This window comes from Myxococcus qinghaiensis, from assembly GCF_024198215.1.
Lineage (GTDB): Bacteria > Myxococcota > Myxococcia > Myxococcales > Myxococcaceae > Myxococcus > Myxococcus qinghaiensis.
On sequence record NZ_JAKCFA010000046.1, the window covers coordinates 1 to 46,551 of the forward strand.

34 protein-coding genes and 4 pseudogenes are annotated in these 46,551 nt (G+C 67.5%); 16 read left to right on the forward strand and 22 right to left on the reverse strand.

What is annotated here, in order from left to right; genetic code table 11:
* Positions 1-169: 169 nt before the first annotated feature.
* Together LZ199_RS44715 and LZ199_RS44720 are read left to right on the forward strand one after the other, a co-directional pair.
* Positions 170-271 (forward strand): annotated as a pseudogene (locus tag LZ199_RS44715) (IS5/IS1182 family transposase); the annotation flags it as partial.
* Between the two features lie 16 nt (positions 272-287).
* Positions 288-938, forward strand: a complete 651-nt coding sequence (locus LZ199_RS44720) for a TetR/AcrR family transcriptional regulator (protein ID WP_253999963.1) — start codon at positions 288-290, stop codon at positions 936-938.
* 18 nt (positions 939-956) lie between these two features.
* On the opposite strand, the gene LZ199_RS44725 is transcribed toward LZ199_RS44720, so the two are convergent.
* From LZ199_RS44725 to LZ199_RS44740, 4 genes are all read right to left on the reverse strand, one after another.
* Positions 957-1,649: a helix-turn-helix transcriptional regulator gene (locus LZ199_RS44725; protein WP_253999964.1), complete on the reverse strand. Its 693-nt coding sequence runs from the start codon at positions 1,647-1,649 to the stop codon at positions 957-959.
* 13 nt (positions 1,650-1,662) lie between these two features.
* The gene (locus LZ199_RS44730; protein ID WP_253999965.1) at positions 1,663-2,784 is read right to left on the reverse strand and encodes an epoxide hydrolase family protein; all 1,122 of its coding nucleotides are present in this window, start codon (positions 2,782-2,784) and stop codon (positions 1,663-1,665) included.
* Positions 2,785-2,917: 133 nt separating this feature from the next.
* Positions 2,918-3,472: a dihydrofolate reductase family protein gene (locus LZ199_RS44735; RefSeq protein WP_253999966.1), complete on the reverse strand. Its 555-nt coding sequence runs from the start codon at positions 3,470-3,472 to the stop codon at positions 2,918-2,920.
* Positions 3,473-3,648: 176 nt separating this feature from the next.
* Entirely contained in the window at positions 3,649-6,087 is a 2,439-nt protein-coding gene (locus LZ199_RS44740; RefSeq protein ID WP_253999967.1) for an FG-GAP-like repeat-containing protein, read from the reverse strand.
* 479 nt (positions 6,088-6,566) lie between these two features.
* On the opposite strand from LZ199_RS44740, the gene LZ199_RS44745 reads away from it, so the two are divergent.
* Positions 6,567-7,895 (forward strand): M12 family metallopeptidase, encoded by a 1,329-nt coding sequence (locus tag LZ199_RS44745; protein WP_253999968.1) that lies wholly within the window; start codon positions 6,567-6,569, stop codon positions 7,893-7,895.
* Between the two features lie 58 nt (positions 7,896-7,953).
* Here the strand turns inward: LZ199_RS44745 and LZ199_RS44750 are convergent, their stop codons facing one another.
* From LZ199_RS44750 to LZ199_RS44765, 4 genes and pseudogenes are all read right to left on the reverse strand, one after another.
* Positions 7,954-9,378: a DUF1552 domain-containing protein gene (locus LZ199_RS44750; RefSeq protein ID WP_253999969.1), complete on the reverse strand. Its 1,425-nt coding sequence runs from the start codon at positions 9,376-9,378 to the stop codon at positions 7,954-7,956.
* Complete coding sequence (locus LZ199_RS44755) at positions 9,375-11,084, reverse strand: DUF1592 domain-containing protein (RefSeq protein ID WP_253999970.1); 1,710 nt, start codon at positions 11,082-11,084, stop codon at positions 9,375-9,377. The genes LZ199_RS44750 and LZ199_RS44755 overlap by 4 nt, the downstream gene beginning before the upstream one ends.
* A 238-nt stretch (positions 11,085-11,322) precedes the next feature.
* A complete protein-coding gene (locus LZ199_RS44760; RefSeq protein ID WP_253999971.1) occupies positions 11,323-12,675 on the reverse strand; it encodes a hypothetical protein in 1,353 nt (450 codons plus the stop codon).
* 148 nt (positions 12,676-12,823) lie between these two features.
* A pseudogene (locus LZ199_RS44765) lies at positions 12,824-12,958 on the reverse strand (IS5/IS1182 family transposase); the annotation flags it as partial.
* A 140-nt stretch (positions 12,959-13,098) separates the two neighbouring features.
* Between LZ199_RS44765 and LZ199_RS44770 the strand changes: the two are divergent.
* On the forward strand, positions 13,099-13,548 hold the full coding sequence (locus LZ199_RS44770) for a hypothetical protein (protein WP_253999972.1): 450 nt from the start codon (positions 13,099-13,101) through the stop codon (positions 13,546-13,548).
* 28 nt (positions 13,549-13,576) lie between these two features.
* Here LZ199_RS44770 and LZ199_RS44775 read toward each other — a convergent pair whose 3' ends face one another.
* Positions 13,577-15,178 carry a DUF1552 domain-containing protein gene (locus LZ199_RS44775; RefSeq protein WP_253999973.1) on the reverse strand — a complete coding sequence of 534 codons (1,602 nt, stop codon included), beginning with the start codon at positions 15,176-15,178 and terminating at the stop codon, positions 13,577-13,579.
* Positions 15,175-16,740, reverse strand: a complete 1,566-nt coding sequence (locus LZ199_RS44780; RefSeq protein ID WP_253999974.1) for a DUF1592 domain-containing protein — start codon at positions 16,738-16,740, stop codon at positions 15,175-15,177. Before LZ199_RS44780 ends, LZ199_RS44775 begins: the two co-directional genes overlap by 4 nt.
* A 296-nt stretch (positions 16,741-17,036) precedes the next feature.
* On the opposite strand from LZ199_RS44780, the gene LZ199_RS44785 reads away from it, so the two are divergent.
* The 4 genes from LZ199_RS44785 to LZ199_RS44800 are packed head-to-tail and all read left to right on the forward strand — an operon-like array spanning position 17,037 to position 20,154.
* Positions 17,037-17,960: a hypothetical protein gene (locus LZ199_RS44785; RefSeq protein WP_253999975.1), complete on the forward strand. Its 924-nt coding sequence runs from the start codon at positions 17,037-17,039 to the stop codon at positions 17,958-17,960.
* A gap of 49 nt (positions 17,961-18,009) precedes the next feature.
* Positions 18,010-18,570 carry an RNA polymerase sigma factor gene (locus LZ199_RS44790; protein ID WP_253999976.1) on the forward strand — a complete coding sequence of 187 codons (561 nt, stop codon included), beginning with the start codon at positions 18,010-18,012 and terminating at the stop codon, positions 18,568-18,570.
* Positions 18,571-18,619: 49 nt separating this feature from the next.
* Entirely contained in the window at positions 18,620-19,606 is a 987-nt protein-coding gene (locus tag LZ199_RS44795) for a FecR domain-containing protein (RefSeq protein WP_253999977.1), read from the forward strand.
* Complete coding sequence (locus tag LZ199_RS44800) at positions 19,603-20,154, forward strand: hypothetical protein (protein ID WP_253999978.1); 552 nt, start codon at positions 19,603-19,605, stop codon at positions 20,152-20,154. The genes LZ199_RS44795 and LZ199_RS44800 overlap by 4 nt, the downstream gene beginning before the upstream one ends.
* Positions 20,155-20,264: 110 nt before the next feature.
* Here LZ199_RS44800 and LZ199_RS44805 read toward each other — a convergent pair whose 3' ends face one another.
* Complete coding sequence (locus LZ199_RS44805; RefSeq protein WP_253999979.1) at positions 20,265-21,206, reverse strand: hypothetical protein; 942 nt, start codon at positions 21,204-21,206, stop codon at positions 20,265-20,267.
* Between the two features lie 636 nt (positions 21,207-21,842).
* On the opposite strand from LZ199_RS44805, the gene LZ199_RS44810 reads away from it, so the two are divergent.
* From LZ199_RS44810 to LZ199_RS44820, 3 genes are all read left to right on the forward strand, one after another.
* Positions 21,843-23,168, forward strand: coding sequence for a carboxypeptidase-like regulatory domain-containing protein (locus LZ199_RS44810; protein WP_253999980.1), 1,326 nt, complete (start codon positions 21,843-21,845; stop codon positions 23,166-23,168).
* Positions 23,169-23,435: 267 nt separating this feature from the next.
* Entirely contained in the window at positions 23,436-24,359 is a 924-nt protein-coding gene (locus LZ199_RS44815) for a fibrinogen-like YCDxxxxGGGW domain-containing protein (RefSeq protein WP_253999981.1), read from the forward strand.
* Positions 24,360-24,645: 286 nt separating this feature from the next.
* Positions 24,646-25,188: a TetR/AcrR family transcriptional regulator gene (locus LZ199_RS44820; protein WP_253999982.1), complete on the forward strand. Its 543-nt coding sequence runs from the start codon at positions 24,646-24,648 to the stop codon at positions 25,186-25,188.
* Positions 25,189-25,192: 4 nt separating this feature from the next.
* Here the strand turns inward: LZ199_RS44820 and LZ199_RS44825 are convergent, their stop codons facing one another.
* Together LZ199_RS44825 and LZ199_RS44830 are read right to left on the reverse strand one after the other, a co-directional pair.
* Positions 25,193-26,044, reverse strand: a complete 852-nt coding sequence (locus LZ199_RS44825; protein ID WP_253999983.1) for an NmrA family NAD(P)-binding protein — start codon at positions 26,042-26,044, stop codon at positions 25,193-25,195.
* On the reverse strand, positions 26,041-26,880 hold the full coding sequence (locus LZ199_RS44830) for an SGNH/GDSL hydrolase family protein (RefSeq protein WP_253999984.1): 840 nt from the start codon (positions 26,878-26,880) through the stop codon (positions 26,041-26,043). Before LZ199_RS44830 ends, LZ199_RS44825 begins: the two co-directional genes overlap by 4 nt.
* Positions 26,881-27,098: 218 nt before the next feature.
* Here LZ199_RS44830 and LZ199_RS44835 point away from each other — a divergent pair, with 218 nt between their 5' ends.
* Together LZ199_RS44835 and LZ199_RS44840 are read left to right on the forward strand one after the other, a co-directional pair.
* A complete protein-coding gene (locus tag LZ199_RS44835) occupies positions 27,099-27,809 on the forward strand; it encodes a HEAT repeat domain-containing protein (protein ID WP_253999985.1) in 711 nt (236 codons plus the stop codon).
* 810 nt (positions 27,810-28,619) lie between these two features.
* A complete protein-coding gene (locus tag LZ199_RS44840; protein ID WP_253999986.1) occupies positions 28,620-30,104 on the forward strand; it encodes a tetratricopeptide repeat protein in 1,485 nt (494 codons plus the stop codon).
* 234 nt (positions 30,105-30,338) lie between these two features.
* Here LZ199_RS44840 and LZ199_RS44845 read toward each other — a convergent pair whose 3' ends face one another.
* Positions 30,339-30,626: a hypothetical protein gene (locus LZ199_RS44845; RefSeq protein WP_253999987.1), complete on the reverse strand. Its 288-nt coding sequence runs from the start codon at positions 30,624-30,626 to the stop codon at positions 30,339-30,341.
* A 68-nt stretch (positions 30,627-30,694) separates the two neighbouring features.
* On the opposite strand from LZ199_RS44845, the pseudogene LZ199_RS44850 reads away from it, so the two are divergent.
* Positions 30,695-31,153: pseudogene (locus LZ199_RS44850) on the forward strand (transposase); the annotation flags it as partial.
* 55 nt (positions 31,154-31,208) lie between these two features.
* On the opposite strand, the pseudogene LZ199_RS47150 reads toward LZ199_RS44850, so the two are convergent.
* Positions 31,209-31,361, reverse strand: a pseudogene (locus LZ199_RS47150) (transposase); the annotation flags it as partial.
* Positions 31,362-31,684: 323 nt separating this feature from the next.
* On the opposite strand from LZ199_RS47150, the gene LZ199_RS44855 reads away from it, so the two are divergent.
* Complete coding sequence (locus tag LZ199_RS44855) at positions 31,685-32,449, forward strand: GON domain-containing protein (protein ID WP_253999988.1); 765 nt, start codon at positions 31,685-31,687, stop codon at positions 32,447-32,449.
* A gap of 136 nt (positions 32,450-32,585) precedes the next feature.
* On the opposite strand, the gene LZ199_RS44860 is transcribed toward LZ199_RS44855, so the two are convergent.
* The 7 genes from LZ199_RS44860 to LZ199_RS44885 form a co-directional block, all read right to left on the reverse strand.
* Positions 32,586-36,350 carry an nSTAND1 domain-containing NTPase gene (locus tag LZ199_RS44860; RefSeq protein ID WP_253999989.1) on the reverse strand — a complete coding sequence of 1,255 codons (3,765 nt, stop codon included), beginning with the start codon at positions 36,348-36,350 and terminating at the stop codon, positions 32,586-32,588.
* A complete protein-coding gene (locus LZ199_RS44865; RefSeq protein WP_253999990.1) occupies positions 36,332-37,441 on the reverse strand; it encodes an ADYC domain-containing protein in 1,110 nt (369 codons plus the stop codon). The genes LZ199_RS44860 and LZ199_RS44865 overlap by 19 nt, the downstream gene beginning before the upstream one ends.
* An 18-nt stretch (positions 37,442-37,459) precedes the next feature.
* Positions 37,460-38,845, reverse strand: coding sequence for a sigma 54-interacting transcriptional regulator (locus LZ199_RS44870; RefSeq protein ID WP_253999991.1), 1,386 nt, complete (start codon positions 38,843-38,845; stop codon positions 37,460-37,462).
* A gap of 391 nt (positions 38,846-39,236) precedes the next feature.
* Positions 39,237-40,343 (reverse strand): serine hydrolase domain-containing protein, encoded by a 1,107-nt coding sequence (locus tag LZ199_RS44875; protein ID WP_253999992.1) that lies wholly within the window; start codon positions 40,341-40,343, stop codon positions 39,237-39,239.
* Positions 40,344-40,609: 266 nt separating this feature from the next.
* The gene (locus tag LZ199_RS44880) at positions 40,610-40,960 is read right to left on the reverse strand and encodes an IS66 family transposase (RefSeq protein WP_256569879.1); all 351 of its coding nucleotides are present in this window, start codon (positions 40,958-40,960) and stop codon (positions 40,610-40,612) included.
* Between the two features lie 28 nt (positions 40,961-40,988).
* A complete protein-coding gene (tnpA, locus tag LZ199_RS47090) occupies positions 40,989-41,468 on the reverse strand; it encodes an IS66 family insertion sequence element accessory protein TnpA (protein WP_407667349.1) in 480 nt (159 codons plus the stop codon).
* 297 nt (positions 41,469-41,765) lie between these two features.
* The gene (locus tag LZ199_RS44885) at positions 41,766-44,681 is read right to left on the reverse strand and encodes a cell wall anchor protein (RefSeq protein ID WP_253999993.1); all 2,916 of its coding nucleotides are present in this window, start codon (positions 44,679-44,681) and stop codon (positions 41,766-41,768) included.
* 312 nt (positions 44,682-44,993) lie between these two features.
* Here LZ199_RS44885 and LZ199_RS44890 point away from each other — a divergent pair, with 312 nt between their 5' ends.
* Positions 44,994-45,440: an ATP-binding protein gene (locus tag LZ199_RS44890; RefSeq protein WP_253999994.1), complete on the forward strand. Its 447-nt coding sequence runs from the start codon at positions 44,994-44,996 to the stop codon at positions 45,438-45,440.
* Positions 45,441-46,551 lie beyond the last annotated feature (1,111 nt).

Consider the following 46,551-nt stretch of genomic DNA (forward strand, 5'->3'; position numbering starts at 1 on the left):
CCCCAGGTTCGACGTCGCCTTCAGCACCTGCTGCTGCGCCGCATCGGCCATTGCCCGCTGTGCCTCCGCAGACTCGGAGCTCGCGCTCCTCCTCTCGGGCCGTCCCGCATCTGATCAAGTAGTACTAATGGCCTCTTGCGAAAGTCAGGGCTGGGCAGGTGCCTTTCCGGGCGTCGAGTCCAAGGAACGACTCGGCCGCCACCGCCGGGTTGTCGGGCGAACCCTGGCGTGGAAGAACCCGCTGGGCCGACTGCGAGTCCGCTGCGACCGCAATGGAGTCAATTGCTATGGCTGACGGTGCGCGTCAATCCGCCCCCAACCCAGATTTCGTGGCGCGCAAGCCGCAGCAGCAGCGCGCGAAGGTCCGGGTCGATGCCGTGCTCCAGGCGGCGGAGGAGCTGCTGCTCGAATCAGGGCTCTCGGCCTTCTCGATTCCGACGCTGGCGGAGCGTCTCGAGTACCCACGCTCGACGATCTACAAGTTCTTTCCGACCCCCCAAGCCCTGCTCAACGAGCTCGCGGAGCGCCAGCTGGCGGCGCTGGAAGCGCACCTGACGAACTATGCCCAGAGCCTCCTGGGGGCCAAGGACTGGCAGGGACCGCTCACGCGCATGGTTCATGCGGCGGCGGATTTCTATCGCACGCATCCGGCGGCGCAGGTCGTCCTGCTGACCGGACCGGTCTCGGATGTGAGCTTTCGCGCGCTCGAATCCACCATCGCGCGCCTCGGCACGCTCGCGCGCAACCTGCTCGCGACGCACGGCATCGACATCCCGCGGGGGGCGCCGGACATCGCGGCGCTGGCGGTGGAGTTCGGCACCGCCAGCCTGCGGATGTCCTTCTACCTTCATGGCCGCATGACGAGCGAATACACCCAGGCCGCGGCCGACGTGATGATTTCATTCCTGGCCATGCGGCTGGGATTGCCACTGCGCTGATTCAGACCCTGGTTGCACTCAGTCGGGATACAGGCGCTCCCATTCCTCCCGCCATTCCCGCGCCAGCACGGACCGCTGGCGGCCGTAGCGGGCCTCGGTCGCCGAGGCCGCGGTGATGCGGTCGACGCGGAAATGGCGGAAGGCCTGGCGCAAGCAGCACCAGGCGGCAACGAGCTGTTTGCCCTCGTGAAACGCGAGCTGCACCGGCCAGATGTCGCGCTGGCTCGGCTGGCCCTTCTCGTCGGCATACACGATGAGGAGCGCCTTCTCTTCGCGAATGGCCCGGCGCACGAGGCCGAGCACCGGGACGGACGCAGACCCGCCGCGCATCAGGATGGGCCAGAGCCCGGTGTCCTTCATCCGGTCGCGCAGATCTTCGGGCGAGGCGGTGGCTATCTTTCCCAGCGCATTGCGCGCCGCCCCGGCAAGGCCGGCATCCGGCTGGGCCTCGACCCAGCGGGAGCCGAGCACCAGCGCCTCGAGTTCCTCGGCGGTGAACATCAGCGGCGGCAGGAAGAAGCCCGGCTTCAGCATATAGCCCACGCCCGCCTCGCCAACGATGGGCGCGCCAAGACCGATGAGCGTCCGCACGTCGCGATAGAGCGTGCGCACGGAGACCCCCTGCTCCTCGGCCAGCGCCGCCGCGGTGACGGGGCGGCGGTGCCGGCGAAGTGCGTCCATGACTGCGAAGAGGCGTTCGGTCTTGTCCATGCGTGCGCGCGGCTCACCTCAGGGTGCCATGGAACGCCCGGATATCGGCCGCGTAGTGCGCCGGAGCCTCGAGTGCTGGGAAGTGCCCGGCCTGCCGCGCCTCGGTCCAGTGGACAAGGTTCTGCAAGTGCCGTTCGCCCCAGGCGCGCGGCGCGGGATTGTCGACGTCGGCGGGCACCAGCACGCCATGCTTCACGTCGTGGCGGGGCATCGGCGACAGCAGCTCCTGATCGGCGAAGGCCTCTTTGTACAGCCGAACCGATGAGCCAATCGTCTGGGTGAACCAGTAGACCGAGAGCAGGGTGCAGAGGTCGTCGAGCGAATAGACCGACTCGAGGCGGCCGTCCCGCAGCTGGCTCACGCTGTGAAACTTCTCGAGGATCCACGACGCCAGGCCCGCGGGTGAGTCGTTGAGGCCGACGGCGAGCGTCTGCGGCTTGGTTCCGTGAAGCATGATGTAGGCGCCCTGCGTGAAGGTCCACAGGTCGACGCGCCGGAAGTAGTCCACTTCTTCGGGCGTCGGCGCCTCCGGCCGCGGGTATCCCGAAAAGACGTTGAGGTAGTGCGCACCCATGAGACGGCCGGGATGGTTGTGGACCAGGCTGAAGCAGACCCCGGAGCCCAGGTCCGAGCCCGAAACGAGGAACTTCTCGTAGCCCAGCCGGGTCATCAGCTCGGCCCAGAGATGACCCATGCGAGTCATGTTCATGCCCTTCTTCGTCGGCCGGCCCGAGAAGCCGAAGCCCTGCAGCGAGGGAATGATGACGGCGAACGACACCCCGTTTCGCTCGGCGGTGAGCAGCGGAATGAGCGGCAGGAACTCGACGAAGTTCGATGGCCAGCCATTGGCGAGGACGATGGGAACGCGGGTTTCGCCCTGACCCGGCGCATGAACGAAATGAACCCGCTCGCCATCGATCTCCTCGATGAACTGCGGAATCGCGTTGAGGCGCTGCTCGGCGGCGCGCCAGTCGAACCGCTCCGCCCAGTGGGTGACCAACTGCCTGAGCAGCTCGGCCTCGGTGCCATCGTCCCAGCCGACGCCTTCGACCGCCGCGGGGAAGCGAGTGGCCTTCAGCCGCGCCCGAAGGTCGGCGAGCTCGGAATCGGAGATGGCGAGGGTGAATGGGCTCATCGTGCGTTTGTGCATCCCCAGGTTGTGCCCGAGGTGTGCTGACAGGGCGTGTCAGCAGTGTTCGGTCACACGCTCGCCCGGCCGACGCTGCCGCACAGGCAGCCGCCGGTGAAGCGCCCGGGTCCTTCCACGCTCATCCCGCTTTGCGACGGAAGTGGAGCGCCTGTACGCCGGACTTGAACCGCTGCGTCGACAGGAGCTCGAGCTGCCGCGCACTCGACAGGCCATGAAACAACGTCGGCCCGTGGCCACTGATGACGGGATGAATGACGATGCGGTACTCGTCGATGAGCCCCCACTCCTCGAGCGCGGTCGCGAGCTTGGGCGCTCCGACGAGGACACCGCGCTCGGTCTTCGCTTTCAGCGCGGAGATGGCCTCGCGAAGGTCACCCTCCACCTTGATGGTGTTCTGCCACGGAAAGTCGCTCCGCGAGCCCGACACGACGTACTTTGCCTTCGCCTCGAGCTTCTGTGCCCACTCCCGCATCGCGCGCGGCGCCTTTTCGTCGCGTGCCACCGCGGGCCAGGCGTCCTCCATCAGCTCGTAGGTGGTGCGCCCGAAGAGCATCGCCCCGCTCTGGTCCATGAGCTGCGTCCAATAGTCGTGCAGTTCGTCGTCCGCGATGCCCTGGGTGTGGTCGATGCACCCGTCCAAGGTGACGTTGAGACCGAAGGTGAGGAGGTTCATGGCGTGGGACTCTACGAAAAGCGCGCCTGGCGCGCAGCATCCGGAGCCAGCGACGCAATGCCCGTCAGGCGCCTGCGCGTCTTTCGGTGCGCCGCGCGGCGAAGCACGCGGCGCACCGATTCTCCTACAGAGACCGCGCTGAAATCAGGGCACACCGCCCCATCGCGGACAGCGACCTAGAGTCCGTTGGGGACCACGGTCACGGTGCCGGAGCCCCTGTTGGTCAGGATGAGATCGGCGTACCCATCCGCGTCCATGTCCGCGGTGGCGATGGCGTTGAGGCCAGGCGAGGCGCCGGTCCCGACGACAGTGCCCGCGGTGAAGCCTCCGCTGCCGTTGCCGGTCATCGGGCGGACGCCGCCCGAGGCCGCCGTCACGAGGATGTAGGCGTCGAGCCTGCCATCGCCGTTGAAGTCATCGGCCACGACGCCCAGCGCCGAGTTGGCGGTCGCAGTGGCCGAGGCGGTTGACTGAACGCCGCTCGCGAAGGTGCCGTTGCCGTTCCCTCTGAAGTAGAAGAGGAACCGGCCGGCCGAGCCGTTCGAGAGGATGTCGAGCGTGCCGTCGCCGTTGGCGTCGCCGAAGGCGATGCCCGCCGTCAGGCCGTTGGCGGAATTGCTGTAGGCGACGGGGGCGGCGAACGAGCCGTTGCCCTGGTTGATGAGGACCGACAGGCGTGCGCTGGCGGGGCTCGTCACCACGATATCGGAGAAGCCATCGCTGTTCAGGTCACGGCAGGCGATGGTCGACTGCACGCCGCCGGTGCCCTGGATGCCGATGAACGTGGGCGCGCCGAAGTTGCCCGCGCCGGTGCCGAAGAGCACGCTCACCTGGCTCTGGGTCACGCTGGTCGTGGCGATGTCAGCCACCCCGTTGGAATCGAAGTCCCCGGTGCAGAGGTGGACGGAGCCCGGGCTGCCCGTGGTGAAGCTCGTCGGCGCGCCGAAGGTCCCGGGCGCGCTCGGGCCCAGGTTCTTGTAGACGCTGATGTCTCCGTTGATGAGGGGCAGGTTCGTCTGTCCGTTGACGGTGACGGCGTCGAGCCACCCGTCGCCGTCCACGTCCACGGCCACGACCGCGTTGCTGGAGAGCGAGGCGCTCCCGTAGTTGACCTCCGACTGGACGCTGGCGTCGCCATTCCCCAGGAAGATGGAGAGCGAGCCAGAGGGCGTCTGGGTCGACCCGGATTCGGCGTTGGCCACCAGGATGTCGAGCTTGCCGTCGCCATTCACATCAGCGATCGCCGGGGCCAGCGGGCTGTGGTTCGCGGGGGAGCTGACCGGCGTGCCGGGGACCTGGCCGGGAGGGGGCGCCTGGCAGGTGGCGTTCGAGCAGATCTGACCCGTCGAGCACACGATGCCGCAGGCGCCGCAACTCTCGGCGTCGCTCTGGAGGTTCACCTCGCAGCCGTCGGACGAGTTCGCGTTGCAGTCCGCGAGGGTTCCGGAGCAAGACTGGCAGTTGTTCCCCTCGTAGGTGGGCGCGCACTTGCAGGTGTAGCTACCCACGCCGTCGATGCAGGTGCCACCGTTCAGGCAGGGGTTTGCGGCGCACTCGTCGATGTTGGTGCAAGTCACCCCGTCGCCCTCATACCCCGCATTGCAGGCGCAGCTGAAGGAGCCTCCGGTGTTGGTGCAGGTGGCGTTTTCGTTGCAGTTGTCGGTACCGGCGGCGCACTCGTCGATGTCGGTGCAGGTCACGCCGTCGCCCTCGTACCCCGCGGTGCAGGCGCAGGTGAAGGAGCCCTCGCTGTTGGTGCAGGTGGCGTTTTCGTTGCAGTTGTCGGTACCGGCGGCGCACTCGTCGATGTCGGTGCAGGTCACTCCGTCGCCCTCGTACCCCGCAGTGCAGGCGCAGGTGAAGGAGCCCCCGATGTTGGTGCAGGTGGCGTTTTCGTCGCAGTTGTCGGTGCCGGCGGCGCACTCGTCGATGTCGGTACACACTGTCGGCTGTCCCGTGCAGGTGTAGCCCGGCTCCAACTTGCAGACGCTGTTGCAGCCGTCTCCCGAGAGTTGATTGCCGTCGTCACAGACTTCGAATCCGCCCAGCACCCCATCACCACAGACGGCCCGCAGCGACGTCTCCACCGCGTCCACGAGGTAGATGGCGAGCGCGCCCCGCAGGCGCACGTAGCGATAGGGGACGTTCCCCGGGTACGTCGCCACGGCGATATGCGTCCCCAGGCCCAGCTCCACCAGGTGCAACGAGCTGGAGCCGATGAACGTCCCATCCGCCTTCAGGAAGTCCACCTGGGCCACCAGCGCCAAGGACAAGCCCTTGTAATAGACACGCAGGTCGCCGGTGCCTTCCTCGCCCGCACCCAAATCCAACACCAGCGCCGCGTTGAGCAGGCCCAGCAGCGTCGCCACCTGTCCATCCGGAGCGCCCAGCGCCGCGCTCGCGTTGAGCACCGCCGCATTGGTGCCCGACGCCACCGCGTCCGCATACGGGTCCCACGTCAACGAGGCTTCCAGCGGCTCGCTCGTCAACGCCCCGGAGTCTTCTTGCGACACCCCATCCGCGGCAGGACGGGAGTCCACACCACACGCCCCCAGTGACAAGGCCAGTGTCAGGCCCAGCCCCCACGACCACAGCACACTTTGACGGCTTCGCATCTTGTTTCTCCCCCAAAGAGCAGAATGGAACCCGGAATGGACCAGCCCCCCCATGGAATGAAAGACACTATTCATTTCTCACTCTTTTTTGGCGCGCAAACTGAAAATCTTCTAGCGACCAGCCCGTAAGCAAGCACTTGAGGACCATGGACGCAGAGTCCATGGCATGCATTCGAATGTCTCCGCGAATCGGAGGGTATGCGGGGGAAATGGCCGTGCACCGCCGACAGCGCCGGCAGGTCCCAGGCGTCAAACCTTCGAGCGGAGGTGACGCCAGCACACCTGTAAAGTGCCAGTCATCGTCTGCTTTGTACGGCCGCGAAGTAAAAGAGGCTGCTCGTGTGGTTACTCCTGGAACCCGATTGGCGGAGGCTCTGGGGCATGTGGCGAATTGATGAAGGTCCTCAATTCAAAAGACAAATGTCAGGGTGATGTGGTTGTCTCCTGCGTTCCGGAATGCATTCCGGAAAGGGGGCACCATGTTTCGACGCACATTGAAGTCCGCGCTGGTTGCACTGTTCATCCCCAGCCTGCTGCTCACTGCCTGCGGTGAGGAATTGGAGTCGCGTCCCGCCCTGGACCCGGAGATGGCCCGGGTGCCGGCTGGCGCCCCGGTTCGCGAGGGCTACGCCTGGAACGCCGCGAGAGGGAAGCTGGTGCCAGTGAAGTACGCCGAGGTGGATGGGCTGGCCATCCTCGATGGAGACATGATTCTCGGCACGGTGGAGGAGATGGAGGCGCGCGTGCGCGAGGTGAAGGCCCGGGGAGGTCTCGACGCCCCGGGGGTCCACGCCCAGGGCGTGGCCATCACCGGAGCAAACTTCCGCTGGACCAACTCCGAGGTGCCCTACACCATCGACGCGGCGGTGCCAAACCAGGCGCGAATCACGGACGCCATCAACCACTGGCAACAGCGTACGCACCTGCGCTTCGTGCAACGCAATGTGCTCAACGCGGCGCTGTACCCGAACTACATCAACTTCCAGACGGGCGCCGGGTGCAGTGCCCATGTGGGGCGGATTGGTGGCAGGCAGCTGGTGACGCTGGAGGCCGGGTGCAGCACCGGCAACACCATCCATGAAATCGGACATGCCCTGGGCCTCTGGCACGAGCAGTCGCGCGAGGACCGCAACAACTACGTGCTCGTCCGGCCGGAGAACATCACCCCGGGCTATGAGCAGAACTTCAACCAGCAGATCGCCGACGGCGACGACATCCTCGCCTATGACTACGGCTCCATCATGCACTACCCGAGGACGGCGTTCTCGAGGAATGGGCTGCCCACCATCGAGCCACTGGGGGGGCAGGCCATCGGGCAGCGCGATGCGCTGAGCATCACGGACGCGGCCACCGTGGCGCGTCTCTACTCGAGAACCGTCTCCCTGCGCGCCTTGCGCGGCCACTACGTGGTGGCTGAGGGCGGCGGCGGCGGCGCGGTGAACGCCAATCGTGGCGCCGTGGGTCCCTGGGAGAAGTTCCAACTGGTGGACCGCAACGGCTTCGAGCTGCAGACCGGCGACCTCATCCACCTGCAGACGGTCAACGGCAACTATGTCATGGCCGTGAACGGTGGCGGCTCGGATGTGACAGCCACTCCCACGGCGCCTGGCAGCTATGAAACCTTCCGCATCACGAAGATATCCGGCTCGGGCCTGCTCACCATCGGCACCGGAGACACCGTGGCCCTGTCGACGACCGCTCTCCTCAACCCCCGCTTCCTGTATGCCGATAACGGTGGCGACGGCGCGGTGTATGCCAACGGCGCCGCCGTGGGGCAATGGGAGCAGTTCACCATCACCTTCTACTGAGGGACCGGGGGAGGGCCTGCTCCAGCGCCGGACGCTGGAGCAGGTCGCAGTCGTCCACTCAGGCGATGAGCTCGGAGAGCACGCCCTTGGTCAGGGCCGGGTCGCCGAAGTCGTCCAGGTTCCCTCCGGCCGCGTTCCTCAGCCCCACGGCGGTGCCAATCGTGTTCAGCATCCGGTTGTGGTTGGGATTGCCGCCGCCCGACGCCGCGACGTAGACGCCCTGCTTGAGGAAGCCATTGCAGCTCCCCGCCAGGACGAAGGGCACATCGCGAGCCGAGTGAGCCGGCCCGTTGCCCAAATCGTTGTACCAGACCGCCACGCCGTGCTCGAGGAGGCGCTTGCCGTCCGGCATCTGGTAGGCCGCCAGCCGGTCCAAGAGGTGCTTGAACGCGCTCGCGAACTGCACGTCCACGTGGTGGTGCAGCAGGTCCGAGCCGGTGATGATGCCGCCGCTGGCGTCGTGCGACGTGCGACGGTGGGACACGTAATGGAAGTTCTCCATCAACTGCCCCGTTTCCGGGTTGCGGTAGCGCGTGTCGCCGTCGTTGCCGTTGCCCACCTGGATGACGGCCGCGCGGTTGGTGCCGCACGCCATCGCCATGACCGCGATGTCCATGTGCAGCCTGGCGGTGGCGAGCACCTCGGTGCCGTCCGTGCTGTCGTAGCCGGGCGACTGCTGCTGGAGGAGGAGCTCCTGGTCCGCGCGCATGCGGCAGCTCAGGGCGACCTCCAGGTCCCGGACGTTGGACAGGTGCAGGTCCAGGCGCTCATGGTCTGACGCGCTCAGCTCGGGACGCTGCTGGAGCGCCTGGAGCTGGGCCTTCACCAAATCATTCACGCTGCGCTGCCGGACGAGGAGCTGCTCGCGAGCCTCGGGTGTCAGTCCCCCCGGGCCGCCAATCATCGTCTGGTACGCATTCCACGGGTCATGCAGCGCGGCCCGGCGCACGTTGCTGCTCCGGTAGGAGAGGCAGGGCCCCCCGAGCCAGCCGCCCCGCCGGCCCGCGTAGAAGACGAGCGAGTCACGCTGCTGCGGATTGAGCTCGCGGCCGATGCGGTGGTCGATGGACTCGCCTCCGGACTCGGAGCCGCCGCCCGCGCCCTCCACCACGGGGCCCCGCGCGGTCAGCCCCTGCATGGCGCCGCGGGCGTGGCCGTCCCCGTAGTTGTAGTCCTTCATGTTGACGTTGCGCACCAGGAGCAGGTGCGCGCGGTGGGCATCGAGCACGCCCACGGCCCGCCCGGCGATGCTCTCCGCGGTGAGCGCGCCCAGGGTGCGCGGCCAGAAGCGCTCCGGCTCCGCGCCGAGCTCCGACGTCGTCTGGGCCGAGGCGACGCCGTTGGCCTGCCGGAAGAAGATGGCGTACGGCCGCGCCCCCGAGTCCGCCGCGCGGGCGGTCCTCGGCAAAAGCCCTTCGAGAAACGGCAGGCTCAGCATCGTCCCGCCCAGGCCCTTCAACACCCACCGGCGACTCAGCTTCATGGCAGCTCCTCCGGGTGGCGATTCACGAAGCCCTCGCTGGTGACGACCTCCACCACGAGGTCGACGATGGACAGGCTGCGCGCCTTCGACAGCTTTCCGAGCCGCTCCACCAGCGGCCCATCCTCGTGGGAGAACGGGCGCCCGTGGAGGTACTCCACCCAGTGCTGCGCGTAGCACGCATGCACCGACTCATTGGCCGCGAGCGCGTCCGCCAGGTCGAGCGCGTCGCGCACCGGCACCTTCTCTCCGTTGATGTTGGGAGTCGAGCTGGCGTCCACCGGGTGTCCGTTGTCCGTGGTGCGGTAGCCGCCGATGGCGTCGAAGTTCTCGAAGGGGAAGCCGAGCGGGTTGATGAGGTGCGAGTGGCAGCTGGCGCACGCAGACCCGGGCGCTTCGGTGTGCGAGGCGACGACCTCGCGATTGGTGCGGCCCTGGGGGGCGGGGAGCGGTGGGATGTTGGCCGGCGGCGCGCCAATCTTCCGGCAGATGATGCGCTCGGACACGAAGACGCCGCGGTGGATGGGGTCCGGGTCCACCGACGTCGCGTGCGCGGCCAGGAAGCCCACCTGGGTGAGCACGCCCTTGCGCTCGCGCGAGTCCAGCGTCACGGGGACGAAGTCGGCGGTGAACGCGCCACTCAGCCCGTAGACGCGCGCCAGCTCGTCGTTGACGAAGGTGGCCGGCGAGGTGAGCAGGTCGCTGTAGCCGCCCTTGCGGGAGAAGACGACGTCCTGGACGAAGAGGGTCGTCTCCCGGGCCGCGTGCTCCCCGAGGCGCTCAGTCACCTGTGGATAGCGCGTGAGGGAGGGCCGGATGGCGGCATAGCGGGGCACGTCGAAGAGGGTGCGGTGGAAGGCCTCCACCACCTTGTTCGAGCGCGCGTCCTGGAGCATGCGCCGCGCCTGCGTGGCGACGCCCTCGCGGGAGTGCAGGGTGCCCTCGCTCGCGGCGGCGAACAGGGCGTCGTCCGGCATGGCGCTCCAGAGGCCGTAGCTCAGCCGCGAAGCCACTTCGTAGTCGTCGAGCGGCACCCGGTCCTGCACGGCCTGGGTGCTCTGCTCCACGCGGTAGAGGAAGTGGGGCGACTGGAGGAAGGCTTCAATCACCAGCCGGATGCCCCCCTCGAAGGCCGCCATGTCCGCGTAGGCCTGGGGCCCCTTGCGGTACAGCGCGAGGTAGCTCTCCACCTCTTCGGACGTCAGCGGGCGCCGGTGCGCGCGCAGGCCGAAGGACTCCACGAAGGCGCGGGCGCGCGCTTCGCCGGTGGCGGACGACGGAGGCAGCAGGCGCGCGAGCTTCGTCGCGTCCGTCGTCACCTGGGTGGCGAGCTCCGCGGCGGCGCGCTGGTAGGCGCCCCAGAGGGCCTCGTCGACGGAGAGGGCGCGCGCGTCGTTGTCGAAGAGAAAGCCGCTCTGGGCGGGGTCCGCGCGGAAGGTGCCCGCCAGCGGGGTGGGCGGTGCGTCCAGCCTGAGCAGCTCCTGCACGCTGTTCGTCCACTGCACGTGCGTCAGGCGCGCCATCCGCACGGACGGGGCTGGCTTCTCGATGACGGTGGGCGTGCCGGGGCCGGGCCCTCCACCGGGGCCCTCCGGATTGGAGAGGGTTCCTTCGCAGCCAGCAGCCCCGCTCAAGACCAGCCCGAGCACCACCGGGCGCCACCACCGGGCCCGCTCCGCTGGCACTCGTGACAACCGTTGTGAACGCATCCTCGGCACGAGCGCCTCCATCATTGGGAGACATACCAATCGGATGGAATACGCGTTCCTGTCAATGTAGCCGCGACTCGCACGCGCATCGCTCAATGGCCGATGACACGGATACTGAAAAACTCGTGTCACGCGTGCATCCGCGTTGCATCAGCCCCGACTTTTGGTGCGGGCCTCGCGCAAAAGTGTGGAGGAGGCGCCACAGGCGTGGGGGACAGACCCCCTCAATGCGCCGGTGCTACAGCCGCAGATACACGCCGAGCTGACCGCTGAAGTACAGGTCCTTGGCGCCGCCGGCGAAGACCGGGGCTCCCTCCGCGGCGTCGGCGGTGAAGGAGTAGCTCCTCATTTCTCCGCCCACCCGCAGACCCAGCATGCGCGTCAGGGCGAACTCCACGGCGAGCTCGCCATCGAGTCCGGAGCCGCTCAGCTCCGGGAGGTAGTCGTCCGAGGACAGCTCGCCGCTGCTCAGCACGTGCTGGTAGCCCACGCGCGCGGCGATGGCCCATCGCTCGGTGAGCGCCTTGCGCAGGCCCAGCTCCACGTGCGCGAAGCGGTAGTCCACGTCGGGCAGGGAGAAGGTGCTCTCCGGCGGGAGTTCCACCGCGAAGGAGTGGGTGCCGTACAGCGCGCCCACGGAGACCTCCAGCCACCGCAGCGGCAGGCGGAAGCGCAGGCCGCCCTCCAGGAGCTGCGCGGTGGTGCCGTAGCTGGAGCCATCCGGGAGCCGCGTGGACAGCCCGAAGGCGCGTGAGCCCCGCGCCACGATGCCCAGGTTGTGCACCATCCCATCCGTGAAGTGGGAGAGCGGGAAGTAGCTCACCGCGAGGCTCGCCGCCGCGGCGCTGTTGAGGCTGTAGTCGGGCAGCTCGCTGGCGTTGTTGCCCGAGAAGTTGAAGCGGCGGAACAGCCCCTGTCCGGACAGCAGCGCCTCCAGGATGGGGCCGTCCAGGTCGCGAGGGCCGTCGGCCTTCGGCTCGGGCTTCACCGCCGGCTCCTCCTTCTTCACGGTGGGCGGGGGAGGCTTCACCACCGCCGGGCGCGGTGCCTCCGCGATGGGGGCCGGGGGCGCGACCTCCGGCTCGGAGACAGGCGTCGGGGGCGTGACGGCGGGCGGGAGGCGCTGCTCCGGGCCCGCCTTCAGGGCCGCGCCCAGCTTGGGCTCGAGCTCGCGCCGCACGTCGGGGAAGGCGCGGTTGGTGCGGACGTCCCAGCGCTCCTCCGCGAGGAGGGTGCCGTCCTTGCCGGAGTAGGCGCGGACCTCCACGTCCCAGCGCTTCGTCCCCTTCACCGAGGCGAAAATCAGCACGTCCGCGCCGAGCTTCTTCGCCAGCGCCTGCCGCTGCTCATCCGTCTTCGGACCGCCGCGGATGAGCTTCACCTGGGCATCCACCTTCTTCGCGGGCAGCACCTCTCGCCCGCGTCCCTTCTTGCCCAGCTCCTGCGTCAGCACCCTGCGCAGCGCGTCCGCCTGGGGGCCCGCCGGGCGCAGCACCGCCACCTGGGTCTTCTTCGCCTGCGCCGCTTCGGCCGGGCGGTACGACACGACCAGCGCCAGCACCAGCACCGTCCATCCCGCGATGCGGCTCACAGGGCCACCTCCTTGGAGCGGATAGACGAGGTGGACGCGGCGGGGAGGACAGAGACGAAGGGGCGGGAACGCATGGGTGCTCGGCTTCCAGTGACGAGACGGGGGGCTGCCTCAGCCCAAAGCAATCGCGGGGCCAACATCCCGGAGCTTATCTCGGCAGGAGCGCGTGGAACCAGGAGATGATGCCCACCGCGAGGCGCGGCATTCCCAGAGAGGTGTCCTCGCGCTTCTCCCATCCCACCAGCAGACGACGGAAGCGGTTCAGCCAGGAGTGCCCGCGCTCCTACCGAGATAAGCTCCGGTGACGACCTGCCGAGTCTGCCTATTCTCTCAAGGGGAACCACACGAAAGGCGGGAGACATGGTTCATCAAAACGAGTGGCGTCACCGCTTTCCGATACCGCCCCATGGAGCCAGTTGCCTCGTGGGTGGCCTCCCCGTGTCGGTGGATGCCTTGCGAGTGCGCACCATGAACTTCAACCAACCCTGGCGCACTCCAGGAATCACCGAGGTGCGCTACGAAGTCATCTTGCCTGGGAAATATGCAGTGGCGCTGCTCGAACGCGATTGGTCCGAGTGGGTGAGCGACTACCAGCGGTTTCCCGCGCCGGATGACCCGCTGGACCAGTCGCTGCGTGCCCTCGAATGGCCCGAGCCAGCTCGGGCACTCGCTGACGCGGTCGCGGCTCCGCGGGTGCTTGCCTTCTTCGCCCACGAGTTGCTGCTCCGCTGGTTCGACGATGGCCTCCCAGCAGGTCCCGGCTTCGTGCTCAACTCCGTTGAAGAGACACGCATGGCCGGCACAGACGTGTACCTCGCGGGCCATGCACGACCGCACGACCCTCGTGTGTCCTATGCCTACCAGGATGGCTGAACCCTCTCCGCCAAGGTGAGTGAGACCATCAGAGGAATGGCAGCTTCTCTCCGGCCTTCTGCCACATCGACGCCGGATAGGCCTGCGCCGAGGTGAAGCCCTTGTTCGTGAAGAAATACTCGTAGGTCGACTGGTACGACGCCTTCCAGCCGTAGCCGGGGTGGTCGGGTTCGCTCCATTCGGCCTGCGGAATGCCCATCGCCTGGAGCGCCGTGCCGAGCCACTGGTTGTAGACGAGCCCCGCCCACAAGAAGTTGCCCTCGCTGCCCGTGCTTGAGTCGCCGCTCACCTTGCGCGTGATGTTCCGGTAGTCGCAGTAGTTGCCCGTCTTGAGGGCGCCGCCCGCGCTCCCGGCCGTCACCACCGGGACGGAGAATGAGAAGTGGGGCGTGTTGCCGTTCTCCTGCCCCCACGCGAGCAGCGAATCATCCAGCAGGGTTCCCCCCGCGCCGTTCGAGAACCGCTCGAAGCGAGAGACGAGGTCGAGGAACACTTGCGAGAAGAAGACCTGGTTGAACTGGACCACCAGGTCCTGGTTCGCCCCGGCCACGGTCGATGGATGAACAACGTTGTTGTGCCAGTCTTCCCCCTGGGGCGCGCGGGGGGTGAACGTCAAGTTCTGGTTGTTCTCGTCGATGCTGAGGGTGGCGATGCGACAGACGCCGCAATTCATTGCCACGGCGAGCACCTCGTTGATGAGTCGGAAGTACTCGACATTCTTCACGGGGTCTCCCGCGAAGGAACCGGAGTTTCGCAGCGACAGGTTGTCGGTGGTGGGCCGAGGCGGCACCTGGCAGCCGGTGCTGGTGGTCTCCAGCCGGCGCTGCAGCTCCGCGACCGCGTCGATGTGCTGGTTCAGCCTCCCCCTGTCCTCGGCCGAGAGCCGACCGTTGCCGTTGCGCAGCCGCCGGTAGCTTTCGAGGACCTTGTCCACCACGGGAGCCCGGGTGGTGCCAGGGCTGACGCTGCCGGCCAGCAAGGTGTCGAAGAGGGCGAGCGAACTCTCGGTGCCGCTGATGGAGCTCGAGGCGACTCCAGAGGAGCGAACCCCGGGGGTGTTGTATCCCCAGCTGCCCGTCGAGGTGCCCGAGCCGGCGATGGCGACGCTTCGCTTCCGGACAGAGGCGACGCTCGGGTAGAAGGCCGGCGAGTAGGCCATCACCTGGTCGATGGTCGCTCGGGGTGAGCCGGGCCTCTGCTTGTCGAAGTCGTAGTAGCCCAGCGGGGCGCCGAAGTTGTGACCCATGTACAGGGGGAAATCGAGTCCCCGCAGGATGTTCATCTTCGAGACGAGCGTGGGCGTGAGCACGGACGACTTCGCCGTCAGCACCCGGCTGATGACCGCATCACCGTTCGCTTGGGCCGTCGCGGCCAGGTCTCCCCGCCGCACGTCGTGGTCCGCGTAGAACAGGGACTGTGTCAGCGCCGGGTCCCCCGGCCACATGCTCGCGCCAAAGATGGCACCGTGGGGGGTGCGGAAATGCACGAAGGACTTCGGGCGCTGGGCGGCCTGGGCCTTCGCTTCGCGGGGGCTCAAGAGCGATGGGAGCAGCGGCAACGCCAGCACGGCTCCGCCCGCGCCGCGCAGGAACATGCGGCGGTCCCATTGGAAGACAGGTGTGTTGCTCATTGGAAGCTCCTCTGCTTGAACGTGGGATGCTGGGCGACGGTCTTCAGCAGGTCGGCCATCGGTGCGCCGCTGCGCGCGACCGACTCCATCTCTGAAAGAAGGCACCCATCGCGGGAAGTGGACTCCACGCGAGCGTGCGCGAAGCGGAAGTAGTGTTGCGCGACGCAGGACTCGAAGAGCTGGCTGTCATCGAGCATCCGCGACAGCTCCGCGGCGCTGGAGATGACGCGTTGCTCGGAGTCGTAGAGCCACACGTCCGCCGAGGTGTCCACGGGGGGCGTGGCCGTCTCGTGGCCCTGCGGGTTGAACAGCCGCTCCACGCCGCGCTCCCGTCCGAGCGCGTCGAATCCTTCCAGCACGAAGCCCGGCGGATTGATGGTGTTGTTATGACATCCCCCGCAGCTGCCTCCGGAGGTGAGCTGGGTCACCACCTGTCGTGTCGTCATGCGCTCCGTCGGCGCGGGAGGCCTGTCGCTGGCATTGGGCGGAGGGGCCCCGACTTGCTGGCAGAGCAGTGCGTTTCGCACCAGGTAACCCCTGTGGATGGGACGCGTCGACGCGGTTCCCGTGGCCAGCAACGCCGCGCGGGTCAGCAGGCCGCCGCGGTTCTGGGACGGGATGACCGGCGCCGGACCGGAGCCATTCCAGACGGGGACACCGTAGATGGCGGCCAGGAAGGGGTCCGCCGTGTAGGACCTCCGGTCATGAAGGAAATCGCTCACCGAGCCACCGGACACGAGGGTGTTCCAGGCGGAGAGTTGGACGTCCTCGAACATCGCGGTGCGCGTGGTGTCCATGGGCATCCGCGCTCCGACGAAGGCCTGGTAGACCGGGTCGTTGCGGAGCGCCTCCAGCGACGGCAGCTCCTCGAGCCGCAGCCACTCGCTGACGAACTCGTCCAGCGAGCCTCGCAGCTGGGGGTTCTTCATCATCCGCTCAAGCTGGACGCTGAAGCCGCTCTCGGTCAGGAGCGAGCCATCTGCCGCGGCGGCCCAGAGCAAGTCGTCCGGAGGCGCCTGCCAGAGCTGGTAGGACAGCTTCGCGGCCAGCTCGAACGCGGAGAGGGGGCTCACCGGCTGGCCGGCGGCGGTGCCATGTTCGACGCGGTAGAGGAACCAGGGCGAGTTCAGGACGGTGGTGATGACGTCCGCCACCGCCGCCCTGTTCACGGGAGTGGCCCCGGCGATGTCGGCGAAGGCGGTGACCTCCGCCGTCGGCAGCGGATAGCGCAGGACGCGAGAGCCCCATTCACGGATGAAGGTCTCCAGGCAGGCGCGGTCGTTGGCGGTCTGGCTGTCGCTCGCGCAGCTTCCCAGGAGCGCGTTGCGGCGCGCGTCGGTGCTGGTGAGCTCCTGGGCCACGGCCTTGCCCAGGTCATACATGACGTCTATCTGGGTCTGCTGGATGGATTGGTCCAGCCGGCTGAAGCCACCCTTCAAGTCACCGGGCGCGGGAGTGCGCTGGTCCGTGGGGTAGCGGGCAAGGAGGGGTGTGAGGTTCGCCCAGACGGCGTCGGCCTCGTTCGTCAGCGCACGGGCAATGGTGAAGCGAAGCGAGTTCATCAGCTGTGTCCGGGACAGCCGGGGAAACGGAAGGTCCGAGGGGACGGCGCTCGCGTCGCAGGAGAACTTCGCTGGCGCCGGACGGACGGAATCGGACGTGGCCGGCGGAGGCGGATCGGGTTCGTTTCCGCCGGGGTGATGGGTGTGCTCGGCGGAGCCTTCACAGGCGACCACGCCAGCGCAAAGAAGCAGGATGCCCACGGAGCGAGGAAGCGTCATGTCCCTGGCTACGCGCGGGGCCGAAAATACTTTCCTGCCCGGTGGGCCACGGGCGACGGTACTCTCGCCATCACCGCATGCTTGCTCTGCTCTGCGCGTTCTCCCTCGTCGCCCTGACCCAGTCTCCGGTGGTGTCGGTGTCGTTCGACCTGCGCGCGCTTCCCGAGCAGGACTATCGGCGGTGGGACGCGGTGGAGCTGGAGCGAAAGGTGGCCCTGCGGCTGATTCAGGAGGGCTTCGCGGTCGTCTCTCCACAGAGTCCGGCCCAGCTTCGACTGCGCGCGAGCCGCACTCCTGAAGGGCTGTTGCTCGAGGCCGCCGGGCCGCGACAACGGGTGGAACAGGGCGTCCGAGTGGGACGGGGTTCCATCGCGGAGCTCCATCTGGAAATCGCACAGAAGCTCTCCGAGATGACGCGGGCGGTGCAACCCGAGCCGGAGCCGCCTCTGCCCGAGCCGGAGTCGCCTCCGCCCGAGTTCGTGCTCCAGCCTCCCGTGGAGGTGGCTGCCGCCCCAGAGGGCCCCGAGCTGGACCTGGGCCTGGGGCTGGGGACGCTCTGGCACGGGCCTGGAGTCGATCCACAGCTCCTCCTCTCCGTCAGGCGCGGCCTGGGGGCATTCGGCCTGGAGGCGGAGGCGGGGCTCGGGGTGTCCCGCGATGCGGCGCTGACCGTGTTCGAGGCGCAAGGTGGCGCCTTCTTCAGTTATCGGCTCCCCATGGCGGAGCGCCTGCAACTCGAACCGGGTGTGGGCGCGGGCGCCGTCCTCCACGCCTTCCGGCTCGAGGACGACTGGGCGTCGGGACGGACTGGTACTCAGGTCTCTCCCGCGGGTTGGGCCCGGATGAAGCTCCGGTGGCGGTTCACCGAGCGTCTCGCGGCGGAGTTGCGCGTGGCCCTGGGGCTGCTGCGGCCCGTGACGCATGTGCGCGAGGGCGAGACCCTGTGGTCGCGGGGAGGCGCGAGACTCGAAACCGGCGCCCAGCTTTCCTGGGGGCAGTAGCCTCCGAGGAAAGTTTCTCCCGCTTCAATCGTAGGACCGCAGGTGATGGATGTCGCGTGCTCCGAACTCAAAGGCCCCGCTCGCCCTGCCTGCCCGGCCTGTGTCATTCGACACGCTCTACGAGGAGCACGCCGAGGACGTCTACGTCTGGGCCATGCGGTATGCGGCCGGTCGTTCAGGCTGGGCCGAAGACGTCGCACATGACGTCTTCCTCAAGGCGTGGGAGCACCAGGCCTGGCTGCGCGAGGAGGATGTGAGGGGCTGGCTTTTTCGAGTCACGCAGAACGTGGCGTTCTCCGCCCTGCGGCGCGAGAAGACGTTCCGACAGCGCATCGCCGACCTCTTGTTTCCGGTGCACTCCTCGGAGACGGAGGCCACTCCGGAGGCGGCCCTCTCTCGACGAGAGGCGGTGCGCAGCGCCACGGCGACGTTGGACCGCTTGCCGGGGCAGGAGCGGGTGGTGATGACATTGAAGCTCCTGGACGACCTGAGCCAGCGCGAGATTGCCCAGCTCCTCTCCCTGTCAGAGGGCTATGTGTCGAAGTTGATCAGCCGCGCCCAGGGCCGTCTGAGGGCGTGGGGATGGAAGGTGGATGATGGCTCCCCGTGACCTCCGTACAGCGCTCCGGCGTGAAGACCCGCTCCGCCGAGAGCAAGGGATGCCACCCGCCGTCCGGGCCCGACTGTGGTCGCGGCTGCGGGACGCACGCGAGCCGAAGCCCGCCTGGCACAGACGTCCTGTGTTCTGGGGACTCGCCGCATCGGCGGCGGCGCTGGCCTTCATGGTGTTCTTCATGCGGGCTCCCCCCGCACGCGCGCTCGGGGGACTCGAGGTCGCGCAAGCCAGTGCGGACCTCATGGCGCGAGAAGACGCCGCGGGGGTGGTGATTCAAGGGGGCGAGGCCGCCCTGCTGGACGCGGCCCGAGGCATCACCGTCCGGAACCAGGGGCCGCTCGTCGTGCGTCGTGAACCCTCCGGCGTGCGACTGGTCCGCGGTCGCGCGGAGTTCTCGGTGAATCACCGCCAGCCAGGTGCGCCCCCTGCCGTCGTGCTCGTGTCGGGCGGCGCCATCGAGGTCATGGGGACGCGCTTCACGGTGGAGGAGAGGGGAGGGGAAGGCACGGTTACATTGCACGAGGGCGCCATTGCCTTTCGTGGGCTCAGGGGCGAGGTGGTTCCCGTGAAGGTGGGGCAGACGTGGGCGTGGCCGGTGGCCGAACCCACCGAGCCAGTCCTTCGCGAGCCAGTCCCTCGCGAGCCAGCGCCTCCCGAATCGGGACAGCCCCAGCCGCTGGCGACACCTGGCCCGAAGGGTGCTTCCACTCGCGTTCCCTCTCCGCGGGTTCATGCTCCGAGCGCGGAGGACGTCCTGCAGGAGCTGGAGGTCCTTCGCGGTCGGCATGAGTTCGAGCAAGCGGCGAGGTACCTCGAGGAGGCGATGCGCAAGCAGCCGGTGGCGACGCGGGAGCGCCTCAGCTTCGAGCTGGGCTCGTTGCTGACGTACCAGCTCAAGGACGCGCGGCGCGCCTGCCCCCACTGGGCCCGGCATGAACAACAGTTCCAGCGCGGGCACTACGCGGAGGCGGTCCAGCGTGCCCGTGGGGCGCTGGCCTGCGAGGGCCGAGACCGCGAGGGCGCGCGATGAAACGGGGGCGCTGGAACCTGCTGTGGCTGGCAGCGGCGCTGACCGCGTGCGAGCCCGCCATCATCGACCATTCACCGACCTCCAACCTGCTCGATGCCGAGTCGGCTTCCCTGGAGACGGGGCCTGGCGCCTGGACTGCGTGGTACGGCGTCACCGCTTCGAGAGTGTCCACCGACGCGAGAGAAGGTGAAGCAGTCCTGCGCGTGGAGGTGACCGAGCCGTATGGCTGGGGCGTCCACCTCGACAACTGGCCGGGGTTCGCCGCATCCCCGGGGGCGCACCGCGCTTCTTTCTGGGCACGCGGGACGTCGGAGCGCTCCCTGGTCGCCGAGATGCGGGTCATCTGGCGTGACTCAGGCGGAAGGGAGCTGCGGGCGGAGACGCTCTCCAGCCCCGCGCTCTCCGGGCAGTGGGTGCGAACCGCTCGCGAGCTGACGGCTCCGGAGGGAACGCAACGGGTGTCCGTGGAAGTGACTGGCGCCGAAGGTGTCCCAGCCAATGTCATCGAGCTGGATGCCCTGGTCGTCCAGGCCTTGGGCGCACGTTGACGCACGCCTCGTACTGCCCCCGGGTTCCCGAGGGGTTCAACGGCGTGGGCCCCACGCGCATCTTGCTCGTGGCGCCACCCAGCAACTCCAGTGTTCCCTTCACGGTCACTTCATCCGCAGTTCTTGCCGCAGACGCTCCCGACCTTTTCCACACAGAGGCTGTCCCAAGAAACGGAGCAGCAGAATGGATCGACCGCGCAGATCTCTGAAACGCAGTCAGCCTTCGCACTGTCACAGTGGTTCACGAGAGAGGCACCTGGCGTGCAGAGCGAATGCCCACAAGTGCCGTCCGATTCTGAGCACGTCAGGCTGCCGCAGACCGTTCGGACCTGTCCGACACAGCGGTTGTCCCATGAGGAGTTGCAGCAGTACGCGTCGGCCGCGCAGACCAACGAGACACACGGGTCGGGAGCCGGTGACAACGGAACTCCGGACGTGCACTTGTCGTGTATGGGGGCGCGCGCCCCGATGGAGAGGGACGTTCCGCTGCTCACGACCACCGCGGTCACCGCCGTGGGGGCCGAGGCGGAAGCAAGGCCAAAGAAGAAGCTCCTCTTTCCAGTCCCGGGACTTCCTCCAGCGCAAACCGGTGTGGCGAAGGTGAAGGTGATTTCATTGCCCACCTTGTTGGCGGAGGAGAGCCCGATGGTGCCGCTCCCACCGGCAGTCACGACATAGACCTGATCGGTCGGCCCCGTGCCGTTGTACTGAAAGGAGGGCACAGGACCGAAGGAGACTCGCAGCGACTGGACGCAAGGGATGTGGGTGATGCCGGTGGCATTGGTCAGGTCGACCACGTACTCGTAGCCGTAGTACCCCTGAGCCGGGGCACCGGTCGCTCCTGTGAACGTGCGCGTCTGCAAGCGCGCGGTCCCGGAGGCTCCTGGCAGGGGGATGGTGGCGCTCGAGTCGGTGACAAACACCGTGCAACTGGTGTCGAAGACACAGTTGATCGCCGGTGCACCGACATTGACGACGCTGAGCGCTTCGGCTGCGGCAGGCTTCGACAGTGCGAGCAGCGTCAACGACAGAATCAATTGGATGCGAAACATGTCATGACCCCCATGTGGATTCACTGTGTTCGACATCAGGCTGGAACTTGCTTCTTCCACGGCGCTGCCTCTGCCATCCCACCACCCGGCTCACGCCTGCTCAGCAAGGCTAGACGGAGCGCGTACAAAGGAAAAGTCTCGGTGCTATGACAATCGTCATGAGAGGCAGACCCCTCTCGGTGGTGGAGTGACGCAAGAGTGATGAAATTACCCTCCGGGCGGCCGTTTCCGAACTTGCCGGACATGTTGGTGCTTCACGCCCACACGGTGCAGCCCCTGTTGAACACCCAGCCCCCTCGCCGCGCTCGTGGGCGTCAGTGGTTCTTCTCAGTCCCGCTACACCCGCCGCCGCCCTCAAAAGGACCCACCTCCGTCCTGTACTTGATGCGTTCTCATACTTGATGCGTTGCATCGTCGTGACGGCCCCACAACGCCTCACAGTGCCGCCATACGTGGAACCCACGACAGGAGCTGACTGGCTATAGGTTGGTAATGAATGATAATTGGGACGTCATTCGGTGGCGGGGGCGCTCCCGTCAATATCCAGCAGGCGCGGTTCGTCAGGGCGGGGCGCCTCTGGAGACGACGGTGGCGCGGTGGATTCGTATCTGTTCAAACCCAGCATGGAGGCTTGCCATGAATCTGAGACGTCTGTGCAGCATCTTCGTCGTGCCCGCGCTGCTTGCGACTGGCTGCGGAGCGCTGGAGGACTCGAAGGCCGTGGGCGATGGGACGCGGGAGGCCAACGCGGACCTCGCCACGTCGGCCGTCTTCTCGGGCACGGTGCGCGACTCGGCGGGCGCCGTGCAGGCGGGCGTCACGGTGGTCATCAACGGAATCTCCCGGACCACGGACACCACCGGCCGGTACTTCATGTCCGTCGTGGCGTCGGCCAACGGCTACGTCCTCACACTCCGGAGGAGCGGACTGGCCTCGGCGACCGAGTTCTATTCGGCGGGCAAGACGAACCTCAATCACACCCTGGAGACGGGCTTCGTGCAGACCGTCAGCCCGACGGTGGACAGCACGGTGACCGCGCCCAGCGGCGTGAAGGTGAGCCTGAAGGCGAACACGCTCGTCAACGCCAGCGGCGTGCCGGCCACGGGCCCGGTCAAAATCACCGTCGCGAGCTATGACCCGATGCGCATGCCGGGCGACTTCACGGCGGTGAACTCCAGCGGGCAGCAGGTCGCGCTCGAGTCCGTGGGCGCCGTCTTCGTGGGCGCCACGGATGCCAGCGGCGCGGCCCTCAACCTGGCGACGGGTGCCACCGCCACGGGCTTCATCCCCGTGCCCACGCAGGTGGGCAGCATGCCGGCGTGTGTCTACGACGGCACCTGCCGACTCGCGATGTGGAAGTTCAACGAGACGACGGGCAAGTGGGAGGAGAAGTCCGCCAGCATGCAGGTCGACCCAGAGAGAAAGGGCACCACCTTCATCATGCAGGGCACGAGCAGCATCTCCGGCGCCGTCCCCATCAGCGTGGGCGGGCTGGGCATGTGGAACGCGGACATCGAGAAGCGCGAACCCGCCTGCACCATCATCGAGCTCGTGGGTTTCCCGGAGACCTGCTTCGGCACGTCGGGCACCGTCCAGTTCAGCCTGAAGCTGCCCAACGCGGCGGGCACGCTCATGCCGCGCACCGACACGATGTCCCAGGCGTCGCCCTTCATCGTGCTCTACAACATCCGCGCGAACGCCTTGCAGGAGGTGGGAGTCACGTTCCCGGCCGGCGCTCCCACGAACTGCGCGAAGAACCTGGACATCTCCTCCACGCCCGCCGCCGCGGCCGGCTACCCGGTGTACGCCACGACGGGCGGAGTCACCCGGTTCAACTCGGGCGCTCCGTGGGGCGGCACCGGCTACCCGAAGGACCCGGGCGGCACCATGATCGACTTCGAGGACGTGGCCCTGGGCACGCACCCCTGCAAGTCGCATGTGCAGTTCAAGACACAGCTGTAGTCGCTTCCGAGCGGCCTGTCCCCTGAAGTCCCGAGCGGGACAGGCCGCTCGTCGCTTGGCGTCGAAGCCTCCGACCGTTCGATTCGGAGGGAAATGACTCACAGGGAATGCGGTACCCGGACGAGGAGAAATCCGATGAACAGTGATTGTGGCTGGAGAAGTGTTCTTCTTGGCGCCTGCGCTGTCCTGAGCCTGTCCTGCGGTGAAGGCCCGCTGCCCGAGGGGGAACGGGCGGGTGCTGGCATCCCGGGAAATGGGGTCGGTACCGTGGCTGAGGTGGGTCAGGCGCTGACCGACGAGCTTGGCTCCGTGCTGGGCACACCGGCCGTCACGAACAATACGTGTGCCGCGCTCGATGAGCACACTCCGGCTTGCACCACCCAGACCACGGCTCCGGACCGCTCCTATTACTGGACCGCGCCCTCCACTGGCATGTTCACCTTCACCACGACGGGCTCCACCTTTGACACGGTGCTCCTGCTCCTCGATGCGTCCACCCAGGCGTCGCTGGGCTGCAACGACGATGCGAGCAGCGCGACGTTCCAGTCCTCGGTGACGGTGAACCTCGCCGCCGGCACACGGGTGAAGATTGTCGTCGATGGCTACAGCACCCGCTGCGGTGACTTCGCGCTCAACATCTCCGCGCCGACCTTCGCGAGCTGCGCGGCGGTGAAGGCCGCGATTCCCAGCGCTCCCGATGGGGAGTACGTCATCAACCCGACCGGCGCCCGGCCCATCTCCGCCTACTGCGACATGCGGTTGGGGGTCGAGCTCTGCACGGAAGACGTGGGCGTTCGCCGGGGACGGACGCGTGAGGGCTCGAACCTCGACTACGTCATGATGAGCCTGCTTGCTCGCACGTCCGGGCTCTGCAGCGTGTGGGCCCTCCGCGGCGCCAGCGACAATCGTCCCATCGACTCCCTCGTCGCCGCTGGGAACCCGAGCATGGGGACCTGTCAGGCCCTGGGTTTCGTGAGTGATGGGACAATCACCTTTTGTGATTTCGGTAGCGAGCGGGGGACCTGCGGCTACAACGTGAGCAGCGGCTATTATCGATATGGCAATGGCTGCATGGGTTGTTCCTTGAACGCCGGCTATTACACCTCGTACAAGCTCCAGGGCCCGATGCGGATCGCCACGGTCATATCGAGCATGGATGGCAGCACCCGTTCGGTCTGCCGCACGCGCTGACGATAGGGGGCGCTCCAGTCGCCTGGCAGACGGCTCAGCTCACGGCAGGCCCATCCGAACGAAGAGCGTGCACGAGGCGGGGTCGACACCCGAGTCAGCCCGGCGAGGACTGCTGCAGTCGAAGCAAGCGGCCTGATGACGACCCACCTGGTGTCTCAACAATCCGGTGCGGTACAGTGGCTTGAGCCGTCCCTGGCGCGGTAATCCCTGAACAGGTCCGCAGATGAAGAACGAAGAGAGCACGCAGAGCCGCCGCCAGCCGCGGCAGGAGCGCTCGCGCCAGACGGTGGAGGCCGTCCTCGATGCCGTCCCCAGAGTGCTCAAGCGGCACGGAGCCGGAGCGGTCACCACCAACCGCATCGCGGAGGTGGCGGGGGTCAGCATCGGCTCTCTGTACCAGTACTTCCCGGACAAGCAGTCCATCTTCAATGCCCTTCATGAGCGCCATGTGGAGGAGGTGAAGCACGGAATGGAACGTGCCGTGGCTCAATGCGCCGCGAATTCCATCGGCGAGTTCGCGGCCTGCCTGGTGGAAGGACTGGTGGATGCCCACAGCGTGGAGCCTGAGCTCCACGAGCTGATTTCCGCCGCGGTCCCGGCTTCCTCGCTCGGGTTCAAGGATGCCCTTCAGATGGCATTCGAGCGGGTGATTCCATCGCCCGAGGTCGGCACGTCCCGCCCGCAGGCGGGCGACCGGATGTTGTTCGTCCTGCCTCACCTGGTCGAGGTGCTGGTACACGCTGTGCCCCAGGCGCGCCCTCCCTTCACGGTGGATAGCGCCAAGGGCGAAGTCATCCGGACGGTCCTCCATTTCCTGGACCGGCCATGACCCCTCACTGAAAGGCTTCGGCGTTCTGATGGAGCCAGCGGTCGAAGGCGAGGGGCTTGCGGCCGAGGATCCGCTCAACGCCATCAGAGACAGTCGTCAGTCTGCCGTCTCGGATGGCACGCCAGATGTCCACAAGAGCATCCGCATACCGCCGGCCGCCCCCGTAGGCGAGTGCGGCCTCGTGGGCTTCTTCGTCTGAGAGCTCCTCGTAGCGGACCTCCTTCCCAATGACCGCGCCAATCGTGGCCGCCATGGCTGCGTAGCTCAGCGCCTCGGGTCCGGTGACCACCAGTGACTCTCCCAGGTGCTCGCCCGTCGTGAGTGCGTGGGTGATGACGTCGGCGAGGTCGTCGGGATGAATGAATGCAATCCTCCCTTGCCCGGTAGAGGAACGGAGGACCCTCTCCGTGGCAATCGACTGAGCCCAGCCGAGCACGTTCGACATGAAGGCGGCTGACTGGATGAACGTGTACGGCATTCCGCTTTGCCGGACCGCGTCCTCGCCGCGCGCGTGCCAGGGGCCGGTCCCCACCCCGGTCCGGACGTCCAGCGTCGAGAGCTTCACCAGGTGCTTGGCACCCGCATCCACGGCGACCTGAACGACGACTCGGTCCCGAGCGGCGAGGCGTGGCCCGCTGTTGAGGAGAAACACGCCGTCGCTGCCGGCGAGGGCCTTGCGTAGAGCGGGGCCTGGCTTGGCCAGGTCGCCGACGTGCATGTCAACCTCGTCGCCGAACAGCGCCCGTGCTCGGGCTGCATCCCGGACAAAGACGCGGGGACGATGCCCACCTCTGATGAGGCGATGGGTGACGAGTGAGCCGATATGACCTGTCGCGCCAGTGACCAGGAATGTCATTGAACGCGGCTCCAGGTTCGCATGAGCTCAAGGACGACCTTGCGCTGACCGGCAAGCGAAAGGTGCAGGCCGTCCTCCGTGAAGAGCTCAGGCGGTGGAGATGCGCCGAAGGCCGCGAAGAGGTCGACCGTGGGCTCCTCGAGGGCACGGATGGCCTCCGCGACACGGCGGACGTCCTCGTTGCGGAAGTGGACTCCGAAGCGGGACAGCCCCCAGTGCTTCGACACGCGGTCCTCAAGGACCGGGGGAGGCGTCATCCACAGGCGACGTGCCTGCGTCCCCTGTGCGGCACGGGAGCGAAGCTCCTCGAGGTTGCGCGCGGTCTCACGGGCGTCAACGAGAGTCTTGCCCGCGTTCGGGCCTTGAGTCCGCGCGTCATTCACGCCGATGAAGAAGATGAGCCAATCCGGCTCCTGGATGAGGGCGTTCCCTATCCGCACCAACCCATGCGTGGTCGTCTCACCGCCTACGGCGTTGATGGCCACGGAGACCTCATCATGGGGACGCTGAGCCGCCACCAGCTCCTGGAGAATGACCGCCCAGGATTGAGGATCCGCCGTGTGACTGTCGCCGAACGTGACAATGCGTGCGCTCTTGCGCAACGGTAGTGCTTCCAGCATCCGGCTGAACTCGGGTTCCGCGAGCAGCCCCTGTGCGGCTTCTCTTGCACCCTTCTGGCTCTGAGCGAGCTCGGCGCGGTACGTCTCTGGCTCAAGGCCGAGCAAGGCGGCGCACGTCTCGGCGGATATTTTGCCGCCGCCCGGAAGCGACGAGACGGTCCTCTCCGGTTGAAGGACCTTCACGAGCCAGCGCCTCTGTTCAGTGGACCATTCCATGTGCTCCATCTCCGGTGATTGGGAGGCATAGAGGTACCGGACAGGGGCCGCACGGTCAGCTCGCGTTGCCCCGCGGCCAAACCCTTGAAATGACTCCTTCCTTTCGCAGCGGCGAGCGACTTGCTCAGGTTCCACGCCCGAACGCGCAGGGGTCGTGCTCGCTGAGGCCCGTGAGCGTCAGGCCATCCGCCGTTAATTGGGGAATGAGACATGGGTCCTTGGCCGTCGCCGCGAGCAGGTGCTGGACACCTGTGGACACCGGAAATTCGGGGTCAGTGCTCGCGTGCGTCAACGTCTCAGCCCTCCCCATTGGCCGGTATTGGGTGACCACTGAGGTAAGCCGCTGGACTGAGTTCTTGGGCAGCCCCAAGATTCCGAGGATGGATGACGAGTTGCCAGTTGCTGACCTTGTTCGACGCTTGGCCACGGGCTCGCAGTTGGAGTGCATCGAATCCGCAAAAGAACTTGCCCGCCGGAAGGACCGTAGGGTGCTTTCCGAAGTGATCAGCGTCCTGCAACGAGGCGAATCCGGGCATTCACGGGAGATGGCCGCGTGGTTGCTCGGGGAACTGCGCCCAGGCACAGAGCTCACCCTCGATGCGCTCCATGCAACCATCATCGACCCAAATACGACCGAGAGCCTGCGAGGCCAGGCCATGGAGTCGCTGGGCAATCAGGTCAGTCACCTGAAGGGTGGTGACGTTTACGAGCGCGCCGCTGATGTCCTCATCCCTCTTCTGCAACATCCCTCTGTGGAGGTCCTCTACAACGCCGTCTTCGCGCTTGGGACGATGCGCTGCCGTCGCGCTCGCCCGGAGTTGGTGCGACTCGCTGCACACGACCGCCGCACATACAGGGGGCTGGAAACGATAGGAGAAAACGCTCAGTTCGCAATCGAGTGCATCGACTACGAGCCGCACGGGCGCTGAAGGCAGCTTTCGGGGCGGTGGGCGTGCTCCGCCAATGAGGTGCATGATGGAACCCAAACAGCTCACGGTGCGACGCTGGTCCGAACTCTCCAGCAAACCACTCTCGGAAGAGAGTGTGCGTGCTCTGCACTTGCCCGCGAGGAAGTATCGGGTGAGCGGTGACCGGTATTCGCCGGGGGAGGATTTCGCTGGCGTAATGCGGGCCGGTACGTGCTACGTGTTGGCTGGGCACTGCCAGATTGAATTCGGCACGCAGGTCGCCCAGCTCGCCGCTGGGGATGTCGCAGAGTTTCCTGCCGGCAGGTATCGCGTGGTGGTGAGTCGCGAAGCTGGGTGTGTTGTTGTTTTTTCTTGGGAGCTTCCAGAGGAGTTTGCTCGATAGGAGAAGGTCGGACTCTGCGTTGCGGAGTCCTTCCAACTCACAGTGTCCAGGTATCAGCCTGGGCACATGTAGAACCTGGGCCACTTCGCGCCAGCTGCGTCCCGTGGTGAATTGCCCCGCCACGGAACGCATGCTCACGTTCCGCCTGGGGCGGCCCCGTCCCCAGCGGGTGCCGCCCGTGGCGGTCTCCGCATGCCAGGTTGCATCCGAGCACCGCTGAGGGAGAGGGTCACCCGCATCTGCGGGAGAGCCCCCTGTGTCAGGGAGTTTGTCGCCTCTTCCGTGCGCGCCTCGCTCGCTCGCATTGACGCACGGTTCGACAAGGCCGTGACGCGCTCAGGACGCAGCGGCCGAGGTTGGGTTGGCACGGGTAGGAAAGAAGTGCATCGGAGTGTCGTGGAACGGTCTCGCTCGCGTATGCTTGCTTCATGGGCCTCTTCAATCGTCTCTTCGGTCGCGTGGGCAGGCCGGCACCCACCTCGCCCGAGGCTGTGCGCGAGCTCCTCTTCGATGCCGTGCAATCACAGAATGACGCCGCGCTCATCCGGCTCTGTGCCGAGCACGAAGTCCTGCTCCTCGAGCACTGCCCTGCCTGGTTGACGGTTCCCGAGAGCGTCCGCAAGGAGCCGACCCACCTCCAGCGCTATGGCCAGGGGCTCATCGGAATCGCTCAGTGCCTCGCGCAGACTCGGAACCGGCCCGAAATGCTCCAGCGGATGATGGGGGCTCCCGCCGACAACCCCATCGTGCGCTGGCAGGAGACACGGGAGCGCGCCAACACGCTCATGCGCGGGTTGGACTTCGAAGGTGCGCTATCGCTGCTCATTCCCGGGGCGGAGCGAATCCAGGGCCTGTCGGGAGGAAACGCCGAGTCCATGAAGGCCATGACCTTCGGGCAGATGGCTGCGTGTCATTTCCAGGAGGGCCGGGCGGAGACGGCGCTTCCGCTCTTCCGGCAGGCGATTGACCTGTGCCGGAGGGCCCGTGACGACGAGGGCGTCGTCGTGTACCTGGAAAACAGCTTCGAGGCGCACCGCTACCTGGGAAAGGGAGTGGATGCCGCGGGCGTGGCCATGGAACTCGCGGTGGCGCTGGAGCAGGTGGGCCAGGATTCGCGGGCCCGCCGCATCCGGAAGGTCGCCGAAATCGTCCGAGCCGGTGAGCCGCTCAATCGGGTGGTGGCGCAACTCGACAGCGTCACCCTCGAGCTGGACGAACTGCCCGCGCTCATTGAGGGGAGGCTGCAATTCATCTTCTGCCGCAATCGACTCGCCCTCGCGCGCACCACGGCCCTGGTCGAGCGAGGCCGTGAGCTGGGCGGGGAGGGCCGCTACGGGGAGGCGCTCGCGCTCTTCCAGGAGGCACGGCGTATCGACTCCTACTCGCCCGAGCCCCGCTACGAAGGGGCCGTCACGCTCCTCCACCTCCAGCGCGCGAGCGAGGCCGTGTCCTGGTACGACGAGGTGGAGGCGCTTGCGCCGGGCTGGTACCGGTGTCGCGCCGAGCGCTGGCTGGCGGCTGGAATCGCCGCCGGAAGGATTCCGCACCGGGCCTTCACCGTGCTGCGTACGCTCGAGCTTCCGAACCTGGACGCGGAGGACCGGTTGCGACTCACGCGCCAGGCCATCGGCGAGGCACCGGGAGTGCCCGAGCTTCAACTGCACCTGGGCCGGCAGCTCACGGCGCTCGACCAGAAGGACGAGGCACGGGCGGCGCTCGAGGTGGGGTTGGCACAGGCGGAGGAGCCAGACCTCCGCTCGCGTCTGCTGATCGAGTCCGCGACCGATGCCGCGCCTTCGGCGGACCGGGACAGGATGCTCCACGAGGCCATGGAGCCTGGGGGAAACCTGGTCGCCGCGGCAATGGCGCGGGTCCTACTCCACGCGGGAACCGGCCAGCGCCTGGTTCACTGAGCCGCAGTCGAGTGCCACGAGCCCGGCTCGTGCATTGCCGACCGAGGAAGAACGATGACCGCGCGCGGCTCGCTCGTTCGCATTGACGCACTGCCGAAGGCGGCCTTGACGCGTCCATGACGCAGCGACCGAATCTGGGGTAGGCACAGTCCACACGCGGGCAGAGTGAGAGTCCCCCGCTACGAGCAGCTTGGGTGACCCGCCTGCGATCCATTACCCCGATCCGTCACAGCGTTAGTCATCTCCCTGATTGGTGCAACTACACTCCTCTCCCGCGTTTTTGAATGCGCCCTTGACGGCGTCTTCAACTTCCTGCTCGTCGCGGAAGTCCTCCATTCTGGGATTCTTGGCGCGGAAACGCTTGAGTGCCTCGTCGCGCACCATGTCCTTCATTCCTGAGTGATTGTTTCTCACTTCATCGCAATTCTCACATCGCTCCAGTGCCTCCATCTCAAGGGCAATCGTCGTCGCGGTGTTGTGCAATCCTTCCTGTCGATACATCTCTTGGGCGGTGGAACTCATTTGACTCTCGGTGCTGGTTGGTTGCCAGGCGCGATCTTGGCACCTATTTCTGTAGGGAAGAAGGTCGGCCGCCTGCCGGGTTGCAGCGCTGCACGGTGCACCTCACCCGGAATGTCCTCGCCAAGGCCCCCTGGCGGCTGCGAGGACGGCTGGGCAAGCAGCAGACGTCGGCCACCTTCGAAGCCCCCAATCTCCAGGATGCCAGGAAGCGAATGGAGGCCCTCCAGGAGGGACTGGGACGCCAGGTGCCCGAGGCCATGGAGTGCCTGCGTCAGGGCTTCGCCGCCGCCACCTGCTTCTTCGTCTTCCCCAAGGCCCACTGGAAGCGCCTGCGCAGCACCAACGGCCTGGAGCGTCTCCACGGCGAGGTGAAGCGCCGCATCCGCTTCGTGGGCGCCTTCCGGGACCGCGCCAGCGCACTGCGCCTCATCACCGCCGCCGCTCTCGAAACCACCGGCGTCTGGGACGACCGCCGCTACCTCGACATGTCTCTGCTGAAATCAACCCCAGACACCGCCGCTGCCTGATGCCGCCAAGGAGCCTTCCTCCCCCGAACCCCTCCGGGCTGGCCCGGGAGAGGTCCACCCACGTCCTCAACGCCGACAGCGTCAAGTCCAAGTCCCTCGCCACCTGGGACGTCGTCTTTCCCTCCTCCAGCACCAGCCTCACTGCCCCGGTCTTGAACTCCTCCGGGTCGCTACGCCGGGGGCGTCGTGGCTTCTTCACTTCCTTCATGTCGGACACCGTACCTGCCTCTTCCTTGGTGTACTGAAGCGGACCCCGCCCACTTCGGACATGTCCGGACATGTCCGGACGGCGTTCAGGACACTGCGTGGGCCGTGGTGAGGACGGCGCCGTGACACGCTCGGAGACAGCGCAGCGCACGTGAGCCCATGCGTCTGAGATACCGGGGCCCGCCTCTGGCATTTGCCTTGCTCAAGGGACGCCCGACCGCGTTCCGCGGTCGGATGTCTCGCCGAGGAGCCCCCCGAATGAGCCCAAGAAGAAACCCGCTCGCGTCTCCCGTCGTCTCCCCTCGCCCTGTCCGCAGCGCCGGAATGGGTGCCCTCTTCATGGGCCTCGTCGCGCTGAGCACCAGTTGCGGCGAAGCAGAAAGCGTCAACCACGACGTGCCTCAGCGCCAGGGCACGCGCGCCGAGCAGGTGAAGGCGCTGGTGGACCCCCGTCACATCGGTCCCCTGCCCAACCAGCAGCAGGCGTTCCAGCAACCCGCCCCGGCCACCTGCGAGGAACTCAAGAAACTCTACCCTGGGCTGAGGGATGGCGAGTACACCCTTTACCTCGACAACAAGGAAAGCTTGCCTTGGAGTGCCTGGTGCCACGGTATGGCCCGCATCCCCACCGAGTACCTGACGCTGAGGCAGGCGGACTCCATCAACTTCTCTCAGTACACCGCGGGCGGTGCCTCGCCTGGCACCGACGTGATCACCTACTACGCCAGGCTGCGCTTCGACCCGGTCACCCTGCGGGTGGATACGGCCGACCAGACCTTCTCCACGTCCTCGGGACAGCTCATCCACGGCCCCACCACGGTCACCTCAATGCCATACGCTTCGGCCATGTCCTGCGACTGGGACCCCGTTGGAAAGGCCAATATCGACCTGAGCGGCACCCCCTTCGCTGTAGCGCCTGACCAGTTCCGTGTGATGGGCTATTACCCGGTCGGAGAGACGTACGACAGCCCTGACGGGCAATGGGTCGATCTTCTGGGTGGCGGTTACTGCGGCTGGAACTCGCTCGTCGACAGCGACGACCCCTACAACCAGCGAGGCGGCCACCTGCTGCTGGTCTACAGCCCATAGAAGTCGTGTCACCCTGGAGCCAGCGAGGCTGTGAATCGCTGGCTCACGCCTCATTTGGAGTGGCGTCGGGTTCGTGGCCCGCCCGACTGGCTCCACACGATGTGCGGGGGAGCCACGAGATGGGTGTCACTCCACATCACGGGGCGTGACGCGAACCCGTGTCGGGCGCGCAGACGCGGAGGCCCACGCGGATGTCCCTCAGCCAGGGCTCGTTGGGCATTCGCGTGTTGGAGCGGTTGGAGATGCGGTCGTAGTACCAGGACCCTCCGCGGGCCACTGCCTCTCCGGGCGCGCGGACCGATTGCACCCATTCGATGGCGTTGCCGGCCAGGTCCATCACCCCGAAGGGGCTGGCGGAAGCAGGGTGGGCACCCACCTCGTCGGGACCGAAGCCCAGCGGTTGGCGGCCATAGGTCTCATCGAAGTTCGCGTCGTCCGGCGCGAGCAGGTCGCCCATGGGAAACAGGCGGGCGTCCGCGCCACGTGCCGCGCGCTCCCATTCGTATTCGGAACACAGCCGGGCTCCCGGAACGCGCCCGGAGCGGTCCAGCCACGCGAGGTACGCCCGCGCGTCCTCCAGCGAGATGGCCGAGACGGGAAACCGCAACCAGTCCTGCACGGCCCTGTGCGTGCGGCCTGGGTAGTGGATGGGCTCGCCGCCGCGCGCGGAGAGGGGATGCCGCGTGGGCTGGAGCATGAGCCGCCAGCCCGTCTTCTCCCGAGTGAGCGCCAGGGCGCCGGCCGTGGACCTCACGCCGGGCGTCCGTCGCCGCTGCTCGTCCGGTGGCAATGCATCGAGGAACGCGAGCCACTCGGCGAACGTCACCTCATGGCGGGCGATGAGGTAACCCTCGGTCATCACCGGCCGGAGCGGGGGCGCCTGGAGGAATTCGCGTCGCAGGGCTTCGTCGTCGCTGCTGCCAAAGAGGAAGCGGCCCGGCGGGATGTAGACGAAGCCCTCCGGGATGTCGGCCGACCGCGGCAGGGGGATGCGCGCCTGGAGGCGCTCTCCCGATGACAACACCACCGGCAGGACGGCGCGCGTCAGGCCCGGTGCCTGGAAGGTGAGGACATAGGACCCCGGGCCCGTATCGAGTGCATGCGACGCGATGGGCGTCGGGCCCAGGGAGAGGCCCTCGGACAGTCGGGGTGCTCCGGGCAGGCCTGTGTCACGCTGAAGCAGCACCTCCACTCCCGGGGGCTCCGTGGCGAGCTCCAGGACCGGCGGAGCGAGGAGCCTGCGTCGCCCGTCACCGTCGTCATCGAGGCTCGCCAGCCTGCGCAGGGCTTCGCGTCGCTGTCCGGGACGGAAGAACCACTCCGCCAACTCCATGCGCCCGGTCAGGACCTCCGCGAGGAGTCCGCGGGCCTCCCTCCGCGAGCCGTCCAGCAGCAGGGCGGTGTCGAGTGCCTGCGTGGCGCGCTGGTAGGCCTCGTCCGCGTGGCCATCGCTCGTTCGTGCCTGGGTCCAGGCCTCCTCGGGCTCCCCTGCGTCTGCCTGGGCCAGCGCGCCGGTGAGGGCGCGCCCCCCGCGCGTGTCCAGGCGTTGGAAGGTGTCCGCGCGCGCTGCCTTCGCTTCGGCATGGTGGGCGCGGGCTTCGGTGAGAGACACCCGGGCTTCATCCAGGTGCTCCTGCACGGTGCGCTCCAGCGCGTGGCGGCCCTTCATCCAAGCCGCGCCCCCCGCCACCAGCGCGGTGAGGGGCAGGGCCAGCCCCAGCCCCAGGCGCCGCGCGAAGGTGCGCCGGAGCGCCCTCCGCGAGGCCTTGAGGAAAGCCACTTCTTGCCGCGTCAGCGCGAGCTCGCCCGCCGCGGTCACCGCGTCGAGCTCACGCCGGCTCCACAGCGCCGAGGTGGCGCGGTCCGCGCGCTCCCATCCTGCCGCGGCGAGCCTCACCCGTTCGAGCACCTGCCGCTCCTGCCGGGCCGCTTCGAGCCATCCGCGCAGGGTGGACCACCTCTCGAGCAGCGCCTCGTGCGCCACCTCGTGGACGTGCGCCTCACCGTCCTGCCTCACCACGACGAGCCGCGCCCGGACCAGGGCCTCCAGCGCGATGCGATTCGCGGAGGTCTCGGCACCCAGTTCCCCGGTGGTCCGTCGGACCCGGGCGCCTTCCGGGCTGATGAGGCGCAAAAGCAGGTCGCGAGCCGCCCGGCGCGCCTCGGGTGCCAGCGCCGCCAGCGCTCCGTCCGCGTGACGACCCAGGGCCCCGGCCACGCCCCCGAGCGCCTCCAGCGATGCCTCTCGGATGCGCTGGTTCGCCCGGTCGCGGGCATCCCACAGCTCGGCGAGCGTGAACTGGAGGAGCGGCAGTCCTCCCGGAGCGTGGGCGGAGGACGCCACGAGCGTGTCCACCAGGGCCTCTGTCTCGAACGCGACGCCTGTCACGCGCGCCGGACCGACCACGGCCTCGCGCGTCCCTTCCGGGCCCAGCGGCTTGATGAGGAAGAGGGCGCGCGCCACTTCATCCTCCAGCCCCGGCAGCGCCGCCAGCCGGGTGAAAAAGTCGCCTCGCACCGTGGCCAGCGTGCGCACACCTGGGGCCAGGATGGCCAGGTGCCCGAGCACCTGCGTGAAGGCGGCGGCTTCCTCCGACTCGCTCTGGGTGAACAGCTCCTCGAGCTGATCGATGAACAGCAGGGTGCCTCGCGTGGGCCCGGCGGCGCGCAGCGTCCGGGCCATCGCCGCGGGCTCTTGCCGCACCTGGGCCGCCAGTGTCTCCTCGGACAGCCCGAGCCGTCCCGCCACCGCGGCGACCAACGCCGTGAAGGGCCGGCGCCCGGGCATGAGCGACAGCACGGTGTACGCACAGCCGTCGTCGAGCCCCGCGAGCATGACGAGCGGCGACACGCCCGCCCGGCACAACGAGGACTTGCCCACGCCCGAGTCCCCCGCGACGAGCACCAGCGCCTGGGCGCGAAGCCTCTCATGGATGGCGCGGACCTCCGCGCCACGTCCGAAGAAGACGGCCCGGTGCTCCGCGTCGAAGGCCTGCAGCCCGCGATAGGGATTGCCGGGAGGAACCGGCGCCGCATCGCTGTCCTCGTTCAGGCGCTCGAGCTCCGCGCACAGCGCGTCGGCGGAGGCGAAGCGCCGCGCCGGATCGTATTCGAGACACCGGAGGATGACGGCGCGCAGGCGGACGCCGAGCCCGCTGCCGGAGGGTTCCAGACGGGGAGGACGCGCTTCTGGCGTCCTCGGTTCGTCCACCGCGCCGCTCGCGGTGGGGGTGTCGAAGGGGCGATGGCCCTCCAGCAGCTCGTGAAGCACCATTCCCAACCCATAGACATCTCCCCGGGGGCCGGGCGGTTCGCCACGCAGCGCCTCCGGCGCCATGTACCCACGGGTGCCGGCGATGGGGCCCGTGGCCCTGGCCGCGGCGTCTGCCTGCTCCGTCGCCCAGGAGAGCGCGAGCCCGAAGTCGACGAGCTTCACCTCGCCCTCCGGGAGCACCATGACGTTGTCCGGTTTGATGTCCCGGTGGAGCACATGTGCGCGGTGCGCGGCGGCCAGTCCCCGTCCCAGTCCCAGCGCGATGGCCAGGACCCGTTCCGGCGGGAGCGGCGTGTCCAGGTCCCGCAGGGAGACGCCGGGGAGGAACTCCTGCACCAGATAGGGCTGGGCGCCCACTTCCGAGACCCGGTACACCGTCACCACGTTCGGGTGGCGGAGGCGGGCGAGCGCCCGGGCCTCGGCGAAGAGCCGGTCCCGCTGTCCGGGGCCGGACCGCTCCGCGCCGATGAACTTGATGGCGACTCGCCGCTGGAGCGCCGTGTCCTCGGCCAGGTAGACGCGGCCCATCCCCCCCTGGCCCAGCAGGCGGATGAGGCGGTACTCGTCGAAGGCCGGGGGCGGCTCCCAACCCTCTGGCGTGGGGGCGCTCAAGGCAACGGAGGGCACACGCAGCGCCCCCCAGGACAGGTCCTTGGCCCCAGGGGCTCCCCTGTGCCCGCGGGGCACTGGGTGCAGAGCTCGCCACCCGGTCCATCGTCAGAGGGGCAGTACTCGTTCTGCCAGGTCTGGGTCAGCAGCAGGAAGGGCACGCCCCCGTCGAAGTAATCCTTCAAGGGGGTCTCCGGGGCACCGGGTTGGCGGCAGTCGTAGCTGGCCCTCACCGGGGCTCCTGGCTCCCCTCGGATTTTCCAGCGGGGGGTGGGAAAGTAACGCGGCCGCACGCAGCTCTCCCCGTGCGGCGTCACGCCGAAGGGCAGGGCGCCGTGCTCATTCCAGGCGGCTTCGAAGAGCAACGGCGGAAGCCCTCCGGAGAAGGTGTCCTGGGTCTGGATGCCATACCCATCGACGAAGTCGACGTAGGTGCCCTGGCACGTGAAGGGCTCTCCGTCGCCGTTGTAGTCGGCGCGCGCGGCCCGCACACACGCCTGGAACAGCCGCGTGAACGGGGGCCCGCCATCCCACTCCTGGTTGGGGAGGTAGCCCCAGTGCGCGCAGACGCCGATCGCGCCCGTCGTGCAGCTCACCGTGAAGCAGGGCGTGTCGCCCCTTCCGTCGTTGAAGCTTCCATCCGGCATCCAGCAGCCGGGAATGACGACCGCCTTCCCTTCATAGAAGTGGCTCGTGGGAGGTGAGCATTCCTGGGGGTTCCGCGTGACGTAGCCCTGGCCCGCGCAGACGTTGTGGTTCAGGTCGACATCGGTGACGGTATAGAGCTTGAGTTGGGCGCCCGCGTCCTTCAGGAGGGCGGGCAGGCACGGGTCCGAGGGGGGGCTCTCGCGGATTCGATAGGCCCTGCCATCGCTTCCCACCCAGGGGCCGGCGCCTCCGTCGAACTGTCTCTCGAAGAAGACACTGCCGCCATTGACGCTGGTCCATCCGGTCAGGCTGGGTGCCTGAGGATTGACGTGCTCGGGCTGGGGGAGCGGAGCCTCGCGGGACTCCTGGGCCCGCGGCTCGAAGGCCATGGGCGCAACGCAGTCCCTGGCGCTCAGCGCCGCCATCCAGGCCATCATCGTCAGGGGGAGGAGAGAACGCATGGGACCCTCTGGGACGTCTCAGCTGAGGCGCGGCGGGGGCGCGCGGTAATGGTCCAGTTCGAGTCCGAAGTCCTCGATCCACCGATACACCTGCTGCCGCGAGCACCCGAGGTGCCGGGCCACTTCGGCGACCTTCCCCTGGTGCGCGCGCAGGTGGGTCTCCAACTCCTGGGGGGTGGAATCGACGGCGCGCGCCGAACGCGGAGCAGGGGGCTGGGAGGAGACCTCCGCCACTGACGGCTGCGTGGAGGGCCGGGCTGTCCGCATCCGCCGCTCCGCCTCCAGCTCATGCTCCACCTGCACTCCCCACTTCAACGGCCCGCCATCTGAAGCGATGACCGCGATGGAGAGCACGTTGAGCAGGCCTCGCACGTTGAGCGGCCAGTCGTGCAGGAGCAGCGGCTCGGCGAGGCTCACGTCGATGGGCCGGGATTCGGCCTTCATGCGTCCGAGCAGGTGGCGCGCGATGGGCGCGATGTCCTCGCGGCGCTCGCGCAGGGGGGGCATCAGGAGGCGCCATTGCACGAGCCTCGCGTAGAGGTCCGCGCGGAAGGCGGCCTCATTCACCTGGGAGACGAGGTCCCGGTGCGTGGCCGCGAGCACCCGCACGTCGATGGGGACCTCCTGCGTTCCTCCCAGGGCGCGGACCCGCCGCGTCTCCAGCACGCGGAGCAGTTTGACCTGGAGCATGGGCGGCATCTCACCCAGCTCGTCCAGGAACAGCGTGCCCCCATGGGCTTCGCGCAGAAGACCGTCCCGGGCGGATGCCGCGCCCGTGAACGCGCCGCGCACATGCCCGAACAGCTCGCTGTCCAGCACGCTCTCCGCGACGCCTCCGCAGTTGAGCGCGATGAAGGGCCCCTGTCGGCCGCTTCGTTCATGGAGCGCGCGCGCGGCGACTTCCTTGCCCGTCCCGGTCTCCCCCAGGATGAGCACGGATTGCACCTGCCGCGCCGCCCGCTCGAGGTCGCGGTGGAGCCGCGTCAGCGCGGCGCTCCTGCCCACCAGTCCGTCAACCGGGTGTTCGTCATGGGGGGCCTCCGAGGCCTCGGCGAAGACAAACAACGTGTCCCCCATTCGCAGGACATCCCCCCACGCGAGGGGAGCGCGTCCCGTGAGCGGTCGTCCATTGAGATGGGTGCCATTGTGGCTTCCCAAATCCTCCACGAACCAGGTCCCCCCGGCGTGTTCGATGCGCGCATGGCCCCGGGAAAGCCGGGCGTCGTCCAGGGCGACCCGGGGGAAGAGGGGGGCGCCACGCCCCAGGAGCGTCGCGCCGCCGCCAAGCCCATGACGCTCATCCTCGATGAAGGCGTTGCGCGTATAGGCAAGGAAGAGCGTCGCCGCACCGGTTCCACTTTCAAACGAAGGGGCGCGTTCGGCGCTGAGGGTGTCGTCGGTCATCGGGGCCGATGCCTGTCATATGTCAAGTGCTGGTTTTCCGGAAATAGCTGTTCTTGCCGAATTTTACAGGCCTTGCGGACCTGGGAAGATGCCTTGACGGTCGTGCCTGCGCTTGAATCCAGACGTGGAGGAACGCCATGCGCGTGAAGGGGCCGCCGGATTCCAGACAGGGAGATGCGTATCCAGGCCCGGTGAGCGCCCTCCGTACGACTGGCCTGGGAGACATGGCCCGCCCCCGAGCGGCTCGTCATGCGCAGCGCTCACGTCATGACGCGCGTTCTTGACGCAGCTTTGACGCACTCATGACTCAGCGACCGAATTTTGGGTAGGCACAGCACTCACTCCAGCTCAAGCCGAGCAGCCGTTCCGGCCATGGCGAGCAGTCGGAGCGTCAGCGACCCTGCATGGATTCGACCCTGTCAAAGAGAGGCGCCAGCGCGCGTTCCATGGCGTTGGCGGTCGCATCGCCGCTCTGGTTGGTGATGATGAACACCCCCAACTGATACTTCGGCACGAGGTAGAGATAGCATTGCGCGCGAGGCACGCCGCCGTGATGCACGTAGTGGGTGCCCAACTGGCTGCTCTGGCCGATGTTCCAGAAATAGCCAATGCTGAAGTCCTCCGCGAAGCGCACCAGCGGCTTGTGTGACTCTGTCACCGCGGGATGGTTGCTCAACTGCAAGCGCAAGTACTTCACCATCTCCGGCATCGTCGCCTTCAAGGCTCCCGCCGCACCCCAGGGCAACAGTGGCATCGGCGTGGTGCCGACCGGGTTGTCGCTGTGGTAGCCAGGAGCCAGGCGGTTGGCGTCCTGGGCACGCAGGCGCAGCCACGTGTCGTGCATACCGGCTTCCCGCGCCAGGAACTCCGCGAGCAACGACTCGTAGGGAGCCCCGTGGATCTTCTCGAGGGCGTGCGCGACCAGCTCGGTGCCGGCGCTCGAGTAAGCATGGTCCTTGCCGAGCGGGCCCTTGATGCTGACGGTGTGCAGGTCCTGCCAGAACCGCGGCTGCCCGTATTCCGCGTAGGCGGCATTGAGCTTTGCCGGGGTGGCATGCGCAGTGAAGTCCCTCAACACCTCATTCACTTGCAGTGGCAACATCCCCGGCATGCCGCTGGTGTGGGTGACCAGATGGCGCAGACGGATGGGCTCGCCGTCTGACTGCAGGTTCGGATAGGCGGACGGCAGATACTTTTGTATCGGGTCGTCGAGGGTCGCCTTGCCTTCGAGGACAGCGTTTGCCAACAGCAGGCCGACGAAGGTCTTGCTGACCGACCCTATCTCATAGAGGGTCGAATCATCGGGCGGATTGGACTTGCCGGTCTCCAGCTCACCCCGATGCAGGATGAACTCCTCGCCGCGATAGACCACTGCGATCGACGTTGCGTGCAGCAGTCGTGACTGCAGCAGGGTCGTCGCGGCTTGGTTCATTGCCGTGGGGATATCGCGGGCGGGTGCGGGGCCCGTCGTCTTGCAAGCGGCCAGCACCAGCATCATTCCAGCAATGGCTACGGAGCGTTTGTTCATCAGGCGCATAAAGGGGAGGGGCACTCTCGCACGCCCCCCAGGGCGGAGCCAGACACGCGCGGCCCCCCTCGCGGTAGCACCGGCTCATGCGCATAGCCTGGAACACGAGAAGTTCTCGGTGTCACCTCGACTTGATTCCCGTAACCGGCCGACGGGTGACGTCCGCCGGATGCACCTTTCCGCTCGCGCCGCAGGGTAGCCGCGCAGGGAGGTCCTGGTCGCCAAGGATTGTGGCTTCAGGAGGAGTCAGGCGCGGAGGCGGTGGACGGTTGCCAGCGGTGAGGCAGCAGCTCGTCCAGGCCTGACGCAAGGTGACTGCCAAGGCGCATCAGCACGTCGGCGAGGTACGTCTCGGGATTGACGCCGTGGGCCTCGCACGTGGCGACCAGGGAGCTCAGCCCTGCCAGATTCCGACCTGCCTCGTCATTGCGGACGAAGAGATAGTTCTTCCTGCCCAGGGCCATGGCGCGCAACGCACGCTCCGCTGCGTTGTTGTCGAGGGGCAGCGAAGGGTCCTCCAAGAAGCGCGTCAGTGCACTCCATTGTCCCTTCGTGTAGCGAAGGGCATGAATCAGTCGCTCCGGCAACGTCGCACGCGCCTCGACCGCCGCTCCTTCAGCGTCGCTTCACGCGGCCTGGGCGCGTTGCCCGAGGCCTTGCGCAGCTCGTCTTCGAGGCGGGGGGCGCTGCTCGCTCTTCTTTCCGAAGACAGTCCGCTTCACCTTGTCCCCGCGCCGAGAGACGAAGACGAAGAGGTGGCCGGCGTAGAGTCTCTCCTTCCACTCCGCGCGCACCCGCCTGCGTGCCCTCCGGGAAACGCAGGAGCACTCCTCGCGGCAGCGCCACCTCGAGCATGAGCCCTTCTCGCGTCCGCGGCACGGGGGAGGCAACCACCTCCACGGGAAGGAACGTCGCCCGTGGTCTGCCTGTCGATTCGGACCTCCGTCCCCGCGTGGACCTCGGCTTCTTGTACAGCCTGGACTGGAAGGCGCTGAGCGAGACCTCTTGCCTGTCCGCGACCTGCTTCTGCGTCAGCCCGCTCGCCTTGAACTCTTCTACCCACTGCTTCCACTCATCCGGATTGGGTCGCCGCATGCCGGAGTGAACCGGCAGGTCCACCCACGTTCAGGACGTCGGCCGTCGGTCGCTCACGTCTGACGCGGAGACCTCCGTGCCGCACGTCGCTTCCGAGGAGAGGCATCAGGCCCGGCGATGCGCGCGGGAACAGGTGCTCATGCTCTGGTCCGCGGGTGTGCCTGGGCTTCAGGCGGGACGCCGTGTGTACGACCGCGTGAACGGCGGCGCCGAGCGCGAGCTCCCAGCTCGGAACAGCAAGGCCGGCCATGGGGACGTGCCCCACGACCGGCCTTGCTCCTCGGCGTGTCGACGCTCCTACCGCAGGGGCACGCGCTTGAGCCTGAAGGGCGAGGGGCTCTCGCTCATCGTGAAGTAGCTCGCGCCGTTGGCCTCGTACTCGAGCGCCTCACCCTGGCCCTCGGTGGTGTCGGTCAGCGTGACGGGCGTCGCGAAGACGGCCGACTCGAAGCCAAGTCCCGGCGTCGCACGGAACTCGTAGACAGTGCGGTAGGTGCGAAGGAGGAAGCGATCCGCGCAGGGGTGGATCGCCGCCGCGGTCGCGGCCGAGAAGTTGGCGTCTCCGTTCAGCGGCAGCTGGAGCGTGTGGACGTGGATCAGCGTGGCCTGCACGCCCGGCGTCAGCGGCCGGGGGAACTTGTACACGCCGCTCTTCCCCGTGCCCCCGTCCTTGGTGACGACGTAGATGTCCCCGGTGGTGGGGTGCACCATCAGCGACTCCGCGTCCTTCGCGCCGTCCGGATAGACGAACGGGAAGGCCTCGGCGACGAGCCCCCCCGAGGTCTGGCCGTTGGCGAGAGCCGGCTCGGGCACGCGGTAGATCGTGAACGACGTGGGGCTGCCACCCGGAGGGAAGTTGGCGCTCCACTTCCCGATGTCACCGATGAAGATGCACGAGCCGCTCGGGCAGGGCCCGGTCGCGAGGTCCTCCCAGTCGGCCGGCGTCACGTTGGTCACGTTGAACGTGCCGATCGTGCTCGCGTTGAGCGTGTTGATCGCGACGATCGCGGTGGTGTCCTCGTTGTGTACGTAGAGCGCGTTGCCGACCACGCGGCTCGCGGCCAGGCCCGAGGGCTCCACGATTTCCGGCGCGGTCACGGTGCCCTGGAGCGTGAAGGTGCTCGCGTACGTGTCGCCGACCATGCAACTGGGGGCGTTGGCGGCGCGCAGGACGATGACGTGCGCGGTGTTGGTCTGCACGAACGCGGAGCTGCCGGAGAGGCCCGTCTGGAGGCCCGGCGCGGTGAGCGACCGGTAGGCCGCATTGAAGAGCAGTCCATTGGCGTGACCGAGGCACGCGTCGAAGGCCTCGGTGAAGCCGAGCGGCGGCTCGATGCCGGTGGCAGGGCAGGTGGCGTCCGGCCAGACCTGTGAGCCGTACCAGACGGCGAGGCCACCCGCGCTGCCGGTCACCACGTCGGGCACGGTGAACGACGCGGAGTCGCCGTTCTTCTGGCCTGCGTGCACGTCGATGGGCTGGACCGGATCGACGCCGCTGAAGGCCTCAACGCTCCCCGCCATGTGGGTGTTCGCGTCCAGTCCGAACGCGTAGCTCGCAGGCTCGGAGGCGCCCGCGACGCGGTAGAAGATCCAGGTGCGGATGGCCCAGGCGCTCTGCTCCGAGCGCAGGAACGTCCAGCCGGCGGGCGGCGTGACGGTCGCGGAGATGTTGTTGCGCACGGTCACCCGCGCGATGAGCGCGTCGTTGGCCGCGGTCCCCGACGGCTTGGGGATCGACAGTGAAGCGAGCGACAGGCCGCTGTGGCGCGAGCTCCCACGCAACGCGACCCCCGAGGACGGTGCGACCTCGGCGCGGCGAAGGGCGACGACCTGCGCGACGTTGGTCTCGGCGAACGTCGAGCTCCCGTTGAACGGTCCCTGGAGGCCGGCACCGGCGAGGGGCATGAAGGCGGCGTTGAAGACGAGGCCCTGGGACGAGGACACCAGGCAGGTGTCGTAGGTCTCGGCGAAGCCCACGGGGGGCTCGATCGCCGGGGTCGGACACGCGGTGCCGGTCCACGTCTGCGCGCCGAACCAGACGGCAGCCCCGCCCGCGGTCGAGGTGCTCAGCTGCGGCGTCGTGAAGGCCGTCGAGCCGCTGTTGCTCTTGCCGGCGTGCGTGTCGATCGGGTTGGCCGGATTGACGCCGGCATACGCCACGAGGTTGCCGACGAGGTAGCTCGCGATGGAGCTCTGGAACGTGTGGCTCGCGGGCTCGCTGGCGGTGGCGACGCGGACGAAGCCCCAGCCGCGGATGCTCCAGGTGCTCATGTCGGTGCGCACCAGCGTCCAACCCGCGGGCGGGGTGAGCTCGGCGCCGATCTGGTTCCGGTTCGCGAGGTGCGCCAGCAGCACGTTACCGGCGGCGACGCCCGGAGGGGTCGAGAGGGTCAGGCTGGTGACCGTCTTGCCGCTCGCGTGCGTGGTGCCGACGAGGGTGATCTCCCCGGTGGCCGGCGGCTGGAGGGGACGCAGCACCACCGCGTACGTGATGTTGGTGTTGGGGAGCGTGGAGCTGCCGGTGAAGGCGGGCTGGGGACCCGCGGCCCCGAGCTCCGAGGTGGCGGCGCTGTGCAGCACGCCGCGCGACGACGAGACGAGGCAGGTGTCGAGCTGCTCGGTGAAGCCCGTCGGAGGGGTGTGGACCGCGGGGCACGCGGTGCCTCCCCAGACCTGGGCCGAGAACCACACCGCGAGGCCGTTCGCGGACGACGTGGTGGCGACGGGCAGCGCGAGGCTCGCGCTGTTGCCATTCTTCTGGCCCACGTGCACGTCGATCGGCTGGAGCGGATCCGCGCCCGACACCGCGACCAGGGTGGCCGCCATGGAGCTGGCGAGGTCGAGGGTGAAGGTGTGACTGCTCGGCTCGGCCGCGCTGGCCACGCGGAGGAAGAGCCAGGACTTGATGGCCGAGGCGCTCTGCTCGGAGCGCAGCAGCGTCCAGCCAGCGGGTGGGGTGGCGACGGCGGTGACGGCCTCGCGATTGCTCAGCTGCAGCACCAGCACATCTCCGGCGGCCGTACCGACGGGGGTGGGGATGGAGAGAGTGGTGGTGGCCAGGCCGCTCGCGCTGGTGGTTCCTCGCACGGAGAGCGTGGAGAGGCGCTGGGCCGTCGTCGCATCCTGTACGTCGTCGGGCTGCGCGAGCTCAGTCGTTCCACAGGCGGCCATCAGTAGGGCGGCCGCGAGCCACAGACTTCGGATTGGGGTCATGGGGTTTTGATCGGGTGTCGACTCACTGGACTGGAGGTCCGGGAATCGGCCATGTGAAGGACCCCGCAGTGCGAAGCGCAATCGACTGTCATGACACGGGAAAGCTGCCGTGAAATGGTTTGGGCCGTCGGGTGTCATCGAAAAAAAGTGACAGTCCTGTCCATGCGGTCACGCGGAGTCCTTTGAGAACGCGAAGCCCAAAGACATCTGCGCACGGTGCAAGGGCCGAAGGGCGGTCGGCACCCCGAGGGGTGGGCCTCCAGGCAAGCCTCGTGACCGTGGCTGTGACAGGCTCGTGACGTCAGCAGAACGGTGCTGACTCACTGTGATCTGGAGCGTGCCTGGAGCTGTGGGCTTCGTCGAGCTCGTGCTGGCTACAGCACCCTCTACGTCGGCACCCACGAACTGCTCATGCAGCTCCGGGCCGCACGGGGCGACGGAAGCTACGAAAAGCGCCTGTTGCGCTTCACCTCGCCAGACTTGCTCATCATCGATGACCTCGGCCTTCGCGGGCTGATACAGGATGAGCCGGTGGACCTCTACGAGGTCGTCCGTCAGAGGTACGAGCGCAAGAGCACCGTCATCACCTCCAACCGGGCGATTGAAGAGTGGCCTCCGTTCTTCGGCGACCCGCTGATGGCCAGTGCCGCCATGGACCGACTTCTCCACCACGCTCACGTCCTGGTCATCGAAGGCAACAGTTATCGCAATCCGCCCCCTGCCCGGCGCCGCAAGCCCACTGCCGCGGAGGCACGTTAGACACCAGCGTGGATCCGCTTGGCCGACCCCAAACTCGTCACCGTCGTGAACTCGAACAACGGCTCCCTGACGAGCTCACCAGGGCGATCCGCTTGGCCGACCCTCACGCGGTCCATACCCCCGGTCCTTGACACAGAGGAGAACCACACGAAGTGCGGGAGAGCCGCCGAAGCGGGTGACACTCACCACACGAAGTGTGGGAGAGCCACGGAAGCGAGGGACTCTCACAACAACGTAGGTACCACCAAGGCTTCCGCTGCGGCGTGAAGAGAGCCCTCGCTATCACCGCTCTCCTCCACAAGCACCAAGGCCTCACGGGCACCAACATCTGCAACGCCGCAGGTTCCGCCAGTCGGTACTCGGCCTTCGCCGCGACCAGCCGCGTCCAGGCTTTGGGACTCCCGTCCAACCTCGCGTACGCCCGCTGCGGCTCCACCTCTGCCGCCCCAGACGCTCCGCGGGCGCCCGCCATTTCTTCATGCTCATGACCAAGGGTGGAAAGCAGGGGCATGCCGCACCTTCACGGACACCACTTCGCTCGGGGCATGTTGAGCACCGGCATGGCGCCCGCGTCCGTCGACTTGCACTCCCCAGTCCGGCTAGGAAGACGCCAGCCACCACCGCCCATAGACTGGGCCTCTGGCGACATTGGCCCGTGAATTGAACTACCCCCAAAGGGCAATACCTCTGAAGGGCATGGCTTCAATCAGCCGGATGCTGCCTAAAGGCTATTTGTGACTTGTCGCTCATAGACTAGTACTCACTGCCTCGCTCGCGCGTTCTTTCGTGGGTGCGACTATGCCGCATTCAAAGCAATAACACCTGCGCGTCGATTGCAGGCGAAGTTGGAATGCATTCATATATCCGCGTCGGCCTATATGGCTGGGTTTTGCGGAATCCAAGGGGGAGAGGGCACCATGTCGTCACAAGACGCATTGCTGGCTCACACCAGCGGCTACTGCACCAGCACCCTATCGCCATCTGCTCTAGTACTACTTGATCAGATGCGGGACGGCCCGAGAGGAGGAGCGCGAGCTCCGAGTCTGCGGAGGCACAGCGGGCAATGGCCGATGCGGCGCAGCAGCAGGTGCTGAAGGCGACGTCGAACCTG

What these genes read in the sequence shown, in the direction of transcription:
- LZ199_RS44720 (WP_253999963.1), top strand. Translation starts at nt 288, where the DNA reads ATGGCTGACGGTGCGCGTCAATCCGCCCCCAACCCAGATTTCGTGGCG.
- LZ199_RS44725 (WP_253999964.1), bottom strand. Translation starts at nt 1,649, where the DNA reads ATGGACAAGACCGAACGCCTCTTCGCAGTCATGGACGCACTTCGCCGG.
- LZ199_RS44730 (WP_253999965.1), bottom strand. Translation starts at nt 2,784, where the DNA reads ATGAGCCCATTCACCCTCGCCATCTCCGATTCCGAGCTCGCCGACCTT.
- LZ199_RS44735 (WP_253999966.1), bottom strand. Translation starts at nt 3,472, where the DNA reads ATGAACCTCCTCACCTTCGGTCTCAACGTCACCTTGGACGGGTGCATC.
- LZ199_RS44740 (WP_253999967.1), bottom strand. Translation starts at nt 6,087, where the DNA reads ATGCGAAGCCGTCAAAGTGTGCTGTGGTCGTGGGGGCTGGGCCTGACA.
- LZ199_RS44745 (WP_253999968.1), top strand. Translation starts at nt 6,567, where the DNA reads ATGTTTCGACGCACATTGAAGTCCGCGCTGGTTGCACTGTTCATCCCC.
- LZ199_RS44750 (WP_253999969.1), bottom strand. Translation starts at nt 9,378, where the DNA reads ATGAAGCTGAGTCGCCGGTGGGTGTTGAAGGGCCTGGGCGGGACGATG.
- LZ199_RS44755 (WP_253999970.1), bottom strand. Translation starts at nt 11,084, where the DNA reads ATGCGTTCACAACGGTTGTCACGAGTGCCAGCGGAGCGGGCCCGGTGG.
- LZ199_RS44775 (WP_253999973.1), bottom strand. Translation starts at nt 15,178, where the DNA reads ATGAGCAACACACCTGTCTTCCAATGGGACCGCCGCATGTTCCTGCGC.
- LZ199_RS44780 (WP_253999974.1), bottom strand. Translation starts at nt 16,740, where the DNA reads ATGAACTCGCTTCGCTTCACCATTGCCCGTGCGCTGACGAACGAGGCC.
- LZ199_RS44785 (WP_253999975.1), top strand. Translation starts at nt 17,037, where the DNA reads ATGCTTGCTCTGCTCTGCGCGTTCTCCCTCGTCGCCCTGACCCAGTCT.
- LZ199_RS44790 (WP_253999976.1), top strand. Translation starts at nt 18,010, where the DNA reads ATGTCGCGTGCTCCGAACTCAAAGGCCCCGCTCGCCCTGCCTGCCCGG.
- LZ199_RS44795 (WP_253999977.1), top strand. Translation starts at nt 18,620, where the DNA reads ATGCCACCCGCCGTCCGGGCCCGACTGTGGTCGCGGCTGCGGGACGCA.
- LZ199_RS44800 (WP_253999978.1), top strand. Translation starts at nt 19,603, where the DNA reads ATGAAACGGGGGCGCTGGAACCTGCTGTGGCTGGCAGCGGCGCTGACC.
- LZ199_RS44805 (WP_253999979.1), bottom strand. Translation starts at nt 21,206, where the DNA reads ATGTTTCGCATCCAATTGATTCTGTCGTTGACGCTGCTCGCACTGTCG.
- LZ199_RS44810 (WP_253999980.1), top strand. Translation starts at nt 21,843, where the DNA reads ATGAATCTGAGACGTCTGTGCAGCATCTTCGTCGTGCCCGCGCTGCTT.
- LZ199_RS44825 (WP_253999983.1), bottom strand. Translation starts at nt 26,044, where the DNA reads ATGACATTCCTGGTCACTGGCGCGACAGGTCATATCGGCTCACTCGTC.
- LZ199_RS44830 (WP_253999984.1), bottom strand. Translation starts at nt 26,880, where the DNA reads ATGGAATGGTCCACTGAACAGAGGCGCTGGCTCGTGAAGGTCCTTCAA.
- LZ199_RS44840 (WP_253999986.1), top strand. Translation starts at nt 28,620, where the DNA reads ATGGGCCTCTTCAATCGTCTCTTCGGTCGCGTGGGCAGGCCGGCACCC.
- LZ199_RS44845 (WP_253999987.1), bottom strand. Translation starts at nt 30,626, where the DNA reads ATGAGTTCCACCGCCCAAGAGATGTATCGACAGGAAGGATTGCACAAC.
- LZ199_RS44855 (WP_253999988.1), top strand. Translation starts at nt 31,685, where the DNA reads ATGGGTGCCCTCTTCATGGGCCTCGTCGCGCTGAGCACCAGTTGCGGC.
- LZ199_RS44865 (WP_253999990.1), bottom strand. Translation starts at nt 37,441, where the DNA reads ATGCGTTCTCTCCTCCCCCTGACGATGATGGCCTGGATGGCGGCGCTG.
- LZ199_RS44870 (WP_253999991.1), bottom strand. Translation starts at nt 38,845, where the DNA reads ATGACCGACGACACCCTCAGCGCCGAACGCGCCCCTTCGTTTGAAAGT.
- LZ199_RS44875 (WP_253999992.1), bottom strand. Translation starts at nt 40,343, where the DNA reads ATGATGCTGGTGCTGGCCGCTTGCAAGACGACGGGCCCCGCACCCGCC.
- tnpA (WP_407667349.1), bottom strand. Translation starts at nt 41,468, where the DNA reads ATGCGGCGACCCAATCCGGATGAGTGGAAGCAGTGGGTAGAAGAGTTC.
- LZ199_RS44885 (WP_253999993.1), bottom strand. Translation starts at nt 44,681, where the DNA reads ATGACCCCAATCCGAAGTCTGTGGCTCGCGGCCGCCCTACTGATGGCC.